48 protein-coding genes are annotated in these 50,173 nt (G+C 49.4%); 42 read left to right on the top strand and 6 right to left on the bottom strand.

Translation table 11 applies throughout. The features are described from left to right. Positions 1–132: 132 nt before the first annotated feature. The 15 genes from A0U42_RS07160 to A0U42_RS07095 all read left to right on the top strand — a co-directional run bounded on the left by A0U42_RS07160 (position 133) and on the right by A0U42_RS07095 (position 15,538). On the top strand, positions 133–438 hold the full coding sequence (locus A0U42_RS07160) for a nucleotidyltransferase family protein (RefSeq protein WP_065360440.1): 306 nt from the start codon (positions 133–135) through the stop codon (positions 436–438). Beyond that, on the top strand, positions 426–809 hold the full coding sequence (locus A0U42_RS07155) for an HI0074 family nucleotidyltransferase substrate-binding subunit (protein ID WP_065360439.1): 384 nt from the start codon (positions 426–428) through the stop codon (positions 807–809). Before A0U42_RS07160 ends, A0U42_RS07155 begins: the two co-directional genes overlap by 13 nt. A gap of 211 nt (positions 810–1,020) precedes the next feature. Next, the gene (gene tnpA, locus A0U42_RS11495; RefSeq protein ID WP_083122421.1) at positions 1,021–1,422 is read left to right on the top strand and encodes an IS200/IS605 family transposase; all 402 of its coding nucleotides are present in this window, start codon (positions 1,021–1,023) and stop codon (positions 1,420–1,422) included. Between the two features lie 6 nt (positions 1,423–1,428). Continuing rightward, a complete protein-coding gene (locus A0U42_RS07150) occupies positions 1,429–2,541 on the top strand; it encodes an RNA-guided endonuclease TnpB family protein (protein ID WP_065360438.1) in 1,113 nt (370 codons plus the stop codon). Positions 2,542–2,712: 171 nt separating this feature from the next. Next, a complete protein-coding gene (locus tag A0U42_RS07145; protein ID WP_065360437.1) occupies positions 2,713–3,471 on the top strand; it encodes a glycosyltransferase family 2 protein in 759 nt (252 codons plus the stop codon). Next, a complete protein-coding gene (locus tag A0U42_RS07140) occupies positions 3,471–4,601 on the top strand; it encodes a glycosyltransferase (protein ID WP_065360436.1) in 1,131 nt (376 codons plus the stop codon). The genes A0U42_RS07145 and A0U42_RS07140 overlap by 1 nt, the downstream gene beginning before the upstream one ends. Before the next feature lie 139 nt (positions 4,602–4,740). Next, positions 4,741–6,771 carry an LTA synthase family protein gene (locus A0U42_RS07135; protein WP_255304126.1) on the top strand — a complete coding sequence of 677 codons (2,031 nt, stop codon included), beginning with the start codon at positions 4,741–4,743 and terminating at the stop codon, positions 6,769–6,771. Positions 6,772–6,950: 179 nt separating this feature from the next. After that, positions 6,951–8,009 carry an O-antigen ligase gene (locus A0U42_RS07130; RefSeq protein WP_065360435.1) on the top strand — a complete coding sequence of 353 codons (1,059 nt, stop codon included), beginning with the start codon at positions 6,951–6,953 and terminating at the stop codon, positions 8,007–8,009. Beyond that, positions 8,009–8,971, top strand: a complete 963-nt coding sequence (locus tag A0U42_RS07125) for a glycosyltransferase (RefSeq protein WP_083122414.1) — start codon at positions 8,009–8,011, stop codon at positions 8,969–8,971. The genes A0U42_RS07130 and A0U42_RS07125 overlap by 1 nt, the downstream gene beginning before the upstream one ends. Further along, a complete protein-coding gene (locus A0U42_RS07120; RefSeq protein ID WP_065360433.1) occupies positions 8,971–10,653 on the top strand; it encodes a PIG-L family deacetylase in 1,683 nt (560 codons plus the stop codon). The genes A0U42_RS07125 and A0U42_RS07120 overlap by 1 nt, the downstream gene beginning before the upstream one ends. Before the next feature lie 107 nt (positions 10,654–10,760). Next, positions 10,761–11,690: a glycosyltransferase gene (locus tag A0U42_RS07115; RefSeq protein ID WP_065360432.1), complete on the top strand. Its 930-nt coding sequence runs from the start codon at positions 10,761–10,763 to the stop codon at positions 11,688–11,690. Between the two features lie 17 nt (positions 11,691–11,707). Continuing rightward, complete coding sequence (locus A0U42_RS07110) at positions 11,708–12,697, top strand: glycosyltransferase family 8 protein (protein WP_176698853.1); 990 nt, start codon at positions 11,708–11,710, stop codon at positions 12,695–12,697. A gap of 124 nt (positions 12,698–12,821) precedes the next feature. Next, on the top strand, positions 12,822–13,988 hold the full coding sequence (locus A0U42_RS07105) for a nucleotide sugar dehydrogenase (protein WP_065360430.1): 1,167 nt from the start codon (positions 12,822–12,824) through the stop codon (positions 13,986–13,988). Between the two features lie 16 nt (positions 13,989–14,004). Next, positions 14,005–15,009 (top strand): NAD-dependent epimerase, encoded by a 1,005-nt coding sequence (locus A0U42_RS07100; RefSeq protein ID WP_065360429.1) that lies wholly within the window; start codon positions 14,005–14,007, stop codon positions 15,007–15,009. A 22-nt stretch (positions 15,010–15,031) separates the two neighbouring features. Continuing rightward, positions 15,032–15,538, top strand: coding sequence for a methylated-DNA--[protein]-cysteine S-methyltransferase (locus tag A0U42_RS07095; protein WP_065360428.1), 507 nt, complete (start codon positions 15,032–15,034; stop codon positions 15,536–15,538). Positions 15,539–15,542: 4 nt separating this feature from the next. Here the strand turns inward: A0U42_RS07095 and A0U42_RS07090 are convergent, their stop codons facing one another. Then, entirely contained in the window at positions 15,543–16,409 is an 867-nt protein-coding gene (locus tag A0U42_RS07090; RefSeq protein WP_065360427.1) for a LysR family transcriptional regulator, read from the bottom strand. A gap of 132 nt (positions 16,410–16,541) precedes the next feature. Between A0U42_RS07090 and A0U42_RS07085 the strand changes: the two genes are divergently transcribed. Both A0U42_RS07085 and A0U42_RS07080 read left to right on the top strand, forming a co-directional pair. After that, positions 16,542–17,114, top strand: coding sequence for a chromate transporter (locus A0U42_RS07085; protein ID WP_255304125.1), 573 nt, complete (start codon positions 16,542–16,544; stop codon positions 17,112–17,114). An 11-nt stretch (positions 17,115–17,125) separates the two neighbouring features. Then, positions 17,126–17,692 (top strand): chromate transporter, encoded by a 567-nt coding sequence (locus A0U42_RS07080; RefSeq protein WP_065360425.1) that lies wholly within the window; start codon positions 17,126–17,128, stop codon positions 17,690–17,692. Here the strand turns inward: A0U42_RS07080 and A0U42_RS07075 are convergent. Beyond that, a complete protein-coding gene (locus tag A0U42_RS07075; RefSeq protein ID WP_065360424.1) occupies positions 17,685–20,216 on the bottom strand; it encodes a 3'-5' exonuclease in 2,532 nt (843 codons plus the stop codon). The genes A0U42_RS07080 and A0U42_RS07075 overlap by 8 nt on opposite strands. A 285-nt stretch (positions 20,217–20,501) precedes the next feature. On the opposite strand from A0U42_RS07075, the gene purE reads away from it, so the two are divergent. The 13 genes from purE (at position 20,502) to A0U42_RS07010 (ending at position 32,216) form a co-directional block, all read left to right on the top strand. Further along, complete coding sequence (gene purE, locus A0U42_RS07070) at positions 20,502–20,996, top strand: 5-(carboxyamino)imidazole ribonucleotide mutase (protein WP_065360423.1); 495 nt, start codon at positions 20,502–20,504, stop codon at positions 20,994–20,996. Positions 20,997–21,039: 43 nt separating this feature from the next. Next, entirely contained in the window at positions 21,040–22,467 is a 1,428-nt protein-coding gene (gene purF / locus A0U42_RS07065; protein ID WP_065360422.1) for an amidophosphoribosyltransferase, read from the top strand. Further along, complete coding sequence (purM, locus tag A0U42_RS07060) at positions 22,448–23,512, top strand: phosphoribosylformylglycinamidine cyclo-ligase (protein WP_065360421.1); 1,065 nt, start codon at positions 22,448–22,450, stop codon at positions 23,510–23,512. Before purF ends, purM begins: the two co-directional genes overlap by 20 nt. Further along, positions 23,505–24,119: a phosphoribosylglycinamide formyltransferase gene (purN, locus tag A0U42_RS07055; protein ID WP_065360420.1), complete on the top strand. Its 615-nt coding sequence runs from the start codon at positions 23,505–23,507 to the stop codon at positions 24,117–24,119. The genes purM and purN overlap by 8 nt, the downstream gene beginning before the upstream one ends. A 13-nt stretch (positions 24,120–24,132) precedes the next feature. Continuing rightward, positions 24,133–24,738, top strand: coding sequence for a hypothetical protein (locus A0U42_RS07050; RefSeq protein ID WP_049917316.1), 606 nt, complete (start codon positions 24,133–24,135; stop codon positions 24,736–24,738). After that, the gene (gene purD / locus A0U42_RS07045; protein ID WP_065360419.1) at positions 24,738–26,012 is read left to right on the top strand and encodes a phosphoribosylamine--glycine ligase; all 1,275 of its coding nucleotides are present in this window, start codon (positions 24,738–24,740) and stop codon (positions 26,010–26,012) included. Before A0U42_RS07050 ends, purD begins: the two co-directional genes overlap by 1 nt. A 90-nt stretch (positions 26,013–26,102) precedes the next feature. After that, on the top strand, positions 26,103–27,656 hold the full coding sequence (locus tag A0U42_RS07040) for an acyl CoA:acetate/3-ketoacid CoA transferase (protein WP_065360418.1): 1,554 nt from the start codon (positions 26,103–26,105) through the stop codon (positions 27,654–27,656). A gap of 11 nt (positions 27,657–27,667) precedes the next feature. After that, positions 27,668–29,053, top strand: coding sequence for a class II fumarate hydratase (gene fumC, locus A0U42_RS07035; protein ID WP_065360417.1), 1,386 nt, complete (start codon positions 27,668–27,670; stop codon positions 29,051–29,053). A gap of 139 nt (positions 29,054–29,192) precedes the next feature. Next, the gene (gene mscL, locus A0U42_RS07030) at positions 29,193–29,645 is read left to right on the top strand and encodes a large conductance mechanosensitive channel protein MscL (protein WP_044504028.1); all 453 of its coding nucleotides are present in this window, start codon (positions 29,193–29,195) and stop codon (positions 29,643–29,645) included. A 160-nt stretch (positions 29,646–29,805) separates the two neighbouring features. After that, complete coding sequence (locus A0U42_RS07025; RefSeq protein ID WP_044504027.1) at positions 29,806–30,258, top strand: DUF3290 domain-containing protein; 453 nt, start codon at positions 29,806–29,808, stop codon at positions 30,256–30,258. A gap of 8 nt (positions 30,259–30,266) precedes the next feature. Then, positions 30,267–30,911, top strand: coding sequence for a DUF421 domain-containing protein (locus A0U42_RS07020; RefSeq protein ID WP_065360416.1), 645 nt, complete (start codon positions 30,267–30,269; stop codon positions 30,909–30,911). A 169-nt stretch (positions 30,912–31,080) separates the two neighbouring features. Next, positions 31,081–31,509 (top strand): MarR family winged helix-turn-helix transcriptional regulator, encoded by a 429-nt coding sequence (locus tag A0U42_RS07015; protein ID WP_044504025.1) that lies wholly within the window; start codon positions 31,081–31,083, stop codon positions 31,507–31,509. A gap of 11 nt (positions 31,510–31,520) precedes the next feature. After that, the gene (locus A0U42_RS07010) at positions 31,521–32,216 is read left to right on the top strand and encodes a YitT family protein (protein ID WP_044504850.1); all 696 of its coding nucleotides are present in this window, start codon (positions 31,521–31,523) and stop codon (positions 32,214–32,216) included. 104 nt (positions 32,217–32,320) lie between these two features. Here A0U42_RS07010 and A0U42_RS07005 read toward each other — a convergent pair whose 3' ends face one another. From A0U42_RS07005 to A0U42_RS06995, 3 genes are all read right to left on the bottom strand, one after another. Further along, a complete protein-coding gene (locus A0U42_RS07005) occupies positions 32,321–33,361 on the bottom strand; it encodes a LacI family DNA-binding transcriptional regulator (protein ID WP_065360415.1) in 1,041 nt (346 codons plus the stop codon). A gap of 208 nt (positions 33,362–33,569) precedes the next feature. Further along, the gene (locus A0U42_RS07000) at positions 33,570–34,169 is read right to left on the bottom strand and encodes an AAA family ATPase (RefSeq protein ID WP_065360414.1); all 600 of its coding nucleotides are present in this window, start codon (positions 34,167–34,169) and stop codon (positions 33,570–33,572) included. Positions 34,170–34,204: 35 nt separating this feature from the next. Beyond that, on the bottom strand, positions 34,205–35,584 hold the full coding sequence (locus A0U42_RS06995; RefSeq protein ID WP_049917314.1) for an MFS transporter: 1,380 nt from the start codon (positions 35,582–35,584) through the stop codon (positions 34,205–34,207). Between the two features lie 298 nt (positions 35,585–35,882). Here A0U42_RS06995 and A0U42_RS06990 point away from each other — a divergent pair, with 298 nt between their 5' ends. The 11 genes from A0U42_RS06990 (at position 35,883) to A0U42_RS06945 (ending at position 46,823) form a co-directional block, all read left to right on the top strand. Beyond that, the gene (locus tag A0U42_RS06990) at positions 35,883–37,283 is read left to right on the top strand and encodes an L-fucose/L-arabinose isomerase family protein (protein WP_065360413.1); all 1,401 of its coding nucleotides are present in this window, start codon (positions 35,883–35,885) and stop codon (positions 37,281–37,283) included. Positions 37,284–37,285: 2 nt separating this feature from the next. Then, complete coding sequence (locus tag A0U42_RS06985; RefSeq protein WP_065360412.1) at positions 37,286–38,101, top strand: transketolase; 816 nt, start codon at positions 37,286–37,288, stop codon at positions 38,099–38,101. Next, entirely contained in the window at positions 38,098–39,024 is a 927-nt protein-coding gene (locus A0U42_RS06980) for a transketolase family protein (RefSeq protein ID WP_065360411.1), read from the top strand. Before A0U42_RS06985 ends, A0U42_RS06980 begins: the two co-directional genes overlap by 4 nt. Position 39,025: 1 nt before the next feature. After that, the gene (locus A0U42_RS06975) at positions 39,026–40,522 is read left to right on the top strand and encodes a glycerol kinase (protein WP_065360410.1); all 1,497 of its coding nucleotides are present in this window, start codon (positions 39,026–39,028) and stop codon (positions 40,520–40,522) included. A 29-nt stretch (positions 40,523–40,551) separates the two neighbouring features. Further along, positions 40,552–40,947 carry a D-ribose pyranase gene (gene rbsD, locus A0U42_RS06970; protein ID WP_065360409.1) on the top strand — a complete coding sequence of 132 codons (396 nt, stop codon included), beginning with the start codon at positions 40,552–40,554 and terminating at the stop codon, positions 40,945–40,947. Positions 40,948–41,358: 411 nt separating this feature from the next. After that, positions 41,359–42,777: a rhamnulokinase gene (rhaB, locus tag A0U42_RS06965; protein WP_065360408.1), complete on the top strand. Its 1,419-nt coding sequence runs from the start codon at positions 41,359–41,361 to the stop codon at positions 42,775–42,777. Positions 42,778–42,882: 105 nt separating this feature from the next. Beyond that, positions 42,883–44,118, top strand: coding sequence for an L-rhamnose isomerase (locus A0U42_RS06960; protein ID WP_065360407.1), 1,236 nt, complete (start codon positions 42,883–42,885; stop codon positions 44,116–44,118). Positions 44,119–44,154: 36 nt separating this feature from the next. Beyond that, on the top strand, positions 44,155–44,973 hold the full coding sequence (gene rhaD / locus A0U42_RS06955; RefSeq protein ID WP_065360406.1) for a rhamnulose-1-phosphate aldolase: 819 nt from the start codon (positions 44,155–44,157) through the stop codon (positions 44,971–44,973). 25 nt (positions 44,974–44,998) lie between these two features. Beyond that, a complete protein-coding gene (locus A0U42_RS06950; RefSeq protein ID WP_218055536.1) occupies positions 44,999–46,033 on the top strand; it encodes an MFS transporter in 1,035 nt (344 codons plus the stop codon). A gap of 135 nt (positions 46,034–46,168) precedes the next feature. After that, a complete protein-coding gene (locus tag A0U42_RS11710; RefSeq protein ID WP_218055535.1) occupies positions 46,169–46,351 on the top strand; it encodes a hypothetical protein in 183 nt (60 codons plus the stop codon). A 154-nt stretch (positions 46,352–46,505) separates the two neighbouring features. Then, positions 46,506–46,823, top strand: a complete 318-nt coding sequence (locus A0U42_RS06945; RefSeq protein WP_065360405.1) for an L-rhamnose mutarotase — start codon at positions 46,506–46,508, stop codon at positions 46,821–46,823. Positions 46,824–46,932: 109 nt separating this feature from the next. Here A0U42_RS06945 and A0U42_RS06940 read toward each other — a convergent pair whose 3' ends face one another. Then, positions 46,933–47,688, bottom strand: coding sequence for a DeoR/GlpR family DNA-binding transcription regulator (locus tag A0U42_RS06940; protein WP_065360404.1), 756 nt, complete (start codon positions 47,686–47,688; stop codon positions 46,933–46,935). A gap of 492 nt (positions 47,689–48,180) precedes the next feature. Here A0U42_RS06940 and A0U42_RS06935 point away from each other — a divergent pair, with 492 nt between their 5' ends. Next, a complete protein-coding gene (locus A0U42_RS06935) occupies positions 48,181–50,133 on the top strand; it encodes a sigma-54-dependent Fis family transcriptional regulator (protein ID WP_065360403.1) in 1,953 nt (650 codons plus the stop codon). Positions 50,134–50,173 lie beyond the last annotated feature (40 nt).

Raw genomic sequence — 50,173 nt, 5'->3', positions numbered from 1 at the left:
CTAAAGGGGAGCATATCAATCGGCAGGGCAGCCTTTTGCTGTCTGGCGTCTGTCCTGCCAATCGCTTGCGAAGTTAAGGAATCTTTGCTATAGTGAAACGAGAAAGACATTTATCGGAAGATGGGGATTATTATGACAGTCTACAGCATCTATGAAGAGCCTGTACAGCGCGTAAAAGAAGTGGTTTTGCAGCATTTCAAAGAACGAGATGTGCGCGTTTATCTCTTTGGGTCCTGGGCACGAGGAGAACAGAAGATGAGTTCCGACATCGATATAGCCATCGATAGCCGGGACGATATTTCCTATGAAATTACGTTGCTGAGAGAACGATTGGAAGAATCTACGATTCCTCGTCACGTCGATGTGGTGGATATGCATCACGCCGGAGCCGCTTTATGTCGGCGAATTCGAGAGGAGGGCGTTTTGTGGAAAGAATAACCGAACGGTATCGATTAGCCGTCAGGGCCTTGGGAAAATTTCACGAATTAGCCTCCCGTGACACCTTGAATGAAATTGAGCGGGACGCCCTGATTCAGCGGTTTGAATTTTCTTTTGAACTGATTTGGAAATGTGCTAAGGAACACCTCTATGTCCAAGACGGCATCGACGCCGCATCGCCGAAAAAAGTGATCCGTGCCTGTCGGGAAACGGGCCTTTTGAGCGACGCAGAAACGGAACAGGCCTTAAAAATGGTCGATGATCGGAATTTGACGACTCATACCTATGATGAGGCTTTTGTGGCAAGCTTAATTGGCCGCTTTCCTGAATACGACGCGGTCATGCATTCATGGCTGGAGAAATTGAAGTGATATGATGGCCTTGTTGAACGCTTTCATGAAACCTTACCGGTAAAAAGGGGCGGCTGTTCTGTGCAGCCGCCTCTTTTCTGTACTTTACCGGCCGGATGTGATAAAATATTACCGACATTGTTTAGCAGAGAGCCAATGATTTTAATCATTGGATAAATGTTTTTGTAGACAATATATTATGTTTTATCTACAAATGTGTTGTAATATAAACATGGAAACGATATATTTTAGAACAAAAACTACCGTGTCATTCATCAACTATCATTTTGTATTCTGTCCAAAGTATCGGCGCAAAATATTTCTTATTCCACAGTTAGAAAATCGTTTCAAAGAACTGACTCGACAGAAATGTGAAGAACTCGGAATTGAGCTTCTCGCAATGGAGTGCCATATTGATCATGTGCATCTTTTTTTGAAATGCTGGCCGAAGCAGTCTCCTGCCGAAATTATGAAGGAGGTAAAAGGAGCTTCTTCTCATGTTCTTCGTAACGAATTTCCAAAACTGAACGGAATGTCCAGCCTTTGGACAAGAAGTTATTTCGTTTCGACTGCGGGCAATGTCAGTAGCGATACTATCAAGTGGTATATTGATACGCAGAAAACAAGGGGGTGAGTTGCAATGATAAAGACCTACAAGTTTAAGCTTTATGCCGCAAAACGCAATAAAAAACTTCATCGGCAGATTAATGCCGCAGGTCTTGCCTACAATCATTGCATTGCCCTCCATAAGCGATACTGGCAGATATATCATAAGTTGCTGAACAGGTTTGCTTTGCAGAAGCACTTGACGAAGCTCAAGAAGCTTGAGCGGTTTAGTTATCTCAAAGAAATAGGCTCACAGGCATTGCAGGATGTCACTGACCGCATCGATAGAGCGTACAATCTCTTCTGGACCAATCTCAACAATAAACGTAAGACCGCACCGCCAGGTTTTAAGAACGTCTGCAAGTACAAGTCTTATACGCTCAAGCAGGCTGGCTGGAAGCTTGATGAGGAGCATGGCACAGTCTACATAGCCAAACAGAAGTACCGCTACTTCAAGAGCCGCAGCATCGAAGGCAGAATCAAGGCACTTACGGTTAAGCGGGACACTTTGGGAGACATTTATCTCTACTTCGTCTGTGAACAAAAATTTACAGAAGTTAAACTACGAACAGGTAAAAGCGTCGGGTTCGATTTCTGCTTTAAAGATAAAATGCTCGTTGCTCCGGATGAGGAAAATGATATTGCCGCGCCATCCTTCTTTCAGAAGAACCAGAAGGCTATCCGTACGGCCTGTCGAAATCTGTCGCGCCGTCAACTCTGCTCGAAGAATCGTCAGAAGTATCGTAAAGTATTAGCACGGCTCTATCACAAACAAGCGAATCAGCGCAGCGATTTCCACTTTAAACTCGCAAAAGAACTATGTCAGAAGTATGCAGTTATCTGTCTTGAAAGTCTCAGCATGAAGGCTATGCAGCAAGGTCACGGGAAAAAAGTCAACGACTACGGCTTTGCTGCGTTCGAGAATATCCTGGAATATGTCGGCCGTCAGACAGGAACACAAATCGTCAAGATAGATAAATTTTATCCGTCCAGTCAGATTTGTCACGACTGTGGCCACCAAAACAAAGAAGTTAAGAATATTCGTGTCTATGAATGGACTTGTCCTTCCTGCGGAATCCATCATGACCGAGATCGCAATGCAGCTAGAAATATTTTGTCAGAAGGTCTGAGACTACTAATGATCTAATCTTGTATACGGGTGGGGCATCATCCGTTAGGAGAGAGAATGTAAGGCCATCGCGAGATGCGCGGTTCTCGCTCGTATCCTAGAATCCCTCGGCTTTAGCCGTGGGAGTATGTCAAAAGCTTAAGTATACCGAGAGAATGACCCTATTTTGAAGAAAAGAGGACGCAGCTCGTGAGCTCATTAGCGATTTTAATTTTGACGAAGAATGAAGAAGACAACATTGTCGACGTTGTTAAGAATGCGAAAAAATGTACCGATGACGTTATCATCATCGATTCAGGAAGTACGGATAAGACGGTGGCACTGGCCAAGGAGCAGGGCGCGACCGTCTGTTTTCGTGCCTGGACCGACGATTTTTCAGCGCAGCGCAACTTTGCCCTCGAGCAGACAAAGGCCGATTGGGTGCTGTATCTCGATGCTGACGAACGCTTGAACGACGAGCTCATCGAGGCCGTCAAAGATGTGACGGACCATGATCCAATGACTCATCAGTATTCGATGGAGCGGAAGTCCGTCGCCTTTGGAACGACCTTCAATCACGGTGTATTAAAGCCGGACCATGTAAAGCGACTCTTTCCGCGGACGACGGTCACTTGGGTGAATAAAGTCCATGAGCATCCGGAATGTGCCCTGCCTGTTCGGAATCTTCCCGGTCATTTAGAACACTATACCTATAAAAATTGGCATCACTGGGAAGGGAAGCTCTGCCAATATACGACCATATGGGCTGAAGACGCCTATAAGCGGGGGAAACGGATTTCCTTATCGGGGATTTTTTTCCATAGTTTAGGCGGGTTCTTCAAGATGTTCGTATCCCGGGCCGGCTTCTTAGATGGTTGGATGGGAACATACATGTGCTTCAACCACTTCTTTTATACGATGTTGAAATATTTGAAATTATACGAATTGCAAAGAGCGGAGAAAAAATAATGCGGGTAGCTATTTTAGAAACAGTGAAGACCCAAGGCGGGTTTGAACAGGAATTCGACCGGCTGATCATCGATGAGCTGAAGAAAGAAGGCCATGAACCGGTCTTATATCTGCCGGAAAACAGCAGCCTGCCCGTTGACTTTGGGATTCCGATCGAATATATGAGCGGCGGTGAAATCGTCGATTATGAAGGCGCCGGCAAACTCAAAAAAATATGGCTGTCCATTCAGCGGGAACAGCGCCGTGTCCGGTGGTTCGATGCGGCCTATGAAAAGGCCTGCCGTCATGAAGTAGACGCCATTATACTGACGACGGCGACGTATCGATATTTACGATCGCTGCATAAAAGTAAACTGAAAGATAGCCCTGTACCGGTCATTTTTATTTTCTTGGGCGTCAATCCTCATGAAAAGCCGAAATTCCTGAAACAGGCTCGGCGCTGCGAAGGCTATCAAAATATCAAGTTAAAAATTACGAGCCTCCGCAATGACTTTACAGAGGATCACGTCTCTAACCTTGAAATCATTCCGCCGCCGGTTCTCCTCCCGCAAGGTGTTTCGGTGACGGCAAACCTTACGTATCATGAACCGGTCCGTATCGGTTTCTTCGGCCACTACCGCAAGGGAGAAAAAGATATTGACGGTATTATTCAAGCCTTTTTGGACAGCCATTTGGAAGGGAAGGCGGAACTCGTCGTTCAAGCGGCGCCGACCGGCCCCGATGATGCGGCCGATATGGCGCGAATTATGACCAAATACGGTAGCGAATCGGCCGTTCGGTTCATTCAGGGCAAGGTGCTGGGAAAAGCCTGGTACGACCTGCTGCAAAGCGTCGATGTCTTGTTTTTGCCTTATAGCAATGAACGCTATCTGTATAATTGGAGCGCCGTCTATTTCAATGCCTTGGCCTTGTATAAACCGGTATTGGCGACGAACGTTTTGAACCCGGAAATTCTCCGGACCTATACCGTCGGCCAAGAAGTGGACTTACAGAATCTGGGACGCCTCCATCAGCAACTGGGACAGTTTTTGCAGTCCTACGAAGAGATGCTGCCGACGTATGAGGCTGAATTAAAACGAGTAAATCATGATTTCAGTACAGCCACGTTCTTAGAGAACGTTTTAAAATAAGAAACCCGGCTGATGCGGGAGAAGAACTAAGATATTGGAAATGCTGTTGCTGCTTTTTTCAAACGATGAAGTGATAATGACCGATATCTGTAGCATCTGTCGCCATCAATAGCACTTCGCAGTTATCAAGGAGGAATAAATGGTGTTTGAACAGTTTTTTTTAGCAGTTCAACAAGATATTAAGCTATGGATTTTTTTCCCGATTTTATGTGCCGTATTTCGGGCCATTTTCATTTATGTCCATAATCCGTATCCGGGATTTGCCGGCAAACGCAACGCCTTATGGGAATGCTTTCGCTTCGGTTTCTGGTGGGGCATGGATTTAAATGCCTATGTCTTTGTCATTTCCATGGTCCTCGTTACTCTTCCGAGCCTTTTTATCGGACCTTGGCATCAGTACGGCGACCTGATTCGTGTCTTGCTCGGTATGGTTTACAGCGTCGTCCTGTATGTGGCTTTCGTCGGGAAAATGATTTTTTATGCCCAGTTTCACGATATTTTTAATAATATCATTTTCCTCGGCGAAAAAGCGGAGAAAAACAATCTTATCGATATCTTTTTTCACCAATACAATGGGGCCCGCAAATTGGCCTTACTCATCCCTTACTTAGCCATTGTCTTTTTTATCCTCCAAGGCATGATGGCGACGCCGGTTATTCCCTATCCGGCTATCAGCGGTTGGCATTACTACCTTTTCAATACATCTGTTGTATTGTTCATAATTGGGGCTTTTTATTTTTTCCGTTATGGTGGAACTTTTAAACATGATGATAAACCGGAATGGGATACGATTCCAGCCATTGTCAAGAGCGATCCCTTTTTGGCCAAAGCTACTGTTGACGACTTAATTGCTCTAAAGATGCTTCGCCATCGCCGCATGAGTGAGCGAATGCAGCGCAGTCCTGCAGAAAACCTTGCTTTCGTAAAGCCTTTCATTGAAGAACGGGGCGGCACGGTTGACTCTTTTAATGATGCTTTAAAGGCCGTCACTCATCAGGCGAAAGGGCCTAAGATAAAGAGACCATCCCATATTTTCTTGGTTGTCGGCGAAAGTTATTCTCAGCCTTATTTTGATCCGGCCTTTGCCGACCTTCATATTGCCGATGAAGGGAAGAAGTTGATGAATGACGTCCATACGGCGTCCATTAATACGACGTTATCCAGTGGCATCATTTCTCGGCCGTCTATCGTCGGCCTCATGCTGGGAATCTTCGATGCCGGGATGGAACTGAATGAACGGGAGCCTTTTTGGGAGGGGACACTGCCTACGTCGCTACCGATACAGCTGCGAAAACTGGGCTATGAAACGAATTATTGGTACGGCGGCAGTTTATCCCATGGTAACTTCAATCATTTTGCCCCGGCCTGCGGATTTAATCATTCCTATTCCGGTACCGATATCTGTGACCCGAAAGCGCCTCGTTCCTGGGTCGGTGTCTACGATCACATTTTTCTAAATAAGGTGGCCGACATGATTCAACAGCGCAGCGATGATGTGCCCCAGTTCCACTTTGTCTATACGACCTCGAATCATGGTCCCTATAAGATGCCCTTAAAAGATTTGGGCTTCGATGCTGAAAATGTCATGAAAGTCCAGGACGATGTGTTGAAAGAGAAAATCATTCCTAAGGTCTTAGGTACCTTTTGGTATGCCGATAGAGCTATTAATGACTTTATCCAGAAGATGAAGTCGGCCTATCCGGATAGCCTGTTCATCGTTACCGGCGACCATGGCTTCCAGTGTTCGGAACTGCAGCATACGTCTTTCATGAGAAGAGAGTACACTTTTCGGGAACTCCACTCGCCGGTCCTCATGTTCCATCATCCGGAAATCGATAAAAATTCACTGGTAGGCAATCGTATTGGCGGACACATGAATATTTTACCGACACTGTTTGAACTCATAGCCCCGGCGGGATTCACCTACTATTCTCTGTTTGAGTCATTGACAGAATCGGTTACGTCTTGTGTCACACCTTATCATTGGGTGGACCAGAAGGCAATTGGCGGTTGCGGAGAAACTCATTATCAACCTTTGACGGCGACATCCGGTGCGGATGTTATCCAGAAGCCTGCTCCTTATGACGATATTTGTGCCGCTGAAAAAAGTTTGACGGCTTATTTACTGCAGCGGCCTGAATTATTACGGCCGGTTGATGCCTGGCTTTGATAGGTACAGCCGGTCAGAGTGGAGAACTATCTATGTCTTATTGGCGAACATTCGAACAAAATTATCTTCCGTACGTCCCTATCTTTTTATTGACACTCAGCTGTGGTGCCGGATCGGGATCACTGATGACGGCGTCTTTTTTGGCTCACTTGATCATTTGCAGAAAAGAAGGACGGCCCATGGCGGAGACGCTGTGGAAAGCGCCTCTCGTTTGGCAGACGGTCGTGACCATTGCGCTGTTTTTGGGAACAGCGGCGCTTACGATTCCTTTTAATGATGGTAGGCCTGAGGTGATTTTAAAGTACGTCGAACGTCTGATTCCCCTTGTTTTGGTTATCCTTATGGTCCGACCAGGGAAGGGGACTTTTATTGCCGTTTGGCTCGGCATTTTCCTCTCTCTTCTTTGGTATTTGGGCTTGGTTGGAGTCTATCCGATTTGGAGGGACAATCGTTTGTTTGGCCCTTTCAGCAGCCCTAATTCCTTGGCTAGCGTGATGTTGGTTCTGCTTCCGATTGTATTATTTGGTACTATCCGCTATCGTTCTCTTTGTCCTAAAACGTCATTTTTCATGGCGGTAGCTTGTGTTGTTGCCTTTAGCATACTCCTTTGTACGGGATCTCGTAATGCCTACTTCGCTTTTTTTATCGTCTTTTTAGCCCTTTTGGTGTTCTGTTATCTGGGGAGGGAATGGCTGGCGTTAAAAATAATGGCCGGACTTCTCGTGGCGTCTTGTTTGATGATTGGCGTGGCAGCACCGCAGTTCATTTCTGACCGGCTTGACAGAGATCTTAGTCAGGATGGACGCGTTTATTTGACAAAGGTGGCCGTTCAGCTCATTGAGGAAAAGCCTTACATCGGAATCGGTCTCGGTCGTTGGGGGGAAGTTTATCATGAACGCTTTGAAGCCGATAATCCTTTCCATGAAAAAAATATCCAGTCACCTCATAATATTTACTTGCAAATTTGGAATGAAACGGGACTTGTCGGCCTTAGTGGCTTTTTAATACTCATCTTATTCCAACTAAGAGTAGTCCTCCATTCACTCATCGCTTATTATCGGAGCCACGGGCCGGGATTTCCCTGGCTGGCCGGATTTTTCCTACCTATCTTAGCTATCTATCTCTTTGGCCTCTTTGACTATGATTTTTTTGGCCGCCATATGATGCATCTCTATTGGTTTTTCTGGGGAATGACTATCTACAGCTGCGAGTACTATAAAAAGGAGATAAACCTCTGATGGAGCTTTCATTGAGTATTATCATACCCGTTTACAATAATGAAATCTATTTGCAGAATACACTGAAGAGCGTACTGAATCAAAGCTATGAGGATTTTGAGCTCTTACTTGTGGATGATGGTTCAACTGACGGTAGCTTGTCTGTTTGTCAGACATTTGCTGTACAAGATGGGCGAGTGCGCGTCATTCATAAAGAAAACGGCGGTGTCAGTTCGGCCCGTAATCGAGGCCTTGATGAAGCACAAGGGAAATACATTGCCTTTGTTGACGGCGATGACTGTATCGATACTAAGATGTACGAAGTCATGATTGATATCTTAGAAGGCGAGAAGGCTGACCTCGTCAACTGTCGGGTTATTAAGGAAAGTTCATATGAGGACACTCCTTATGAAGTCGGGACCATCGAAGTCAGTGATTTGCCGCTGAATTATCTGTCGAAAAAAGGCTATTTTATTGACAGCTCCTTAAATAAAATCTATCGGCGAGAGCTCATCGGCGACACACGGTTCAATGAAACCATATCTTATTCAGAGGATAAGCTGTTTGTAACGGAAGTCATCTTAAAAGCAAGGACGATGGCCCTCGTATCCAACACCTTTTACCACTATATCCAACATAAAGACAGTCTGTCTTGGAAAGATTCGGAAGACGTGTGGCTTGGAAATTTCAAGGTTCATCAACAAATCTATCAGCAGATGGAGGCTGGTGGTATTATCGGAGCTACTTTAGACAGTGCCTTTCGAGGCTATGTTCGCTCCATCATTGCTCTCTTGCGCTATGATATAAAACATCGCCGAAAAGATGCGTACAATCAGACGCTGATGGAACATGAAGCGGTATTGAAACGATTTCTGAAAGTAACGCCCTTGCCATTGGGGAAAAAATTAGAATATCTGACCTATATAGCCTCTTATAATCTGGCCTCCTTGGTTCACTATTATCCTAAACGGAGGCGATCGTAATGCATCTGTGTCAGGCAGGGGACAATTCTTTTTTGAATCAGTCTGCCAGCGGGAAAAAAGTCTTGGTTATTGTCCCTCATGAAGATGATGAAATAAATGTAGCCGGCAGTTTGATGTACCATTACATTCAAAGCGGCGCAGAGGTCTTTTGTGCCTTTACGACCAATGGAGACTATTCTTTTGCTGCTGAAACACGAATGAAAGAGGCCTGGAAATCGCTGCAGGTCTTAGGCGTAAGGAAAATCTTCTTTTTAGGTTATGGGGATACGTCCAATGCCTATGCCGGCGGTCATCTTTTCTATGCGACGGACAAGGCGGTGACGTCTCCGGCAGGGCATCAAGAAACCTACGGTTGTCATGAGTTCCCTGATTACGCCTTTGTAAAGCGGGGACAGCACAGCCGCTACTGCCGCCAGAACTTCAAACAGGATTTAACGGACCTGATACTGGATATAAGGGCTGATCTCCTCGTCGTCGTAGACTGCGATGTCCACGCAGACCATCGGGCGGCTTCCATCGTCTTTGAGGAAGCTTTGGGAGACATCCTTCGACAGTCCGGGAACTCATATCATCCGACAGTCTTAAAGGGCTTCGCTTACTGTACGTCTTTTGGGGCACCGAAAGATTTCTATGCGGACAATATTCGTTCTGTGCCTAAACCGTCTGCCGGCGACGACATTCTCATCGATACTTCTTCATATGAATGGAACAAACGCTTGCGGATTCCGGTACATCCTGCTTGTCGGGGCATGTATTTACGGCATAATATTCTATACCGGGCGCTGTTTCAACATGCATCCCAAAGTGCAGCCCTCCACGCTGTTCGGATTGCCAATGGCGACGCTGTTTTTTGGCGACGGCGGACGGATAATCTGGCTTTTCAGGCTGATGTTACGGCCTCTTCCGGTGATGCATCCAAGGTCTGTGATTTTAAACTGAGTGATACCGATGATATTGATGCGAAAAAATTTGTTCCGGCTCAGTATCTGTGGAGTCCGGATGATCGGGATGCAAAACGATGCCTCCATTTTCAGTGGTTGTCTCAGCAGGTCATTACGATGGTGAGTCTTGCCGGAAACATAGAAGACAGCGGACGGATTGAAAAAGTTCGCCTTTCCTTTAGCGATGGAACTTCCTATGATATCGGCCCTTTACCGACAAGAGGCCGTGTTCTTGAATACACCTTGCCAACCCCTAAGCGCGTATCGGCTTGTACCTTGAAGATTCTCGAAACTACAGGAGCGGCATGGGGATTAAGTGACGTCGGAATTTTTTCTGAAATTCATCCGAAGGGCGTCATTCCCCCTTTTATAAAACTTCTCGTTGGGGATGACTTTGTTTATGATTATGTATTACCTCTGGAGCAAGAATGTTGTCCGTTGAACTTGTACCGCTGTCAGACATCGTCACCGGTTACCTACACCGTCGTTGATAGTGATGGGGCAGTTGTCGATTCACAGGGGGTGGTTTCTTTTTCAAAAGAAGCCCGCTATGCTGTCGTTCGAGCGGAACTGGCCGATAACCCTGCCATATATGACCAAATTTATCTCCATCGGGTGCGTCCTGCTTTTTTGGTAAAACGCAGGCTGTTTCAATGGCTGGAAGATACACTGCTTACGTTTTATTTAAAAAAGTATCGAAAGTACACCCATATTCGTCATAAATATTTAAAACAGATATAAGTACATAAAAAATTCGATTGGTACTGGATAAGGAAATATAGTTTTTTTGAAGTTTTTATAGTATAATAACGAAGGTTGGATATATAAGGCAGTTGGGAAGGTGTCCTATGGAGCAAAAAGGGGTATTATCGGTCATCGTACCGGTATATAAGGTGGAAGCATATCTGCATCGGTGTATCGATTCGATCCGCAATCAAACGTATAAACAGTTGCAAATCATTCTAGTAGACGACGGTTCACCGGATGGCTGTGGGAAAATCTGCGATGACTATACCCGACTCGACGATCGTATCATCGCCGTCCATCAGGAAAACGAGGGCTTGAGTGGAGCGAGAAACAACGGGCTTCTTTTTGCTAAGGGAGAATACATCGCCTTCGTCGACAGCGATGACTGGCTCCATCCTGAGATGTATGAACGGCTTATCGCGCTTATCGAAAAATATGATCTCGATATGGCTCGCTGTTCCGTCATCGGCTCCGATGGGACTAAGGAAGAGGCTATTTTGCCGCGTAAAAAGGGCGTGGAAAATCAGCTTATTACCGGCTCGGATGTTTTTGAATTGTATTTTACGGAATTTCTCTGCAAAGTTGTTTGGAATGCCGTCTATAAGCGACATATTGTCATCGATATTTTATCGCCCGAACGCTGCCATTCACAGGATAATTACGTGTCGGGCCGCTACTTGTACCGCAGTCAACGGATGATGATTACCGATGAATGTTTATACTACTATTACAAAAACCCGACGAGCACGACCCATGGCGGGCACAAGCGGTTTTTGGACATCTGTATCTGCACTGAAAAATTGCGTGACGATTTGATTCATCAAGAACATATGCGTAACTCGTCGTATATTGATAGACTCAATAAAAAACTGGCTCGAGAGTTCTTTCATTTCGTTCGGGCCGAAGATGATCGGTATCGTCTGCAGTCTATGGAGAGGGAACAGAAGCGATTCATTGATGCGAACTTAGACTTCTTCCGTCGCCTCCGATTTGATTGGCTGCTGAGAAAGAAAAAGATATCCTTATATTAATGAAGCGAGGTTTGAAAATGGCAAATACATTTACGACGGAATATTTTGAAAATGCGACATTATATACCGAAAAACATGCCTTTGAATGGCTTCCGGAACATGATGAACGGCCGGCTATGCATATCGGCTTTAATATTAACGATCCTTTTTTTAAACCCTTGGGGGCAGAAATTACATCGATTTTAGAAACCAATAAAGACATCGCTTTTTCTTTCCATGTCTTTGTCGACAGCTACAGCCCGGAAAATAAGGATAATTTAGAAAAGACGGCTAAAAAATATGGCTGTAATGTCTATTTATATGTGATGGATATGAGCATCTATCAGAATTTTCATATCAAAGTTGCTCGTTTTTCTCGGGTTACGTATATTCGCATCGTTATGCCGTGGATTTTACGGAACTACACCGACCACTACTTGTACTTAGATTCAGATATGATATGTGTTGGCAGTTTAAAACAGTTTTTGACGACGGATTTAGAAGGTAAGGCTATCGGTGCCTTGACCTATTCGACACCTGATCGAGTAGCCTTTTTGAAGATGAAACAAGATGTCTATTTTTCAGACGGCTTGATGTGGATCGATGTCAAGGAATGGATCCGCGAAAAAATTACGGAACAGGTCTTTGCCTATCAAGGGGCCGATCCGCGGCGTTTCAAGGGACAGACCCAGGATTTGTTGAATCTTGTCATCGACGGGAATATGAAGCCCATTCCGAATTTATTCCATCATAAGAATAAAGATTTCAGCATAGAAGGAATCCTGATTCATTATTCCGGTCGGGACAAGCCTTGGGAATTAGTCCTTGATTCGGATGATGAATTGTGGCGCCACTACCTGGATATTTCCTTCTGGGACAGCATGAACGATCCCATGCCTCCTAGGGAACCGTCCTACTACCACAGCTTCAAACGGCTGGCAGAAGTCTATCAGGAAAAGGGCGAAACGTGGAAACGAATTCAATGCCTGTTTTGGTATAGCTGGCTGAAAATTCGCTATAAGTTATAATAAACGAGGCCCCGCAGTCCGTTGATACATCCTTTTTGCGGGGCCTTTTTGGTATGCTTTTTATCGGTGGCACGACGGAGCTCGAATTTGCCGTGCTCGGAAGAAGAGAAAGTAGGGAATACATATGAGAATTGCTGTTGCCGGGACCGGATATGTCGGTCTTTCGAATAGTATGCTGCTGGCTCAGCATAATGAAGTTATTGCTTTGGACATTATTCCAGAAAAGGTGTCCCTGTTAAATAAAGGTCAGTCTCCCATTGTGGATGCTGATATTTCAGCTTTTTTGCAGCGTGACGACCTGCACTTTAAGGCGACTCTTGATGCCAAGGAAGCTTTTACCGGGGCTGATTTCGTCATTATTTCGACGCCGACCAATTACGATCCCAAGCGGAACTTTTTTGATACGTCATCGGTAGAAACGGTCATCGAGGAAGTGTTGGCCATCAATCCTAAGGCCGTCATGGTCATCAAGTCGACGGTCCCTGTCGGGTATACACAGCAAATTAAGGCCAAGTACGGGACGGATAATATTTTATTCTCGCCGGAATTTTTGCGGGAAGGGAAGGCACTCTACGATAATCTTCATCCGTCGCGCATCGTCGTCGGCGAAGTGTCGGATCGGGCCAAGACCTTTGCCAATTTATTAGTCGAGGGGGCGGTCAAAGACGATATTCCTGTCTTATTTACCGGGTCTACGGAAGCGGAAGCCATAAAGCTCTTTGCCAATACCTATTTAGCTCTGCGCGTGGCCTACTTCAATGAACTCGATTCGTATGCCGAAATGCGTGGTCTCAGTACCAAGGAAATCATCAAAGGCGTCTGCCTCGATCCTCGTATCGGTGATTTCTATAACAACCCGTCCTTCGGTTATGGCGGTTATTGCCTGCCGAAAGATACAAAGCAGCTCTTGGCCAACTATCAGGATGTGCCTCAAAATCTGATTTCTGCTATTGTCGCCGCCAATCGGACGCGGAAGGACCATATTGCCGATATGCTCATCGCCCAAAATCCTCGCATTGTCGGTGTCTATCGGCTGACGATGAAGAGTCACTCCGATAATTTCAGGGCTTCGGCTATTCAAGGGGTCATGAAGCGCATCAAGGCGAAGGGCATTGAAGTCGTCGTCTATGAACCGACGCTGAAAGAAGAAACCTTTTTCCATTCTCGCGTCATTCGAGACTTAGATGAATTCAAAGAGATGAGCGATATCATCATTTCCAATCGCTGGTCAGATAAATTGACCGATGTCAAGGATAAAGTATATACGCGGGATCTTTTTGACCGCGATTAAGAGGGGAGAACTGAATATGGCAAATTTTAAACCCTTTGATACAGCACAAAAAGTCCTTATTACCGGTGCTGCCGGATTTATCGGTTTCCACTTGGCCAAGCGGCTGCTGGCTAAAGGGGCGACGGTCCTGGGCTTCGACAACCTCAATGATTACTATGATGTCACCTTAAAAGATGCGCGCCTCGAAATTTTGCACCAGTTCCCGAATTTCACCTTTGTGAAGGGCGACTTAGCTGATGAACAGGCCGTAGAACAAATTTTTTCGTCATTTCATCCGGACATCGTCGTCAACTTGGCGGCTCAGGCCGGCGTCCGCTACAGTATCGACCATCCGCGGACCTATATCGATTCGAATATCATCGGCTTCTTCAATATCCTCGAAGCTTGCCGGCACCATAAGGTTACTCACCTGTTGTTCGCCTCCAGTTCATCGGTCTATGGCAATCAGGAAAAGACTCCCTTTTCGACGACGGATAACGTCGACCATCCCATCAGCCTCTATGCAGCGACGAAGAAATCGAACGAGCTCATGGCCTATACCTACAGCCACCTCTATGGGGTTCCGGCGACGGGTCTGCGCTTCTTTACCGTCTATGGTCCTTACGGCCGTCCGAACATGGCTTATTTCAAGTTTGCCAATAAGATACGCAATGGGGAAGCCATTCAAATTTATAACCACGGTGACATGTACCGCGACTTTACTTACGTCGACGACATCGTAACCGGCATTGAGCATATGCTCTCTAATCCTCCTGTAAAAAATAAACTGGGCGATCCATATAAAGTCTATAATATCGGCAACCATAAGCCGGAACAGCTCATGCACTTCATTGAAGTTTTGGAACAAGCCCTTGGTAAGACGGCGGAAAAAGAATATCTGCCCATGCAGGCCGGTGACGTCTATCAGACTTATGCCGACGTCAGTGAATTGCAGCGTGATTTCGATTTCAAGCCGGAAACGACGATTGAAGAAGGACTGGGGCAATTTGCCGAATGGTACAGATCGTACTACGGTTTGTAATGAGCAAGATAGGAGAATATGTATGTACTATACGATGAGTTATGCTTCGCCTTTAGGGGCTATGACCATCGCGGCCAATGAAACGGCCTTGGTCGGTCTTTGGTTTGACGGGCAGAAATATGATAGGGACGGATTGAAAGGGGCTGAGGTGACGGAGGAAGAGACGCCGGTCCTTAAGAAGGCTGTCCGTTGGCTTGACGACTATTTTGCCGGTCGTATGCCGGCTATCATGAGTCTGCCACTGGCGCCGGAGGGTAATGAATTCCGCCGCCGCGTATGGAGCCTCCTCTGTCAGATTCCCTACGGGCAGACGACGACCTATGGCGAGTTGGCCAAAGCCGTGGAAGCCCAGACGGGGAAGACGATGTCTCCGCAGGCCGTTGGCGGTGCTGTCGGTCACAATCCTATTTCGATCATTATTCCCTGCCACCGCGTCTTAGGGGCCAGTGGCAAGGCGACGGGATATGCCGGCGGCATCGATAAAAAAATAGCCCTCCTTCATCTGGAGGGCTTGCTTGTCAAAGAATGATGTCTTACGTTTTTGTCAGGGCTTCGATGAATTGACCGGCAATCCCGGACAGGTAGCGATGTTTGGCTGTGATGACGGCCAGGCGCGTGTAAAGTCGGGGCTCGTCGATGACTTTCATTTGGAGCGTTGTCAGCCTTGACGGTGAGAGGGCTGAGGCCGGGACAACGGCATAGCCGAGTCCAGCTTCGGCCCAAAGGAGGGTCGTCCGGGCATCATCGTTTCGACAGAGGATGGACGGTGTAAGGTTGTGTCCTTCGCAGACGTCGAGGAGGAGCTGATTGAAGCGGCGGTAGACGATGAGGGGCAGGCCGTCTAAATCAGGGATGGTCAAGGTCTCTTTTTCGGGGGCCGGATCTTTTCCGGCATAGGCCAGGACCATCGGTTCTTCCGGCAAAAAGGTACAGTCGAAGGCTTCCTGCTTAAAAGGCGTGCGGACGATGCCGATTTCAATCAGGCCCTTTCGCAGCATATCTAAGATGTGGAAGGTATTGCCGTCGTAGATTTCAAAGCGGATGCCGCGGTGGCTGTCGTGAAATTGCCGAAGGGCCGGCCGCAGGATGACGCTGCCTGAGGATGAGACGGTGCCGATGGATAAGGTACCCCGCAGTCCGCTTTTGAAGTCGCCGATTTCGCGGCGCGTCGAATCAGCCAGGGTGATGAGCTGGCGGGCCCGTCGGTAGAGGATTTCTCCGGCATCGGTCAAGGTGACGCTGCGCGGTTCCCGCTGGAAGAGTTCGACGCCCAGTTCTTCTTCGAGGGCTTTCATTTGCTGGCTTAAGGGCGGCTGGGCCATATTCAGGCGCCGGGCAGCTGCCGTGATCTGGCCTTCTTCGGCGATGGCCAAAAAGTACGTGAGTTGACGAAGGTCCATAGTCTCTCCTTTTTTTGTGGTATATGATTTACGTATATTATAGCAATGATACAAATATTTTCAATATAGATATACCTATGGTATACTAGCCATGTAAAAAAATCCCTTTAATTTTCAGAAAGGATGAATCTCATGGATCTTGTCACACCGAAACGAGACGCCCACTTTTATTGGACGCTCTTCAAATCGACTTTTTTAATCAGTGCCTTCACCGTCGGCGGCGGCTTCGTCATCATCCCTTTGCTCAAGGGGAAGTACGTCGACGAATACCATTGGATCAGCGATAAGGATACCCTCGATATGGTGGCCATTGCCCAGTCCATGCCGGGCGTCGTCGCCGTCAACAGCGCCGTCATCTTAGGCTACCGTATGGCAGGGGTTCTCGGAACCTTGGTGGCCCTTGTCGCCACGGTCCTGCCTTGTTTGATTACTCTGACCATTATTTCTTACAGCTATGATTATTTTATTCAAAATGCCTATATTAAAATGGTTCTTCGCGGCATGCAGTGTGGGGCGACGGCTCTCATCGTTAATGTCGGCATCGATCTCTTGGTCAAACAGGGGAAAAAGAAGCTGCTCCTGCCGATGCTGATCATCATCGGAACCTTTGTGGCCAACTTGTTCTTCGATACCAATATCATGGTGCTCATCCTCATCGACGGCATCATCGGTTTCTTATTCATGCGCGCAGCGCAGTATAACTAGGGGGTGCCGTCATGATCTATGCTTTGCTCTTTTGGGAATTTTTTAAAGTCGGCATATTCTGCGTCGGCGGCGGCTATGCTTCTATGCCGCTCATTCAGGCCAGCGTCGTCGATACCTTTCACTGGCTGACCATGAGCGAATTCGTCGATATCTTTACGATTTCGCAGATGACGCCGGGGCCGATCGGCATCAACGCGGCGACCTTCGTCGGGACCCGCATCGCCGGCCTTCCCGGGGCCATCGTCGCTACCATGGGCTTCGTAACGCCGTCCTTTTTCTTGGGTATCTTTTTAGCCCGTATCTTTTTGAAATACGGCGATATCGGGCCGATTCGCGGCATTTTGAACGGCCTGCGTCCGGCCGTCGTAGCTCTTATCTGCGTAGCCAGCCTGAGCTTCATTCTCCTGGCTTTATGGAATACGGAAGAGCTGCCCTCTGATTGGATGGCTTTCAGCAGCGGCGGACTCGTCATCCTCATCGCCGCCATCGTGGCAACCCGTAAGGGAATCGGCGTCATCAAGGTCCTTCTCGGTTCCGGCGTCTTAGGCTTGGTATTGGGGATGGCCGGCCTTATCTAATTTTATAGTAATCATCGGTGATACCATGCAGAAATCGGCTCGGCTGATAGCTCTGCCGGGCATACCCTTGGTGCCAGCTCAGATACAGCCTCTTTTTTGCACGCGTCATGGCGACATAAAAGAGGCGTATTTCTTCTTGTATATTCCCATTTTGTCGGGACCAATAGGTCGGGAAGACATGGTCTTCTAAACTGGCCATAAAGACGTAGTCGAATTCAAGGCCTTTGGCCTGGTGAATGGTGATGATCGGTATTTTCGGGTCTTTGGACAGCATGCTGTCGAGTTCGCTGTTGGAAAGGGCCGTCATTTTGAGAAATTCGGTCAGGGCGTCGCGCGGATTCTGGCCGGGATCGTCTGTTTCTTTGGCGATGCGGTAGAGTTTGCGGATGTTTTCCAGCCGGTCGATGTGATTGGCTGCATCGGAGGTATCGCGATGTGTTTGATACCAGGCTTTGACGCCGCTGTCGTTCATGACGGACGTAATGACTTCGGTGGGCCGTGCCTGATAGGACAAGCGCCGCAAGGCGTCCATTTCACGGCTGAAGGGGGCAAAGAGGGGGAGATAGATGGCCATCGCGGCTCGTCGTGCCCCTTCCGTCGGGCGGATCTTCTCTTCGATGGCATAGACCAGGAGGCCGGCTGTGGCCAGAATATCGTCAAAGGCGTCGTGCGTCGGTTTATGGCCAATGGGAAAGTGGTGACTCAAAGTGTCTAATTTATGGTTGATCAAGTTCGGATAAAAACGGCGGTAGATGTCGAGAGTGTCGTAATAGGGAAAGTCTGCCCTTTCAGAAAGGCCCAGGCGCTGCAGTTCGCTGTGGAGGATGGATAAGTCGTAGGTGACGTTGTGGCCGACGATGACGGCGTCTTTGGCAAAGGCCAAGAACCTTGTCAGGGCTTCTTGCGGAGGAATTCCTTCGGCGGCTAACATTTCGTCACTGATGTGGTGGACGTAGTATGATGTGCCGACGGAGCGGCCGGCCTTTACATAGGTGTTGAACTTATCCTTTACCTGTCCCTTGGCATCGAGGCGGATGGCGGCAATCTGGATGATTTCATCCTGCGTCGTGTCCGTGCCCGTACTTTCGACGTCGAAGACGACCAGCCGTTCCTCGGCTAAGGCCGTCAGCAACAGACCATAAGGGTCACCCGCTTGGTGGGACAGGGGATCGATGAAATCGCTGAGCATGAGGCCGACCTTTCGATAGGAATCGCTTTCAATGGTCTCCAAGGTACGCCGGCCGATGCGGGGGACGAAGCGTTGGACGATTCGCTTCAGGCTGAGGTTGTCGTGCTTATTGAGCGAGAGTCGCAGGTAGGCCAGGACGTCTTTGCATTCCTGCCGTTTGAACAGGTGAAACTGGTCGATGCAGGTAACCGGCAGCTGCTGGTCTTGGGGAAACTTTTGGTTGTGCGAGGTAATGCCCATCCAGATCAGTTTAGCCTGGCGGTTGTCGCGGACAAGAATGCAGGTCTTCAGTTGTTCTTCCGGGGGCAGGGCCTTGATTTCCTGGAAAATCCAGCGGGATTCCTCCATCCAGGTGTCGGCTTTATGAAGGACGATGGGTTCGCCGCGTTCCTTTGACGCGGAGATGCCCGGCCGGGTATAGATTTTCTGGACGGTCGCCAGTCCCATGCCGCGGAATAAGAAGGTCTGAGCGGCATCCAGCAGGAGCTGGGTAGACCGGTAATTTTTGATGAAGGTAATTTCCCGGGGATGATAACCGGCTCTAAATTCTTCCCAAATGTATTCAGGATAGGAGCCGCGCCATTCGTAAATGGTTTGGAAATAGTCGCCGCAAAGGAGGATGTTGCGGCCCGGGAAGAGGCGGCTGATGACAGTGTATTCGACTTCGCTCGTATCCTGCATTTCGTCGACGGAGATGAAGCGGAACTTTTCCCGCCAGCGGCGGCAGATGGCATCGTCTTGGAGAAATTCATAGGCCCCGGTAATGAGGTCGGTAAAATCGACGGCGTGGTTTTCGGCAAGGGCGGCGTCGTACTCCCAGACAAGGTCTTCGCCGTAGTCCGTGAGCCAATCTTTGAGGTCATCCTGAATATTGGTAAAATCGCGCAGGCCGGGGATGACTCGTTTCTTTTTTTCAAATTCGATGAAGGTCTGAAGTTCCTGTAATGCCGGACGCGGTGTCGTTTGTGTGAGTTCTATGGCGCCGATAATCTGTTTACAGTCTTCGTCATCATAGATCAGAAAATCGTTGTAGCGGTCGCTTTGTCGCTTGGTCTCTTCTTTGATGAGACTGTAGCAGAAGCTGTGGATGGTCTTTACGGTGACGGCGAACCCTTCTTCTGGCACCGTGTCGATGATGCGGTTCTTCAGTTCTTTGCAGGCTCGATTGGTAAAGGTCAGGCATAAGATTTCCGAACCCTCGGCTTTCTTTTTTTCTATGATATTGGCAACCCTCTCTGCCAGGACCCGGGTCTTGCCGGTTCCGGCCGGGGCATTGAGTAAAATGGACTCTGACAGCTCCTGTACGACTTGCTGCTGCTCGGCGTTTAGATGCATAAGTATTCCTCCATAAGATAGTCTTTATCCCATTGTAACACAGTCCCCGATAGGGGGATACTGTCTTACCATAGAAAGGCGGTTTTTCATTGACAGGCAGGTGTGTTTTTGATAGAATCAAAGTGTGTTTGATAAATATTTTAATCAATAAGGAGACGCACTATGACAAAATGTTTATGGACAGGTTTTTATGCCGTTTGTAAACAGTCTCCGTGTATCTAACTGAAAGCCCAAAGGTGATTTCTGTCACTTTTGGGTTTTGTTATTCCTAAGGAGGGGTCTCTGATGAAGGTAGCTTTAATTATGGGAAGCGACTCTGATTTTCCCGTTATGAAAAAAGCAGTAGCTATTTTTAAAGAATTTGGGGTAGACTATGAAGTCTTATTGGCATCGGCCCATCGGACGCCGGCAGCCGTTCGTGAATTCGTCACGACAGCTGAAGAACGCGGTATCCGGGCTTTTGTCGTCGGCGCCGGCATGGCAGCTCATTTGCCCGGTGTCGTAGCCAGCTACACGACGCTGCCGGTCATCGGCGTTCCTTTGGAAAGCGGCAGTTTGCAGGGCATGGATGCCCTCTTGGCCATCGTTCAGATGCCGTCGGGGATTCCCGTCGCTACTGTCGCCATTAACGGCGCAAAGAATGCGGCCCTTTTGGCTGTTCAGATCGGCGCTGTCAGCGATGCCGAATTAGCGAAGAAGTACAAGGCTTATCGCGAAAACATGGCCAATGAAGTCATGGCTAAGAACCAGAAATTACAAGAAGACGTAAAAGCTCTGTAAGGGGATTGCGTCCTATTTTTCTCAATAACAGGAGGTTTAATTCATGTTTTACGATCCGATTTGGGATAAGCAGCATGAAGAATGTGGCGTCTTAGGGATTTTTGATAAACACCTTGATATTCCCCGCTACGTATATTGGGGGCTCTTTGCCCTGCAGCACCGCGGCCAGGAAAGTGGTGGCATCGCTTTGACCGACGGCCAGGATATTCATACCTACCGCGGTATGGGGCTCATCAGCACGGTCTTTGCCGACGGCGTACCGGAAGAAGAAGGGGGGCCGGTCGGTATCGGCCACGTCCGCTATTCGACGACCGGTTCCAACAACCCGCGCAATATCCAGCCCTTGGCGGTATATACACCGATGGGACAGTTGGCCCTGGCTCATAACGGCAACCTGACCAATACCCGGGCTCTCCGCGAAGAACTCGACCGTGGCGGCGCTGCTTTCCAGACGACTATGGATAGTGAAATCATCGTCAACCTCATCAGCCGCAGCCAGAAATCCACCATTGAAGAACGTATCATGGAAAGCATGAACCGCATTCAAGGTGCCTACTCTTTGGTCCTCATGACCAAAGATACCCTTTATGGCGTCCGTGACCCTTACGGTTTCCGTCCGTTGTGCATCGGTCGTACCGATGAAGGCGGTTGGGTCCTGGCTTCGGAAACGTGTGCCCTCGACGCCATTGGCGCTAAATTCGTCCGCGACGTCCATCCCGGTGAATTCGTTCAGATCAATGAAAACGGTGTCAAATCGACGATCTTCGCCAAGGCACCGCGCAAGCAGGTCTGTTCTTTTGAATACATCTATTTTGCCCGTCCCGACAGCGTCATCGACGGTCAGGACGTCTATCAGGCCCGCCTGAACATGGGTCGTGAAATGTGGAATGAAACTCAGTACGATGCCGACATCGTCATCTCTGTCCCCGACAGCGGTAACACGGCAGCCATCGGTTACTCTCAGGCTTCGGGCATTCCTTTCAAACATGGTCTCATCAAAAACCGCTACATGGGCCGTACCTTTATTAAGCCGAATCAGAAACAGCGTGAATTAGCTGTTCGCATGAAACTCAACGTCGTTAAATCCGTCGTAAAGGGCAAGCGCATCGTCATGGTCGACGACTCCATCGTCCGCGGCACGACGAGCGGCATCATCTGTAAGCTCCTGCGGGAAGCCGGTGCCAAGGAAGTCTATATGTGCGTTTCGGCACCGCCTATCAAATATCCCTGCTTCTACGGCATCGATACGTCGGTCCGCAAGGAACTCATTGCGTCGACCTTCAGCCAGGAACAGATTCAAAAATACATCGGCGTCGACAAGCTGCACTTCATTTCCATCGACGGCCTCAACCGGGCCATTGAACACATTCCTCAGGAAGATATGTGCTTAGCTTGCTTCAACGATGATTATCCTACGGATACGCCGCAGACGAACGAGGAAGGAGAAAAATATGCTCTCGAACACAAATAAAGGTTTGACCTATGCCGATGCCGGTGTCGATATCGACGCAGGCAATAAAGCCGTCGAATTGATGAAAGACTCTGTAAAAGCTACGTACCGTCCGGAAGTCCTCGGCGACCTCGGCGGTTTCGGCGGCCTCTTTTCGCTGATGGACAGCGATATTAAAAAGCCGATTCTGGTCAGCGGTACCGACGGTGTCGGTACGAAACTGCGCCTGGCCATCCTGATGGACAAGCACGATACGGTCGGTCAGGACTGCGTGGCCATGTCCATCAATGACGTCCTCGTTCAAGGTGCGGAACCCTTGTTCTTTCTCGATTACATCGCCGTCGGCAAGCTCGATCCGGTTCAGGTTGCCTCCATTGTAAAAGGGGTAGCCAATGCCTGCAAAGAATCAGGCTGCGCTCTCCTCGGCGGTGAAACGGCAGAAATGGCCGGCTTCTATGCCAAAGACGACTACGATTTGGCCGGCTTTGGCGTCGGCATCGTCGACCGGGATAAAGTCATTACCGGCGAAACAATCAAGGCCGGCGACGTCCTCATCGGCTTGCCGTCGACGGGGGTTCATTCCAACGGTTTTTCCTTGGTCCGTAAAATCGTCTTTGAACGCCAGCAGATGAAACTCGACCAGTACGTCGATGAATTGGGCATGACCATCGGTGAATGCCTGCTCACGCCGACCCGCCTCTATCCGCGTCCGTGCCTGCCGATCATCAAGAACTTTACCGTCAAAGGCATGGTCCACATCACCGGCGGCGGTTTCTATGAAAATATTCCCCGCGTCCTGCCAAAAGGCGTCGGCGTCGATATCGACGTCACGTCGTGGCCGCAGCTGCCGATTTTCTCGCTCCTCCAGCAGTGGGGCGGCGTCGATGCCAAGGAAATGTACCGCACCTTTAACATGGGTATCGGCATGATCATGATCGTCGATGAAAAGGATGCTGACAGCATCCTTAAGAACTTGGCCGACCGCGATGAAAAAGCTTATGTCATCGGCAAAGTTGTAGATTCGGACGTACCCGTTACCTTGCGGGGAGGCGTGTTCCATGACTAAGAAAAAGATGGTCATCTTCGCCTCAGGCCGCGGCTCCAATGCCATTGCTCTCCACGATGCCGTCGAAGCCGGTACCATCAAGGCTGATATCAAGGCCTTGGTCTGCGATATCCCCGGCGCACCGGTCATGAATCGGGCCCGCGAATGGGGGATACCGGTCATCTTAGCCGACCGCAAGGCCTTTGATTCGAAAGAAGCTTTTGAATCATATATCCTCGAAGCCATTGCTCCTTATGAAGCAGACCTTATCTGCCTGGCCGGCTTCATGCGGCTCTTGAGCGGCGACTTCATCGCTCATTATGAACACAAGATGCTCAATATCCATCCGGCTCTCTTGCCGTCCTTCCGCGGCCTCCACGCTCAGCGTCAGGCCATTGAAGCCGGGGTGAAGATTGCCGGCTGCACGGTTCACTTCGTCGTGCCTGATATGGATGCCGGCCCGATTATCCTACAGTCTTCCGTGCCGGTTTATGAAGATGATACGGAAGATACGCTGGCGGCTCGTATCCTCACTAAGGAACATCCGACTTACATTAAGGCAGCGGCACTCTTTTGTGACGACAAACTGACGGTTCGCGGTAATGTCGTCCTGGGAACTCAGGAATAGGAGGAAGGTTAGCATGAAGGTAAAACGCGCACTCATTAGTGTATCTGATAAAACGGGCGTCGTCGAATTGGGCAAGGCCCTGGCGGCTCTCGGCATTGAAATCATTTCGACGGGCGGTACCATGCGTACGTTAAAAGAAGCAGGCGTACCGGTCATTGCCGTTCAGGACGTAACGGGCTTTCCGGAAATGATGGACGGCCGCGTCAAGACCCTTAATCCGAAGATTCACGGCGCTATTTTGGCTGTCCGCGATAATCCGGAACACGTCAAAGCTATGAAGGATCACGACATTACGCCAATCGATTTGGTCGTCGTCAACCTCTATCCGTTCCAGCAGACCATTGCCAAACCGAATGTCACCTTGGCCGAAGCCATTGAAAACATCGACATCGGCGGTCCCTGCATGGTTCGTGCTTCGGCGAAGAATAACAAATATGTCGCCATCGTAACCAATCCCGACAAGTATAGTGAAATCATTTCCATCCTCCAAAAAGACGGTGCCTTTTCCGATGAATATCGCTTGGAATTGGCGCAGGAAGCCTTTCATCATACGGCTGTCTACGATACGGCTATCGCAGCGTATCTGGCGGAACAGGTTGAGAAGGGAGCTGCAAAGTAATGAAGGTAGCAGTCATCGGCGGCGGCGGCCGCGAACATACCCTGGCTTGGAAATTAGCTCAGAGCCCGAGTGTCGATGCCTTGTACGCCATTCCCGGCAGCGCCGCTATGGCGGATATCGCCAAATGCGTCGATATTTCCTTAGCTGACCTCGAAGGCATTGCCGATTATGCCGTTTCGGAAGGCATCGACATGCTCGTTGTCGGTCCGGAAGTACCCCTTACGGAAGGCTTGGCTGATGTGGCTCAGGCTAAAGGACTAGCTGTGTTCGGCCCCAATAAAGCAGCGGCTCAGATGGAAGGCTCCAAGGTCTTTGCCAAGAATCTCATGAAGAAATACCGGATTCCGACGGCAGCCTATGAATCCTTTACCGACGGCGATGCCGCCAAAGCCTACATTCATGAACAAGGTGCTCCCATCGTCGTCAAGGCTGACGGTCTGGCTGCCGGCAAGGGCGTCGTCGTAGCCCAGACGGAAGAAGAAGCCATCGAAGCTGTCAATGCCATGATGGAAGATCACATCTTCGGGGCTTCCGGCGGCCGCATTGTCATTGAAGAATGCATGGTCGGTGAAGAAGCAAGCCTTCTTGCCTTCGTCGACGGCAAGACAATTGTGCCCATGATTTCAGCTCAGGACCATAAGCGCATCTTTGATAACGATGAAGGACCCAATACGGGCGGCATGGGGGCTTATGCACCGGCTCCGGTCTTTACGCCGGCCATTCAAAAAGTCGTAGAAGACACGATCTTACGGCCCGTCGTGGACGGCCTCAAGGCCGAAGGCATTACCTATCAAGGCTGCCTCTACGCCGGTCTTATGATTACGGCAGACGGCCCGAAAGTCGTCGAATTCAACTGCCGTTTCGGCGATCCGGAAACGCAGGCTGTCCTGCCGCTTCTCGACGGCGATCTGGCGCAGATCATGTATGCCTGCACGAAGGGAACCTTGTCGGCCGATATGGTTCACTGGAAAGATGCCTCGGCCTGCTGCGTCATCATGGCTTCTGCCGGGTACCCGGCTTCGTCTCATAAGGGCGACGTCATCAGCGGCCTCGACGGTATCGACAGCGACGATACGATGGTCTTCCATTCGGGAACGGCCAAACAGGACGGGGCCTATGTGACCCATGGCGGCCGTGTTCTCGGTGTAACGGCGGTGGCACCGGATCTTAAAAGTGCCATTGAAAAGGCTTATGACAAAGTGGATAAAATCCACTTTGACGGCCAGCAAGTTCGCCGCGATATCGGTGCTAAAGGATTAAAACATTTGTCGTAATCGCTTACGATTCACAAAGCCCCTTTATGGTAAAGGGGCTTTCTTTCTAACAGTCAAAAGGTTTGTATCAAAGCGACAGGAGGGGAACCGATGGTACAATTTATCACGCCTTATGAGGCGGCGCGATTGGTCCGTGATGACACGACCCTGGCTGTCAGCGGCCAAGCCGGATTCGGTACACCGGACGGGTTGTTCAAAGCTTTGCATGACCGATATGCCGAAGAGGGGCATCCACGCAGTCTGACGTTAGTGAAAATTGCCGGGACGAGCGACGGTGGGGGACGCGGCGGTGATCGTCTGGCAGCCGACGGCCTTTTGGGGACGATCATTACCAGCCATTTCGGTGCCGAAAAAAAATTAGCCGATAAGGTGACAAAGAATAGCTGCCTGGCTTATACCGTACCGGCGGGAACCCTGTTGGACTTGTATAGAGCCTTGGCTGCCGGACGAAAAGGTGTTTGGACCGATATCGGACTCCATACCTTGGCCGACCCGCGCCTCGATGGCAGCAAGGCCAATGACAAGACGATGGCCGAAGGAAAGGATATCGTTCGCCTGGCTCATATCGAGGGAGAAGAGTACCTCTATTATCCTGCCTTTCCCCTCGATATTTGCTTCATTCGCGGCTCTTTAGCCGATGAAGACGGTAATATTTCCCTTGAGCGGGAAGCCATGATCGGAGAGCAGTTTGAAGTCGCCGCAGCGACGCGCCAGTCAAAGGGGATCGTCGTCGTACAGGTAGAAGATGTCGTACCTCGGGGACGCCTTGACTCGCGATTAGTGAAGATTCCTCATTTTCTCGTCGACTACATCGTCGTGCCCCGTCCGAAATATCACGTCCAAAGCTTTGCCGCCAGGGGCTATCGGCCCGAACTGAGCGGTGAAAAACGGGTGGTTATCCAATCTTTGCCGCCTCATCCCTTGGATAACCGAAAAATCTGTGCCCGCCGGGCGGCGATGGAACTGAAAAAGGGCGACGTCATGAATCTTGGTATCGGCATTCCTGAAATCATCGGAGCTGTCGCCGCCGAAGAAGGCCTCGGCCCCGGTCTGACGCTGGCGTCCGATTCTGGCATCATCGGCGGTATTCCCTTATCGGGCCTCGATATGGGGGCTGCCATCAATGCCGAAGCCGAATTAAAACAAGCCGACATGATCAATATCTGTCATGGCGGCGTCCTCGATATTTGTGCCTTGGGATTGGCTGAAGTCGATGCGGCGGGAAATGTCAATGTATCGAAATTCAACGGCCGCATTACCGGTCCCGGTGGCTTCATCGACCTTGCGCAGCACACGAAAAAGTTGATTCTCATGGGGACCTTTACGGCCGGTCACTTGCGGGAACACTGTGAAGACGGAAAATTAATCATCGACCATGAAGGAAAATATAAAAAATTTAAGAAGAGCGTCGAACAGATTACCTTTTCCGGGACCTATGCTGCCGCGCGGAATCAGGACGTCCTGGTCGTGACCGAACGGGCCGTGTTCCGCCTGACCGCCGATGGCCTGATGCTGACCGAAGTAGCGCCCGGCATCGATATCGAACGGGATATCATAGCCCAAATGGAATTCAGACCACTCATGGCAGCGGACTTAAAAACGATGGATGCTCGTATTTTTTATCCGTCTGCCATGGGAATTTAAAGGAGGATACTATGGAATATCGTATTGAAAGAGACTCGATGGGAGAGATTAAGGTCCCGGCAGACAAACTCTGGGGCGCTCAGACCCAGCGGAGCTTTGAAAACTTTAAAATCGGGACGGAAAAGATTCCTGCCGAAATGGTCACGGTCTTTGCCTATCTGAAAAAAGCAGCCGCCCTGACCAATAAGGAACTGGGCGTCGTCGATGCCGATAAGGCTGATGCCATTGCAAGGGCCTGCGATGAAATCTTAGCAGGGAAACTCGACGGTAATTTCCCCCTGGCCGTTTGGATGACCGGAAGCGGGACCCAGTTCAACATGAACGTCAATGAAGTCGTAGCCCATCGGGCAGCGGCTATCCTTAAAGAGGCGGGCAAGGAACAGGGCGTCCATCCAAACGACGACGTCAATCATTCACAGAGCTCGAATGATACCTTCCCGACAGGCCTTCACATGGTCGGCGTCCTGCTCCTTGAACAGCAGCTGTTTCCGGCCATGGATGCCCTCTATCAGGCCCTGCATGATAAAGAAGAAGCCTTTAAGGATATCGTAAAAATCGGCCGCACACACCTGCAGGATGCGACTCCCTTGACACTGGGACAAGAATTCAGCGGCTGGGCCCGCATGATTGAACGCAATAAGGAAATGCTTCGCTGCGGCGTCGATTTTCTCCGCGATTTGGCTATGGGCGGCACGGCTGTCGGTACGGGCATTAACTGTCCGAAAGGCTATGACCGCCGCTTTGCGGAAATCGTCAGTGAATTGACGGGGACGACCTTCCATACGGCACCGAATAAATTCCAGTCCCTGACCAGTAAAGATGAACTCGTTGCCGTCCACGGCATGCTGAAAGGCCTTGCCTGCGACCTCATGAAAATCGCCAATGACATTCGCTGGCTGTCATCGGGACCGCGCTGCGGGATCGGCGAAATCCGCATTCCCGAAAACGAACCGGGCAGTTCCATCATGCCCAGCAAGGTCAACCCGACGCAGTGTGAAGCCGTGACCATGGTTGCCGTCCAGGTCATGGGCAACGATGCGACCATGGGTATCGCCGCCAGCCAGGGCAATTTTGAATTGAACGTCTTTATGCCGGTCATTGCCTACAACCTTATCCAGTCGATCCGCCTCTTGTCGGACAGCATGGAATCCCTGCGTAAGCACTGCATCGTCGGCATCGAACCCAATGAAGAACGAATCGAGACCAATCTTTACAATTCTCTGATTCTGGTCACTGGCCTTGTACCCTTAGTCGGCTACGATAAGGCCTGCACCATTGCCAAAACGGCGGCGAAAGAAGGCTTGACCCTCAAAGAATCAGCCCTGAAACTGGGATGGGTTACGGCCGAAGACTTCGACAAAGCTATGGACCCGGCAAAACTGGCCGGTATCCGTTGACAGTCATTTTCTAATTTTATTACAGCATAAGAAATAATTTGTACTAAATTTCTCCAAAACCTTTTGCACTTTTTGAGAAGTAGTGATAGAATAGATGTACCAATATCTCATCATTATATTTTGAATAGGAGTGGATAGCATGGGTTTTATTAAAGAATTTAAAGAATTCGCCATGCGGGGGAATGTCCTTGATATGGCAGTCGGTGTCGTTGTCGGCGGTGCTTTTGGCAAGATCGTTACGTCTCTTGTCAACAACATCATCATGCCGCCAATTGGTGTACTCCTCGGCGGAATCGATTTTTCTGACTTCTTCATTCCTTTGAGCATGAACGGCGAAAAGGTAGAAACTTTGGCTGATGCCAAAGCAGCCGGTATCCCGGTTATTGCTTACGGCTCTTTCCTCAATACGATTCTTGAATTTTTAATTATTGCCTTCGCTATTTTTATCGTCATCAAGCAGCTTAACCGTTTGATGCCCAAACCGGCACCGGTTGCAGATCCGCGCCTGTGCCCCTTCTGCCGCCAGCCAATCGCGGACGACGCGACGCGCTGCCCGCACTGCACCAGCGAATTGCCGGCTGCCAACAACTGATTTACGGTATATCTGTTTTATGCTATGCTGGAAACAGCCTGCTGTCTGAGACGGCAGGCTGTTTTTTATCAGCCGACAGTTGTCGGTAACGGCCTTTTCAGTTGATTTTTTTGCAAAAGATTTGCTACAATAGAAAAACAAAGGGAAAGGGGGATCCTTCTTGCAGTTTTATACGTATGCTTACCTGCAAAGCCAGGCTCAGGTCAGTTACTTATTTCAATACGGACTGATTTTCTTTATTTTAGTAGCCTTGGTCATTATCACTGCCAAATACATGCGCAACCGCCTGCAGTCGAAGTACCGTGATTTGAGCATCATCCTGCTCTTGATCGGCTTATTTTTAATCGGTTCCAATTGGGACAGTTACAGCCGCCAGCGGGAAACGAGGGAAAACACGTCGCGGATGATGCAGTTTCTCGATACCTTCAGCGACAATATGACCTTATCGGAGTCGGATATTGCCGTTAATTCATTGCGCCTGCAGGACGGGATGTTGATTAAGATCCGTGACGATTACTATCGCATCGATTTTAACAGCAGTTATACAGCCTACCGCATTAACCGAGTCTATTTAATTCAAAAAGACGTCAAACTCGTCGACGTTCCGCACTAGGAGGGGCCATGTTTCCGTATTCTATGATTTTTGCTAAACTGGGTCTGGGACTATTGGCCCTTATTTTACAGATTAACCTCTTGGGCAAGCGCAATCTGGCACCGACGTCGGCTCTGGATCAGATACAGAATTACGTTCTCGGCGGCATTATCGGCGGCGTCATTTATAATGACACAATCAGTATTTTTCAGTTTCTCATGATTATGGTCGTCTGGACGATTCTGGTCATGACCTTGAAATACTTAAAATCTGTCAGCCGTCTTATTCGCATCCTCGTCGACGGCAAGCCGGTCATCCTCATCGAACAAGGGGAACTCCAGACGGAAACCTGCCTGCGTTCTGGCATCCAGGCCTTTGAGTTACAGATGAAGCTGCGAGCCATGGGAGTCCAGCGAATCCAAGACGTCAAGCGGGCCGTCCTCGAACAGAATGGTCAGTTGACGGTCGTTCAAATGGGGGAAGACAACATCCGTTTTCCCATCATTGCCGATGGTCAGATCAATACCGATGTCTTGGTGCTGATCGACAAGGATTCGGAATCGCTCACGCATGAATTGACCCGCCAGGGCTATGAACCGAGGGATATCTTTTTAGCCGAATACCTCGACGGAGAGGTCATCCTCTACCCCTATCCGCCCAATTCCCATGATTAAGAGAAAGCACGATGGTTCTGATTTTGGCCGTCGTGCTTATTTTTTTTGGCGATTTTTGATTATGGATGCCTTAAGCCTATTGACTTTTTGGATACCTGGATTATAATAATAAAGTAGTTTGAATTGCAACTATTTAGTTTGAATTAAAACCAATAAAGGAGAGCCTGACATGGATCAAGAAGCCCTGCATATTTTATTATTAATCGGATTTCATCGCTCGAATCGGGAAATCAGTCACTATATCAAACAAGAAGGCCTCATGCCCGGTCAGCCTAAGATTTTAGAATACTTATGGTTCCATGATGGGGCCAGTCAGAAAGAAATCGGACAAGAATGCATCATCGATAAGTCGACGGTGACCAGCCTTTTGAAGCGGATGGAAAAACTGGAACTCATCCGAAAAGAACCCCGTCCCGATGATCAGCGCGGCGTCTCTATTTTCATGACCGAAAAGGGCCGGGAAAAAGCTAAGCGTATCCGCGAAATCATCTACGGTCTCGACGACTTCATGTGGCAGGGCATTGAGCCGGAAGAACGGCAGCGATTCATGGAAACCTTTCGTAAAATCATTAAAAATCAAAAGAAATGGGGAGATTAATTTTGCGTCACATGCACTATAAAGGAATTCGGATTCCCGTATTTATCTTAAGTATTTTAATAAATGCCTTGGGCATCGACCTCATTATCGTTGCCGGATTCGGGTCATCGCCCATATCAAGTGTTCCTATCGTCATCAGCCTGTATTCGAATTGGACCTTTGGTCAGATAACTTTTTTTGCGAATATCTTGTTTATTGCTGCTCAAATCGCTTTGTTGCGGCGGCAATTCCATCCTATAGAAGCCCTTCAGTTGGGTATCAGCGTTATTTTCAGCGTTGCCCTCGACCTGTATATGCCTTTTTTGTCGGTGCTTCAGGGCCATTCCTGGCCTCTGGCAGGAGTGATCCTGCTCATCGGTTGTGCCGTCCTGGCCTTCGGCATCTGCCTGGAAGTCGCCTCGCAGGTCCTCATGGTTCCCGGTGACGGCATTGTGAAAGCCATTGCTCAAACTGCGAATATCCGCATGGGTACGGCCAAAGTGGCCTTCGATTCGACACTGGTCGCCATGGCCTTAGGCCTATCCCTTTTCTATGGCGGTGCTCAGACCTTTGCGGCTATCGGAGTTGGGACCATCGTATCGGCCATGACCGTCGGGAGACTCGTTAATTTCTTCAACCGCCGCCTGTTCTTTATTGAACGGTTGGCCCGTCTGTCGTTAGAAGATCAAAACGAAAGTCCCGTGGCCTTGGCCAAAGAAGCTTCGTAAGGCATGACGGGAGTTACGCAATGCGAAGCCATTTCCACAACGTAAAAAAGAGGCTCGGCACCATGAGGATGGGACGAGTCTCTTTCTTATATGGAGGATTTTTGTTATTCATGCGCTGTTTCTGACGACGTTTTTTGAGGGACGCTTTCACGGACGATCAGTTCGGTCCCGGTGGCTACGTTGCGCGGCGTCGCCTTCGGGTTGCGGATGCGCCAGCGGAGGGTTTCCACGGCGGATTTTCCTAAGTTTTCACAGGGGACTTCGATGGAACTCAACGGCGGCTGCGCATATTCGGCCAAGGGAATGTTGTCGAAGCCGATGATAGCAATGTCTTCGGGAATGCGCAGACCTCGTTGCTGCAGGGCACGCATCGCTCCCAAGGCGATGAGGTCATTGTCGGCGATAAAGGCTTCGGGAAGGGCGCCGCCTCGTTCCAGGACGGCATTCATATCCTGCTGAGCGGCTTCGAGGGATGGCGACAGTTCATAGACCTTAGTGGCGTCCAGCTTTTGATGGAACTGATTCATCGCGTAGGTATAGCCCAGGTAGCGCATTTCAAAATTCGTGATCGGAACCGAGCTCTTCAGGTAGCCGATATCCTTCAGCCCTTGGTCATGAAGGTAGTGAACAGCCTGCCATACGCCGTCTAAATTATGGATGGATACCATATCGAGAGGGGAAGCCGTCAGTTCATTGTCGAGGACGACGATGGGAAGGGGGGCGTCCTTGACGATAGGCAAGTCGTCATGTTCCATTTCAGTACCCAGCATGACGATACCCGACGACTGAGCGGCTGCCGCTTCGGCAATGCACGACGCCAGTTGATCCTGACCGTCGCAGTAGGTGATGGTCAAGGTGTAGTGATGGGCCCGGGCCGCTTTTTCGACGGCGACGACGAGGCGGGTGAAGAATTGGGTACTGGTGATGATGCTGCCTGATTTACGGTAGATCAAAAAATTAATGACGCCTTGAGGGGCAGCGGCCTTTTTGCTGGTCGTGCCGCGGTACCCGAGGCGGTTGGCCAGGTTCAATACGGCAAGACGCGTTTCTTCGTTGACGCCGGGGCGTCCGTTTAAAGCAAGAGAGACCGTGGCCGGAGAAACTCCCAGTTGTTCTGCAATGTCTTTGATGGTCACTGTTGCCATTTCATACCTCCTGCTTTTGTAAGAATTTATGCATATCTGTTTAAATTATAAATCAATTCAATTAAAAGTGTAGCACGTCATAAAATGATAGTAAAGTCAGAAATAGACTTTAGATAGAAAAAGAGCCTTTCTTCCGGGTGGTACCTCATCCAGTCTGCATATGGCAGCTGTTTAGGAGGCGACCGGCGGAGGATAGGCTCTTTTTTTGTTATGCTTGAAGGAGTTCGACGTAGCGGATGATCAAGTCAGCGGCCTTGTCGAGGGAGATTTTTGAGGCATTGATGGACAAGGAATATTTTTCAGGCTGTCCCCAGCGCTCTCCCGTATAGTATTCGTAATAGTCGGCCCGTTTCTGGTCTTCGGCCTTGATTTCTTGGAGGCTCTTACCCTCATATTCCGTACGGCCGCGCTCGGTGCGAAAGTCGTCGTCGGCGCAGATAAAGAAGGAATAGTGTTTGGAAAAGTCTCTCAGGACGAAGTCGCCGCAGCGGCCGAGGATGATGCAGGACCCGGCTTTGGCCAATTGACGGATGATTTTCGATTCAGCGACGAACATGCTCGTGTCCGATGGCCCCTCATCGGCACCGATGGAGTAGAAAGGGATGAAGCCGAGGGGAGCCGGTTCGCTCGTTTCCAGGGCTTTTAACTGTTCTTCCGTCCAGTTGCTGATGCCGAGTTCTTTGGCAGCCGAATCGATGATTTGGCGGTCATACAGGTGAAACCCGGTCTTTTGGGCGAGGAGCTGGGCGACTTCACGGCCGCCGCTGCCGTATTGACGACTGATGCTGATGATCGTTCTTTTATCCATGGGTAGAAATCCTTCCTTTCGTAGTGTGATTGGATTTAATTAGCCTGTTCGGCCTGGGCATACAAGCCGGCCAATTCCAAGTGAATCTTGCGGACTGCTGCTTCGTCGAGGTCGTACTGGTTGAGGAAGTAATAGCTGATGACGTGGCAGGCGATGGGGAGGGCTGCCGTAATAGCCAGAATACCGCTGGCGACGGCCGGCGTAATGGCAGCGCCCGGCTGATAGCTGACGAAAGTCAGGATCAAGCCGATGCCGGCACCGACGAGGCTCATGGCAAATTTCTGAGAGAAGAGGGCGACGGCACCGAGGACGCCGGCCATCTTCTTGTTGAATTTGAGCTGGCACATGTCGGCACAGTCGGCAGGCAGTGCCCAGTAGACGACGATGCCGAGTTCGCCGAAGAAGGTCGACAAGATGAGGAACAGTGAAGACAGGAGATAGTGTTCCGGCGGAACGATGAGAATCGGAACGGCCGTTATGGCAGCGCCTAAGGTGGCGACGCGGAGCATGGCCAGTTTATTGAATACTTTTTTGCGAATGAGCCACATAGAGACAATCGGAGCGACAATGCCGGCAATGGAGAAGGCTGACAGGAGTCCCGTTAAATAGGCGTCATTCTGGGCCAAATAATACTTGGCGTAATAGATGGCGGAGCTGCCTTTAAAGGTGAAGGCGGCCTGAGTCAAGGCAAAGAAGATGTAGAAACTGCGGAGCGTTCGGGTTTTAGCAATGATTTTAATTTTAGAGAATAGGGTGTCATTTTCGTCTTTGACGATAAGCGGATGGCTGCGTTCTTTCGTACCGAAGAAGCAGGCTAAGGTACAGCAGGCGGCGAGGATGCCGATGATGATCATGGCGTGGCTGTATGCCTGGGCTTCGTGGGCTTTGTCGTACGTGGCAACGAACATGGGGACGACGGCCGAGCAGAGCAGGAAGGCCGATTTTGCCAAGGGGAAGCGGTAGGAGTTGATAGACAAGCGTTCTGCCGGATTATCAGTTAAAACCGAGAGCAGGCCGACGTAAGGCACGACGGTGCTGGCATACATCAGGATCAAGAAGATATAGGTTACAAAGGCGTAAATCAATTTCCCCGTATACGATAAGTCGGGAGCTAAGAAGACTAAAAAGCAAGATAAGCCGTAGGGGATGGCTAAGTACAGCAAGAAGGGACGGTAATGACCGTGTTTCGTTTCGTGGCGGTCGGCAAAGTTGCCGATGATCGGATCCGAAAAGGCATCGACCAGACGAGCGATGAGGAATAAGGCCCCCATGGCGCTGGCTGTCAAGCCGACGACGTCGGTGTAGAAATAGGGAAGAAACATCATGGTCATACCGAAGAAGATGTTGGCCGAAGAATCTCCGAGGCCGTAACAGATTTTTTCGCGGATACTGATGTGATCAGCTGCAGGTTGCATATGTATCGCACTCCTTTTAAAATAATTAAAACCGTTAGTTAAACTATATGCTAAATATTACCATTAAATTTAATTAAAATCAAGAGTATTATACCACAAAAACATTTAAATTTCGATGTATTATCGGCATGAATGGTGCTATATAATGAATTTTATTATATATTAACACATAAAGACATAAAAATATCCGAGAAAATTTTTATTTAAACTATTGAAATTTTTAATTAAATAATTTATAATGGGTTCAAGATGTTTAAGAATACAAACATTAGCCCAGAGCTTAAAGGAGGCTTTATCCATGACTACGATTAAATTAGGTTATGCGCCGACACGGCGCAGCATTTTCAGTGCCCCTGATGCCGTCAAGTACCGGGGACTGACGAAACAGAAGCTGGAAGAGTTGGGAATCTCCTTCGTCGATATCGATGATATTAATGAAGAAGGCCTGCTCTATGATGAAAAGGACCGGCTGAAGATTGTCGAAAAGTTCAAAGCGGAAAAGATCGACGGCCTGTTCCTGCCGCACTGTAATTTCGGAACCGAATATGAATGTGCCCGCCTAGCCAAAGATCTGAACGTCCCGGTTCTCTTGTGGGGCCCCCTTGATGAACGCCCTGATGAAAAGGGAATCCGCCTGCGCGATACCCAGTGCGGCCTCTTTGCTACCGGCAAGGTACTACGCCGTTTCAGAGTGCCCTTTACCTACATGACCAACTGTCGTCTCGACGATCCCGTCTTTGAACGGGGCATCAAGGATTTCCTGGCGGTCTGTAACGTCGTCAAGACCTTCCGCAACATTCGTATCCTGCAGATCGGTCCTCGTCCTTACGATTTCTGGTCGACCATGTGCAATGAAGGGGAACTCTTAGAAAAGTTCAACATTCAATTGGCTCCGATTCCGATGCCGGAATTGACAGAAGCCGTCGCCGAAGCCAAAGCCGAAAAGACGGAAGTTGACAAGGCCGTCGCCTACATCCGCTCCCACATGGATGTCCGCATTAAAGAGGACGAAGTCGAAAATGTCGCCGGTCTGTACGTAGCCATGAAAGGGCTGATGGAAAAATACGGCTGTAATGCCGGTGCCATCCAGTGTTGGAACGCCCTCCAGGGGGAACTCGGCGTCATGCCTTGTGCGGCCAATGCCATGCTCAATGAAATCGGCATTCCCATGGTCTGTGAAACGGATATCCACGGTGCCATTACAGCCCTCTTGGTAGAAGCAGCCGCTCTCGACGGAACGCGATCCTTCTTCGCCGATTGGACCATCCGTCATCCTGATATCGAAAATGGGGAACTCCTGCAGCACTGCGGTCCTTGGCCGATTTCAGTCGCCAAGGAAACGCCGAAGTTGACTTATCCCTTAGCCTTCGACTATCCGGGCAGCCTGACGGCCGAAGCTAAGCACGGCGACATCAGCCTGGTTCGCTTTGACGGCGATAACGGCGAATATTCCCTGCTTTTAGGCAACGCCAAAGGCGTCGACGGACCGGCCGGCATGGGGACCTACCTCTGGGTCGAAGTGGACAACATCAAACGGTTGGAAGCTAAGATCGTCGAAGGACCGTACATTCACCACTGTGTCGGCATCCATAAGGACGTCGTCCCTGTTTTATATGAAGCTTGTAAGTATATCGGCGTCGCTCCGGATCTCTATGATCCCATTGAAGAAGACGTCAAGGCATATTTGAGAGGAGAATAAAAATGGATCTTCGCGCAAAAGCAATTGATATCCGTAAAGATATCGTCAATCTGATTCACCACGCCGGAACGGGCCACATTGGCGGCGACCTCAGCGTTACCGACATCTTGGTCGACTTGTACTACAAACAGATGAACGTCGGCCCCGACAAGGTAGACGATCCGGACCGCGACCGCTTTGTCCTTAGTAAAGGCCATTGTGTAGAAGCCCTGTATACCATCCTGGCTGACAAGGGATTCTTCACGAAAGACGAACTTCAGACCTATTCCCAGTATTTGTCGAAATTCATCGGCCATCCCAATAACAAGATTGCCGGTATCGAAGTCAACAGCGGCTCCCTGGGTCACGGCCTTTCCGTCGCCATCGGCATGGCTTTGGCCGCGAAAATGGATCAGCGTCCTTATCGGACGTACGTCGTCTTAGGCGACGGCGAATGTGATGAAGGTTCCGTTTGGGAAGGGGCTATGGCAGGTCCTCAGTATGGCCTTGACAACCTTACGGTCTTTGTCGACCGCAACCGCCTCCAGATTTCCGGCACGACGGAAGAAGTCATGGGCCAGGACAGCGCTGAAGAACGGTGGGCTTCCTTTGGCTGGAACGTCTTGTCCATTCCGGGCAACGACATGGATGCCATCGATGCAGCCGTTGATCTTGCCAAACGGACGAAGGGCAAACCGACGGTCATCATCGCCAATACGACCAAGGGCTGCGGCGTATCCTTCATGGAAGATCAAGCCGGCTGGCACCACAAAGTCCCGACGGCCGATCAGGTTGCAGCAGCTATGAAAGAACTCGACGAAAGGAAGGCAGCATTATGAGCAAAGCCATTAAGAAAGTAATCGCAGAATTCCTCAGTGAGGAAGCCAAGGTAAATAAAGATATCGTCGTCCTTTGCAGTGATTCCCGCGGCTCCGGCGCCCTCGGCCCCTATGCCGAAGAACACAGCGACCAATTCGTAGAAGTCGGCATTGCCGAACAGAACCTGGTCGGTATCAGTGCCGGGTTGGCCTCAGCCGGCAAGCGTCCCTTTGCCGTATCGCCGGCAAGCTTCCTTTCGACGCGCAGCATGGAACAGGCTAAAGTCGACGTCGCTTATTCCCATACCAATGTCAAACTGATCGGCATCAGCGGCGGCGTCAGCTACGGCGCTCTCGGCATGACCCATCATTCGGCAACGGATATTGCCACCATGGGATCCATTCCCGGCCTTCGCGTCTATTTCCCGAGTGACCAGTATTTGGCGGCGGCTTTAATGAAAGAATTCGTCACTGACAGTGAACCGGCTTATATCCGCATCGGCCGCAATGCCGTCGAAGACGTCTATGACGATGGTAAGCTCGACTTTACCATGGATAAGGCCGTTACCGTTCAAGACGGGACGGAACTGACCATCATCGCCTGCGGTGAATTGGTCTATGAAGCCAAAAAAGCAGCTGAAATGCTGGCGGCAGAAGGTAAATCGGTTCGCGTCCTCGATATGTACTGCTTGAAACCCCTCGATACGGAAGCCGTTCTCAAGGCTGCCAAAGAAACGAAGGCAATCTTAACGGTCGAAGAACATTCCCCTTACGGTGGCCTCGGTGCCATGGTCGCCCAACTTACGGCTGCGGAATATCCGACGAAAGTCCGCAGTCTGACGCTGCCTGATGCGCCGGTCGTCACGGGGAACTCGGCTGATATCTTCCATCATTATGGACTCGACGCTGAAGGCATCGTCAAAGCCGCTAAGGAGCTGCTTTGATATGAAGCCTTACATTCTCGGCATCGATCAGAGTACACAGGGCACCAAAGTGCTGCTCTTCGACGAAGCCGGGACCATCTGCTACAAGGCGGCTAAGTCCCATAAGCAGTATATTGACGAAAAAGGCTGGGTCGAACACGATCCCGATGAAATCTGGCGTCATTTGAAGGATTTAATCCGCGATATGCTGGATAAGACCGAGATTAATGGAAAGGCCATCAAGGCTGTCGGCATCAGTAATCAGCGTGAAACGGCCATGGCCTGGCATCGTCAGACCGGAAAGCCCGTCTATCGGGCCATCGTCTGGCAGTGTGCGCGGGGCGCGGCGATTTGTGAAGAACTTCGCCGCAAAGGCCTTGACTCTTTGATTAAGAATACGACGGGACTACCCTTGTCGCCCTATTTTTCAGCGGCTAAATTGGCTTGGATCCTGCGCCGCGTCGAAGGCGCTAAGGAACTCATGGACGAAGGGAATCTCTGTATGGGGACCATGGACAGCTGGCTCGTCTACTGTATGACCAAAGGGCAGGTATTCCGCACCGATTTTTCCAATGCTTCGCGGACCCAGCTCTTTGACATCGGACGTTTGGCCTGGTCCGACGATGTTTGCCGCGCTTTTGGCATCGACCGGAGCGCTTTGCCGGAAGTGACCGATTCCAACGGCCTCTATGGAAGCACGGATTTTGACGGCATCCTGCCGGAAGCCATTCCCATCCATGCCGTCTTCGGAGATTCTCACGCAGCCTTATTCGGCCAAGCCTGCCATCATCCGGGAATGGCCAAGGCTACCTACGGTACGGGTTCTTCGGTCATGATGAATATCGGCGATAAGCCCGTGTACAGTCAGCACGGTTTGGTGACGTCTCTGGCTTGGAGCCTGTCGGGGAAGGCGACGTACGTCCTGGAAGGCAACATCAACTACACCGGGGCGGCCATTACCTGGCTCAAAGACGATTTACAGCTCATCGAATCGCCGGAAGAAACGATGGCCTTAGCCAAGGCGGCTAATCCGAAAGACCGCAGCTATTTCGTGCCGGCCTTTACAGGTCTCGGCGCCCCGTATTGGGAAAGTCAGGCGACGGGCCTTTATACGGGCGTTACCCGCGTGACCGGGAAAAAAGAAATGGTTCGCGCCGTCCTCGATGCCATCGCCTATCAGATTAACGACGTAACGACGCTAATGCAGAAGGAGTCGGGGTACAAACTGCCGTCCCTTCACGTCGACGGCGGCCCTACGAAAAATGCCTACCTCATGCAGTTTCAAACGGATCTTCTCGGTTGTCCCGTCGATGTACCGGAAGCGGCTGAGCTATCGGCTATCGGGGCGGCCTATGCTGCCGGCCTTGCCGTCGGCCTCTATGATAAGGATGCCTTGTTTAAAGGCGTGAAGAGAATTTCGTATGAACCTTCTATGGCAGGAGACCGACGCCGTGAATTAATCGCAGGGTGGCAAAAGGCCATCTCTCAGACCTTAGCAGTGACTCATCGTGGAGCCTGACTGCAGCACTCGTGAAAGGACGTGTTTTCATGAAGAAAAAAGGAATCATCCATGGCCAATTGGCCGGTGCCTTGGCCGCCTTGGGACATAAAGACCGGTTTCTCCTCTGTGATGCCGGCATGCCTATTCCCAGCGGGGTGCCCATCATCGACTTGGCCGTCGTTGGCGGTGTACCGACCTTCCGTCAAGTATTCGATGCCATTATGGATGAAATTGTCGTCGAAAAATATGTACTCGCTGAAGAAATCAAAGAAACGAATCCCGTAATCTTAGAACATTTACGGGATATTTTGAAAGGTGCCGAAGAAGACTTTATTCCCCATGTGGATTTAAAGAAAGAATCGGAGCACGTTAAATTTGCCGTACGGACCGGTGAATTTTCCTACTATCCCAACGTCATTTTGCAGGCCGGCGTCTGCTTTTGATGACGATATAAAAAACTTCAGGAACAGATAAGTCTAAAGAACCTCCGAAAGTTAGAATTATAAAAATCTAACTTTCGGAGGTTTTTTTGCGTTGTATCGGGCCGGGCGAATGGGCAGGGGATACAGAGGCACTGATGTTGGGGCGCGATTCGATCGATGTCATCTTTCTTGTTGAATCCAGACCGTATTCTTTAAGAAATCCGTTATTAATATGTAAATAATATTGATAAAAAGAACTTCATATCTTGCTTTTAATGCATAGCAAAAGTAAAAACATATGAAAAAAGAAAGAATGTTGACTTTTGCATAGCTTAAATGTAGTATAGTTATTGTAAAAACCAAGTAAACAAAGAAGAAAACAGGAAAACAAGAAAATGTAAGTGGTTTATTGATGGGAAAGGAAATGGGCGTATGTCAGATATAAAGTATTATTTGGCGGTGGATATCGGCGCTTCGAGCGGTCGACATATCCTGGGATGGGTTGATAAAGGCAAGATTCGCATTGAGGAAATTTACCGATTCGAGAACAAGTTTGTAAAACGGAATGGCCATCTTTGTTGGGATCTTGAGCATCTCTTTCATGAGGTCGTTGAAGGGCTTAAGAAATGTAAAGAACTTGACCGCATTCCCGAGAGTGTCGGCATCGATACCTGGGGTGTTGATTTTGTCCTCCTCGATAAGAACGGCCATGTCATCGGTGATACGGTTGCCTATCGCGACGGACGTACAAAGGGGATGGATGAGGAAGTTTATAAGACGATTTCCGAAGCGGAACTTTACAGTCGCAATGGCATTCAGAAAATGATGATTAACACCATCTATCATTTAATGGCCATCAAAAAAGAAACGCCGGAAGTACTGGACAAGGCAGAACGTTTTCTGATGATCCCGGAATATCTTAATTATCGATTGACCGGGATTGCCATGAATGAATACACTAATTCAACAACATCACAACTGATTAATGCAAAAACACAGGATTGGGATTTTGAACTTCTTAAAATGCTGGGCCTGCCGACAAAAATTTTTGGTGACATCCATATGCCGAAGACGCTGGTCGGCCCCCTTTCAAAAGAAATGGAAGCGTGCGTCGGATTCACGACCCATGTTGTCCTTCCGGCTACCCACGATACGGGTTCGGCCGTCATGGCAGTCCCGACGAATTCCGATGACAGCATTTATCTGAGTTCGGGAACCTGGTCGCTCATGGGAATTGAACGCCTGATCCCGGACTGTACCGAAATGAGCCGAAAGCATAATTTTACGAATGAAGGCGGATACCATTATCGCTATCGCTATCTCAAGAACATCATGGGGATGTGGATGATGCAGAATCTGCGCCGTGAGTTTAAACATCCCTACACCTTTGAAGAACTTTACGAACTGGCCCATATCGGCCGCTATTTTACATCAACAGTTGAGGTCAACGACAGCGCTTTCCTCGCTCCGGACAGTATGATAAAGGCCCTGCAGGATTATTGCGATAGGACCAATCAGGAAAAACCGGAAACGGAATGTGAACTCCTGTATTGTGTCTATCGGAGTTTGGCAAACTGCTATGCCAAGACCGTTGCCGAAATCGAGGAAGTCACGGGCCGTACGTACGATACGATTCATGTTGTCGGCGGCGGTTGTCAGGATAAATTCTTGAATCGGATGCTGGCAGAGGCAACGGGGAAAACGGTTTTTGCCGGGCCCGTAGAAGCCACAGCTATCGGTAATATCATGGCGCAGATGCTGGGTGCTAAGGTCTTTGAAGATTTAAAGGAAGCACGCCGGGTCGTAGCCAAGTCCTTCGATGTGAAGCGCATCGAAAATCAATTCGAGTAATTCCGGTTCCATAACCGGAGCGATTAAGATGTTGGAAATTATAAATATTATATATCAGGTGATGTACGTCACCTCAAGGTTACAGGATTATAGGAGGTTTTCATTATGTCGAGATTTGAAGAAGCAAAAGAAAGTTACGCATCGATGGGTGTGGATGTAGAAAAGGCCTTACAGAAACTGCAAGATGTACGTATTTCCATGCATTGCTGGCAGGGCGACGATGTCTTAGGATTCGATTCGGACTCACTGACCGGCGGCATTGCGGCGACGGGCAATTATCCGGGCCGTGCACGCAATCCGGAAGAACTCATGCAGGATATCAAAAAGGCTTATTCTCTGATTCCGGCTAAGCACAAACTGAACCTGCATGCTTCGTACCGGATCACCGGTGAAAATATTGATCGTGATCAGATCGAGCCGAAACATTTCAAGGCATGGGTTGATTTTGCAAAAGAAGAAGGCATCGGCCTTGATTTCAACCCGACCTTCTTCAGCCACCGGAATGTTAAAAACAACATGACCCTTTCCAGCCCGGATAAGGATATTCGTGATTTCTGGATTGCTCATGGCAAAGCCTGCCGGAAGATTGCCAACTACTTTGGTGAAGAACTTGGCATCACGGCTCTGGACGACATCTGGATTCCCGATGGGACAAAGGATGTGCCTGCTGACCGTTTGGGACCTCGTCAGCGCCTCAAGGAATCTTTGGATGAAATCCTTTCCGTGAAATATGACCGTAAGAACATCGCCGACGCAGTGGAAGGAAAGGTTTTCGGTATCGGCGTTGAGTCGTACACCGTAGGCTCTCATGAATTTTATATGAATTACGCTGCCAAGAATGGCATCATGTGTCTCCTCGATACGGGTCATTACCATCCGACGGAAGTCGTTTCGGATAAGATTTCTTCGATGCTGCTCTTTAACGACAGTTTGGCCCTTCATGTGAGCCGTCCGGTCCGCTGGGACAGCGACCATGTTATCAAGTTCGATGATGAGCTCAAGGAACTGGCAACGGAGCTCGTCCGCTGTAATGCCCTCGACAAGGTGTTCATCGGCCTTGACTTCTTCGACGCCAGCATCAACCGTGTTGCAGCCTGGGTTATCGGCATGCGCAACATGCAGAAAGCTTTGCTCTACGGCCTCTTGACACCGAACAAAGAACTCAAGGAAGCACAAGATGCGGCCGACTTCACGCGGGTCCTGCAGGGACTGGAAGAAATGAAGACGCTGCCCTTCGGCGATGTCTGGGCTGAGTTCTGTAAGCGTAACGACGTTCCTGTTGACGGTCAGTGGTACACCGCCATTACGGATTACGAAAAGGACGTTCTGTCCAATCGATAAGAGAGACAATAATTTGAAATAAAGAGGGAGTATATCATGGATATTAAAGATTCAACATTTATGGAAGGTTTTAAGCGCCTGACGGCAGATGCATTTCAGAAAGGCTGGCATGAACGAAACGGCGGCAATTTGACCTATCGCGTCAAAAGCGAAGAAGTCGACGCCGTCAAGGAATCGCTGCATGAAGTGACGGAATGGAAGCCCATCGGCAATACTGTCCCGGGCCTTGCCGGCGAATATTTCCTGGTTACGGGAAGCGGCAAATATATGCGCAACGTCTCATTGGCACCGGAAGAAAACACGGCCCTCATAAAGATCGACGAAAAAGGCGAGAATTATGGCATTGTTTGGGGTCTTGTCAACGGCGGTCGTCCGACGAGTGAACTGCCGACGCACCTGGCAGCCCATGAACTGAAGAAAAGGATGACGAACGGGGCGAACCGCATCATTTATCACGCACACCCGACGAATCTCATTGCCCTGACTTTTGTCCTGCCCCTGAAGGATAAGGAATTCACGCGTGAGCTTTGGGAAATGGCCACGGAAGATCCGGTCATCTTCCCGGAAGGCATCGGTGTCGTGCCCTGGATGGTACCGGGCGGCAAGGAAATTGCCGACGCCTCGGTCAAACTCATGGAGAAATACCGCGTCGTCGTCTGGGCCCATCATGGCCTGTTCGTTTGCGGCGATACCTTTGATGAAGCCTTCGGACTCATGGATACGGTTGAAAAAGCTTCGGAAATTTGTGTCAAAGTCTTATCGATGGGCGGTAAAAAACAGACGATTCCTCGGGAGGGCTTTATACAGCTTGCCAAGGATTTCCATATTGATTTGAATACGGACCTTTTGGATTAATCATTTTTTTAGGGAGGGAAAGGCTATGTTAGGTGTAAAAGTCGATTACGAGATGTCTGCTTGGAAAAAGACCTTAATTGCCGGGCTCATCAGTTACATCGATGCCGGCTCCATCGTAGCAGGGGCTTCCGGACTGTCGATGTGGCAAGGCTATCTCGGCATGAGCAGTGTGCAGATGGGCCTTCTGGCTGCGCTGTCATCGAATACGGGAGGGGCTGCCATCGGGGCGCTGATCGGTGGTAAGATCTGTGATAAGTATGGCCGTAAATTCGTTTATAACTACGCACTTCTATTTTATATGATCGGCGTGGCGATGATTTGCCTGGCAACGAACTATCCCCTGTTCCTGCTCGGTTACGTCATTGTCGGGCTCATGGTCGGTGCCGATGTCGTCGCTTCTTGGACCTTCATTGCGGAAGAAGCACCTTCGAAAAATCGTGCCAAACACTGCGGCTCGGCGCAGGTTGCCTGGATGCTCGGGCCTGTTGTCGTCTTTCTCGCATCCATTCCGCTCAATTCTATGTTCGGCCTTCTCGGTAACCGTATCATCTTTGCCCATTTGATCGTCGTTGCCGGCTGGATTTGGTATCAGTGTTTGAAGATGCCGGAATCGACGGAATGGACAGAAGCCCATAAACGGGAACAGGAACTTGCGGCAAAAGGCATTAAAGTTCGTAAGGTCCATTATGGCGATATCCTTCACGGTACCTGCCTCAAGACGGTGGTCATGCTATGTGCCGTTTATACGCTCTGGAATCTGGCAGCCAGTACGAACGGATTCTTCATGCCCTATGTGTATGAACACCTCGGTAAGCTCTCGAACGCCATGTCTTTGTTCCTGACGGCCTTGAACTTTGCCGTCTGTATCTTGACGACTTTCATCTTTATGTATACAGGTGATAAATTTAATCGCCGCAAGGTCTTCGGTATTTTTTCCGGTCTCGGTGTCATCAGTTGGTTCGTTTGGGCCCTGCCGGCGAACATGATGCAGATGTGGATGCTCTTCTTCTTCACCATTGTCTGGGGCTTCTCGATGCAGCAGCAGTTCTATCAACTTTGAAGCTCCGAACTCTTCCCGGTCCGCTACCGCGCAACGGCACAGGGATTCACCTTCTTTGTCACGCGTTTCTCCGCCGCTGTTTGGGGCTTCCTCGTTCCTATCCTGATGGAAACGGTCGGTTTCCAGGTCGCCGCGATGATCATGATCGGATTCGTATTTATCAGCTGGGTTGCCGGTACCTTCTTTGGTTCCGATGCCCGCGGCCTGACCCTTGATGAAATCACGAAACAGCGCTATGACCACGAAATCGATGAAAATGGCTGGTTTGTCAAAACGGTCGAACATAATGTCAATGCCATTCATCCGGTAGGAAAATAACAGTAGTTTGCATACGATTGAGGTTTAACGTATAAGATGAAAAAGAGCCTTCGCCACTCTGAGAGAAATCCTTTTGTCGGGCAAGAGGAGAAGGGGGGAGACGAAGGTTCTTCTTTTTGATTATTTTGATGAACATGTATGGGAGGTTTTTTTGATGGAACGTTTTGCATGGAAAGCGACAGTCAAAGAGGGAAAACTCGATGAATATAAATATCGTCATGCCCATATTTGGCCGGAAATGAAGCAGGTACTGAAGGATGCCGGTATTTCAAACTATACGATATGGAATGTCGGAAATGAACTGTTCGGCTATTTTGAATGCGAAAAAGGGGTGGCTTATGCCGAGGCCTATCAGGCCAAGAGCGCTGTCGTTGACAAGTGGAATGAGTACATGAAGGATGTCATGGTCATGGAAATGGATCCAACGACGGGGGCACAGCCGAAGATGCAGCAGGTATTCTTCCTGCCTTGAAATCGTTTCCTAAAAATATAAAACGAATTTCTTATGGACATGAAATGACCTCCTAAGATTAGATCCGAACGTCTAATTTAGGAGGTCGTTTTTTGTAAATCAGCCTTTGTCAGAAGATTAAGTTAATCTGTTTATCTGCCAGAAATTCCTGCCATTCCTTAGAAGGCGGAACATCGGTGACGAGGGTGTCGATGCGTTCGAAATCATCACATTTAACAAACGCCGTTTTGTCAAATTTCGAATGGTCGACCAGAAGAATGGTATTGCGGGCCTGCTGCATCATGATGCTTTTGACGCGGCTTTCGCTTTCGTTGGATTCCATAATGCCCTTGTTCAAGTCGATGCTCTTACAGCTGATAAAGGCAAAATCGACGTAGTATCGGGTAAGTGTTTCACAGGCTATGGAATCTGTCAGGGCACAGGAGCTGTCGCGCATCGTGCCGCCTGTGCAGATCATTTTGAAGCCGCAGCCGATGAAATCGTTCATGAGACGGATGGAATTGGTAACGACCGTGATATTACGCTGATTCTGAAGGCGCTGCAAGAGTGCTTGGCAGGTCGTGCTGGAATCCATCATGATCGTGTCTCCATCGTGGATTAGGCTTGCGGCTTTGTCGGCGATGAGCAGTTTGCTTTCATTGTTTATGGAGCTGCGACGCGTATAAGAAAGTTCATCACTCGTGCTTTCCGTTATCACGGCACCGCCGTAACTGCGGCTGAGCAACTCCTGTCTTTCCAGTTTTTCCAGGTCGCGGCGGATTGTTTCTTCGGTTACTTTGAATAACTTAGCAAGTTCTGAGACGTAAACTTTGCGGTCGATTCGAATCTTTTCCATGATTTTTTGTCTGCGTTCTAATCCCAGCATGATAAGCTCCTTCTTTCTCTTGTTTTCTGTTATCTTTTTCTATTTCCCAATGATTCGCTCTTATTATAGGGCAATTTTGGGATCAATACAATAGAAACAGATAAAAATAGACGTTTGATTTGTTGGATGTTGTCTTTCGGTTCACTTGAAAAGGAAGCTGTCTTCATAAAAAAATGAGCGAAAGTACCCTGATGAGAGGAGCTGTTTGACTACGACCCATACAGGATATAAAAAAGAGGCTTTTCTTCGGAGGACATAGACTTTGAATTTATTCGTATGGGAGGGAGCAAGGTGTTTTCAAGAAGGGCAGCGTGGTAGAATAGATAGGAGATCGGAAGGGACCGCCTGCGAATATATTGGCAGCGACGTTATCCGAATAGAAATCTCCATAAAGTTTCTGTGAGACGTCCGAATCCATGATACAATCAAAGATATTTGATGTTTCGTGACCCTACATACACGTGACTTATTCTCTGTAAAGGAGGTATGGCAATGATAGATTTACAAGAACGGAAAAAAATCTGGCAGCGCTTCATCGAAGAGGGTATCTTGAGTAAACAATTGCCTCCGCTTATTGCCCGTTCATGGCAGGATTGCCGCAAGAAGGGAATCGATCCGTGGCACCGAAAAAATCTTCCCGTTGATTTAGAAAATCTAAATAGAAGCCGTCAAAAAAACAGATTATTGTTGCAAGTTGCCGGACCCATTATGCAAAGTGTCCATGAAATTGTCAGGGAATCCCATTCTCTCTTGGCCTTAATGGATAGTGCCGGCTGCGTGCTGCGTACCATTGGCGATGATACGATTTTGCAACATTCAGAAAATATTTTTTTTCATCCCGGTTCTGTGTGGAGAAATGATTCTGTCGGTACGAATGGTCCCGGGCTGGCCCTGGAATATGACAGGCCCGTACAGCTTATCGGCGCAGAGCATTATTGCGCTGACCAACATAACTGGAGCTGTTCAGCGGCACCCATACACGGGAATGACGGACAGGTGATCGGCGTTCTGGATCTTTCGGGCAGTGCGGCTGCCGCTCATCCCCATACCTTAGCCTTGGTGGTAGCCTGTGCCTTTAGTATCGAACAGACCTTGCGTTCTTATCACCAAAGCCATTTCATGAAAGCCGCCGCCAATGGCCTGCCGGAATCCATTCTTCTTTTAAATGATAGCTTGAAAGTACGCTGGGCCAATGCCACGGCCTATCGTGAATTGGGCGTATCTCATAAGGAGCTGTCGGCCCTCGATTTCCGCCGTGTCCTGCCTCAAATCGACTGGCCTGCCATGCAGTCCGATACGGTGAGTGACAGCCCCTTGTATATGGATGATCTGGGCGTCGTTCTAGCCAAGAAAACACGTCACTTCAGTGCTACCTTATCCAAAACCTGCGATGCTACGGGACAAACTTATACGCTCATTCTGCGCAGACAGGAACACTTATTTCGCTCCGTTAACCGTGTAGCCGGCAATCAAGCAAACTATACCTTTCAAAATATTTATACGGCGGACCCCGCTATGTCTGAAGTCATTGATAAAGGCCGTCAGTATGCCTACTATGACAGCACCATCCTTATTGAAGGGGAAAGTGGAACCGGGAAAGAACTCTTTGCCCAGGCCATCCATGCCGAAAGCCCCAGGCATAAAGGGCCTTTCGTTGCCGTGAATTGCGCATCATTGCCTCGAGATTTAATTGAAAGCGAATTATTCGGCTATGAAAAAGGGTCCTTTACCGGGGCCCTTCGAGAAGGGAATCCGGGCAAGTTCGAACTGGCTGATCACGGGACTCTCTTTCTCGACGAAATCGGGGAAATGCCTCTGGAATTCCAAGCCAAGCTGCTCCGGGCTGTAGAGACGCTTTGCATTCGCCGTATCGGAGGCAAAGAAGAGAAAAAACTCGATGTCCGCGTTATTTCTGCGACCAATCGCTGCTTGGAGTCAGAAGTCGCAAAGGGAACCTTCCGCGGCGATTTATACTATCGATTGAACATTCTTAAACTGTCAATCCCGCCGCTCCGCAAGAGGCCGAACGATATCAGCTACTGTGCCAACCTGTTCTTGAAGCGCTTTAATACACGCTATCCCGAACGGACTCGCCAATTATCTCCGGAGGCATTGAAGTCTCTTCTGGAATATTCTTGGCCCGGTAATGTCAGAGAGCTGCAAAATTGTATTGAACGAGCTTTCTACACCAGCTCATCGGCGATTATCATGCCCCATGACCTGGCTCTTCGCGACAGGCAGCCGGCAGATGATGTCCGACGATGGAACCCTCCTGTTGAGGGGACAAATGCGGCAGAAAAAGCGGCACTCCTGCACTGTTTAGAAACTGCTTTTGGGAACGTACCGGCTGCTGCAAGTTCTTACGGAGTAAGCCGAGCGACTTTTTATCGCCTCTGTCATCGCCATGGAATTCGGCCTAAAGAAATCCGGCGGCGCCACCCGTAATCGCCCCTTGAAAATGTCTCAAAAATCTCAAAAGTCTCAA

This window comes from Megasphaera sp. DISK 18 (assembly GCF_001682955.1).
Classification (GTDB): domain Bacteria; phylum Bacillota; class Negativicutes; order Veillonellales; family Megasphaeraceae; genus Megasphaera; species Megasphaera massiliensis.
This window is presented reverse-complemented; position numbering and strand designations above follow the sequence as displayed.

What these genes read in the sequence shown, in the direction of transcription:
- A0U42_RS07050 (WP_049917316.1), top strand. Translation starts at nt 24,133, where the DNA reads ATGAAGGTAAAACGCGCACTCATTAGTGTATCTGATAAAACGGGCGTC.
- A0U42_RS07110 (WP_176698853.1), top strand. Translation starts at nt 11,708, where the DNA reads ATGGCAAATACATTTACGACGGAATATTTTGAAAATGCGACATTATAT.
- A0U42_RS07130 (WP_065360435.1), top strand. Translation starts at nt 6,951, where the DNA reads ATGGCGGAGACGCTGTGGAAAGCGCCTCTCGTTTGGCAGACGGTCGTG.
- A0U42_RS07000 (WP_065360414.1), bottom strand. Translation starts at nt 34,169, where the DNA reads ATGGATAAAAGAACGATCATCAGCATCAGTCGTCAATACGGCAGCGGC.
- A0U42_RS07015 (WP_044504025.1), top strand. Translation starts at nt 31,081, where the DNA reads ATGGATCAAGAAGCCCTGCATATTTTATTATTAATCGGATTTCATCGC.
- purE (WP_065360423.1), top strand. Translation starts at nt 20,502, where the DNA reads ATGAAGGTAGCTTTAATTATGGGAAGCGACTCTGATTTTCCCGTTATG.
- purD (WP_065360419.1), top strand. Translation starts at nt 24,738, where the DNA reads ATGAAGGTAGCAGTCATCGGCGGCGGCGGCCGCGAACATACCCTGGCT.
- A0U42_RS07135 (WP_255304126.1), top strand. Translation starts at nt 4,741, where the DNA reads ATGGTGTTTGAACAGTTTTTTTTAGCAGTTCAACAAGATATTAAGCTA.
- A0U42_RS07020 (WP_065360416.1), top strand. Translation starts at nt 30,267, where the DNA reads ATGTTTCCGTATTCTATGATTTTTGCTAAACTGGGTCTGGGACTATTG.
- A0U42_RS07075 (WP_065360424.1), bottom strand. Translation starts at nt 20,216, where the DNA reads ATGCATCTAAACGCCGAGCAGCAGCAAGTCGTACAGGAGCTGTCAGAG.
- A0U42_RS06980 (WP_065360411.1), top strand. Translation starts at nt 38,098, where the DNA reads ATGAGCAAAGCCATTAAGAAAGTAATCGCAGAATTCCTCAGTGAGGAA.
- rbsD (WP_065360409.1), top strand. Translation starts at nt 40,552, where the DNA reads ATGAAGAAAAAAGGAATCATCCATGGCCAATTGGCCGGTGCCTTGGCC.
- A0U42_RS06985 (WP_065360412.1), top strand. Translation starts at nt 37,286, where the DNA reads ATGGATCTTCGCGCAAAAGCAATTGATATCCGTAAAGATATCGTCAAT.
- purM (WP_065360421.1), top strand. Translation starts at nt 22,448, where the DNA reads ATGCTCTCGAACACAAATAAAGGTTTGACCTATGCCGATGCCGGTGTC.
- A0U42_RS06945 (WP_065360405.1), top strand. Translation starts at nt 46,506, where the DNA reads ATGGAACGTTTTGCATGGAAAGCGACAGTCAAAGAGGGAAAACTCGAT.
- A0U42_RS07080 (WP_065360425.1), top strand. Translation starts at nt 17,126, where the DNA reads ATGATCTATGCTTTGCTCTTTTGGGAATTTTTTAAAGTCGGCATATTC.
- A0U42_RS06990 (WP_065360413.1), top strand. Translation starts at nt 35,883, where the DNA reads ATGACTACGATTAAATTAGGTTATGCGCCGACACGGCGCAGCATTTTC.
- purF (WP_065360422.1), top strand. Translation starts at nt 21,040, where the DNA reads ATGTTTTACGATCCGATTTGGGATAAGCAGCATGAAGAATGTGGCGTC.
- A0U42_RS07160 (WP_065360440.1), top strand. Translation starts at nt 133, where the DNA reads ATGACAGTCTACAGCATCTATGAAGAGCCTGTACAGCGCGTAAAAGAA.
- A0U42_RS06935 (WP_065360403.1), top strand. Translation starts at nt 48,181, where the DNA reads ATGATAGATTTACAAGAACGGAAAAAAATCTGGCAGCGCTTCATCGAA.
- tnpA (WP_083122421.1), top strand. Translation starts at nt 1,021, where the DNA reads ATGGAAACGATATATTTTAGAACAAAAACTACCGTGTCATTCATCAAC.
- rhaB (WP_065360408.1), top strand. Translation starts at nt 41,359, where the DNA reads ATGTCAGATATAAAGTATTATTTGGCGGTGGATATCGGCGCTTCGAGC.
- A0U42_RS07095 (WP_065360428.1), top strand. Translation starts at nt 15,032, where the DNA reads ATGTACTATACGATGAGTTATGCTTCGCCTTTAGGGGCTATGACCATC.
- A0U42_RS07090 (WP_065360427.1), bottom strand. Translation starts at nt 16,409, where the DNA reads ATGGACCTTCGTCAACTCACGTACTTTTTGGCCATCGCCGAAGAAGGC.
- A0U42_RS07040 (WP_065360418.1), top strand. Translation starts at nt 26,103, where the DNA reads ATGGTACAATTTATCACGCCTTATGAGGCGGCGCGATTGGTCCGTGAT.
- A0U42_RS06995 (WP_049917314.1), bottom strand. Translation starts at nt 35,584, where the DNA reads ATGCAACCTGCAGCTGATCACATCAGTATCCGCGAAAAAATCTGTTAC.
- A0U42_RS07085 (WP_255304125.1), top strand. Translation starts at nt 16,542, where the DNA reads ATGGATCTTGTCACACCGAAACGAGACGCCCACTTTTATTGGACGCTC.
- A0U42_RS07105 (WP_065360430.1), top strand. Translation starts at nt 12,822, where the DNA reads ATGAGAATTGCTGTTGCCGGGACCGGATATGTCGGTCTTTCGAATAGT.
- A0U42_RS06960 (WP_065360407.1), top strand. Translation starts at nt 42,883, where the DNA reads ATGTCGAGATTTGAAGAAGCAAAAGAAAGTTACGCATCGATGGGTGTG.
- A0U42_RS06950 (WP_218055536.1), top strand. Translation starts at nt 44,999, where the DNA reads ATGTTAGGTGTAAAAGTCGATTACGAGATGTCTGCTTGGAAAAAGACC.
- A0U42_RS07115 (WP_065360432.1), top strand. Translation starts at nt 10,761, where the DNA reads ATGGAGCAAAAAGGGGTATTATCGGTCATCGTACCGGTATATAAGGTG.
- A0U42_RS06940 (WP_065360404.1), bottom strand. Translation starts at nt 47,688, where the DNA reads ATGCTGGGATTAGAACGCAGACAAAAAATCATGGAAAAGATTCGAATC.
- mscL (WP_044504028.1), top strand. Translation starts at nt 29,193, where the DNA reads ATGGGTTTTATTAAAGAATTTAAAGAATTCGCCATGCGGGGGAATGTC.
- A0U42_RS07140 (WP_065360436.1), top strand. Translation starts at nt 3,471, where the DNA reads ATGCGGGTAGCTATTTTAGAAACAGTGAAGACCCAAGGCGGGTTTGAA.
- A0U42_RS11710 (WP_218055535.1), top strand. Translation starts at nt 46,169, where the DNA reads ATGATCATGATCGGATTCGTATTTATCAGCTGGGTTGCCGGTACCTTC.
- A0U42_RS07150 (WP_065360438.1), top strand. Translation starts at nt 1,429, where the DNA reads ATGATAAAGACCTACAAGTTTAAGCTTTATGCCGCAAAACGCAATAAA.
- A0U42_RS07120 (WP_065360433.1), top strand. Translation starts at nt 8,971, where the DNA reads ATGCATCTGTGTCAGGCAGGGGACAATTCTTTTTTGAATCAGTCTGCC.
- A0U42_RS07125 (WP_083122414.1), top strand. Translation starts at nt 8,009, where the DNA reads ATGGAGCTTTCATTGAGTATTATCATACCCGTTTACAATAATGAAATC.
- purN (WP_065360420.1), top strand. Translation starts at nt 23,505, where the DNA reads ATGACTAAGAAAAAGATGGTCATCTTCGCCTCAGGCCGCGGCTCCAAT.
- A0U42_RS07010 (WP_044504850.1), top strand. Translation starts at nt 31,521, where the DNA reads ATGCACTATAAAGGAATTCGGATTCCCGTATTTATCTTAAGTATTTTA.
- fumC (WP_065360417.1), top strand. Translation starts at nt 27,668, where the DNA reads ATGGAATATCGTATTGAAAGAGACTCGATGGGAGAGATTAAGGTCCCG.
- A0U42_RS07005 (WP_065360415.1), bottom strand. Translation starts at nt 33,361, where the DNA reads ATGGCAACAGTGACCATCAAAGACATTGCAGAACAACTGGGAGTTTCT.
- A0U42_RS07100 (WP_065360429.1), top strand. Translation starts at nt 14,005, where the DNA reads ATGGCAAATTTTAAACCCTTTGATACAGCACAAAAAGTCCTTATTACC.
- rhaD (WP_065360406.1), top strand. Translation starts at nt 44,155, where the DNA reads ATGGATATTAAAGATTCAACATTTATGGAAGGTTTTAAGCGCCTGACG.
- A0U42_RS06975 (WP_065360410.1), top strand. Translation starts at nt 39,026, where the DNA reads ATGAAGCCTTACATTCTCGGCATCGATCAGAGTACACAGGGCACCAAA.